The 45531-nt window shown below is 73.6% G+C and carries 43 protein-coding genes and 2 tRNA genes; 32 read left to right on the forward strand and 13 right to left on the reverse strand.

Annotation, left to right across the window (positions count from 1 at the left end; translation table 11 throughout):
• On the forward strand, positions 1 to 1316 hold a 1316-nt coding region (locus FHL79_RS14700; protein WP_138759337.1), incomplete at its 5' end, for an alpha/beta fold hydrolase.
• A 135-nt stretch (positions 1317 to 1451) separates the two neighbouring features.
• Positions 1452 to 1691, forward strand: a complete 240-nt coding sequence (locus tag FHL79_RS14705; RefSeq protein WP_138759338.1) for a hypothetical protein — start codon at positions 1452 to 1454, stop codon at positions 1689 to 1691.
• Between the two features lie 47 nt (positions 1692 to 1738).
• Here the strand turns inward: FHL79_RS14705 and FHL79_RS14710 are convergent, their stop codons facing one another.
• Entirely contained in the window at positions 1739 to 2623 is an 885-nt protein-coding gene (locus FHL79_RS14710) for a helix-turn-helix domain containing protein (RefSeq protein ID WP_246080803.1), read from the reverse strand.
• 185 nt (positions 2624 to 2808) lie between these two features.
• Entirely contained in the window at positions 2809 to 3114 is a 306-nt protein-coding gene (locus FHL79_RS14715) for a hypothetical protein (RefSeq protein WP_138759340.1), read from the reverse strand.
• A gap of 459 nt (positions 3115 to 3573) precedes the next feature.
• Between FHL79_RS14715 and FHL79_RS14720 the strand changes: the two genes are divergently transcribed.
• On the forward strand, positions 3574 to 4392 hold the full coding sequence (locus tag FHL79_RS14720; RefSeq protein ID WP_171058170.1) for a M48 family metalloprotease: 819 nt from the start codon (positions 3574 to 3576) through the stop codon (positions 4390 to 4392).
• Between the two features lie 323 nt (positions 4393 to 4715).
• On the opposite strand, the gene FHL79_RS14725 is transcribed toward FHL79_RS14720, so the two are convergent.
• The 7 genes from FHL79_RS14725 to FHL79_RS14755 form a co-directional block, all read right to left on the reverse strand.
• Positions 4716 to 5246, reverse strand: a complete 531-nt coding sequence (locus FHL79_RS14725) for a DedA family protein (protein WP_138759342.1) — start codon at positions 5244 to 5246, stop codon at positions 4716 to 4718.
• A gap of 219 nt (positions 5247 to 5465) precedes the next feature.
• Positions 5466 to 6239 carry a sulfite exporter TauE/SafE family protein gene (locus FHL79_RS14730; protein ID WP_138759343.1) on the reverse strand — a complete coding sequence of 258 codons (774 nt, stop codon included), beginning with the start codon at positions 6237 to 6239 and terminating at the stop codon, positions 5466 to 5468.
• The gene (locus tag FHL79_RS14735) at positions 6236 to 6838 is read right to left on the reverse strand and encodes a rhodanese-like domain-containing protein (RefSeq protein ID WP_171058171.1); all 603 of its coding nucleotides are present in this window, start codon (positions 6836 to 6838) and stop codon (positions 6236 to 6238) included. Before FHL79_RS14735 ends, FHL79_RS14730 begins: the two co-directional genes overlap by 4 nt.
• Positions 6839 to 6939: 101 nt before the next feature.
• A complete protein-coding gene (locus FHL79_RS14740) occupies positions 6940 to 8319 on the reverse strand; it encodes an MBL fold metallo-hydrolase (RefSeq protein ID WP_138759344.1) in 1380 nt (459 codons plus the stop codon).
• A gap of 57 nt (positions 8320 to 8376) precedes the next feature.
• Complete coding sequence (locus FHL79_RS14745) at positions 8377 to 8682, reverse strand: rhodanese-like domain-containing protein (RefSeq protein WP_246080805.1); 306 nt, start codon at positions 8680 to 8682, stop codon at positions 8377 to 8379.
• Positions 8683 to 8707: 25 nt separating this feature from the next.
• On the reverse strand, positions 8708 to 8974 hold the full coding sequence (locus tag FHL79_RS14750) for a metal-sensitive transcriptional regulator (RefSeq protein ID WP_246080807.1): 267 nt from the start codon (positions 8972 to 8974) through the stop codon (positions 8708 to 8710).
• A 573-nt stretch (positions 8975 to 9547) separates the two neighbouring features.
• Positions 9548 to 9952: a DUF302 domain-containing protein gene (locus FHL79_RS14755; protein ID WP_138759347.1), complete on the reverse strand. Its 405-nt coding sequence runs from the start codon at positions 9950 to 9952 to the stop codon at positions 9548 to 9550.
• Positions 9953 to 10324: 372 nt separating this feature from the next.
• On the opposite strand from FHL79_RS14755, the gene FHL79_RS14765 reads away from it, so the two are divergent.
• Positions 10325 to 10897: a DoxX family protein gene (locus FHL79_RS14765; RefSeq protein WP_138759348.1), complete on the forward strand. Its 573-nt coding sequence runs from the start codon at positions 10325 to 10327 to the stop codon at positions 10895 to 10897.
• Positions 10898 to 11151: 254 nt separating this feature from the next.
• On the opposite strand, the gene FHL79_RS14770 is transcribed toward FHL79_RS14765, so the two are convergent.
• Positions 11152 to 11222, reverse strand: a tRNA-Gly gene (locus tag FHL79_RS14770).
• Between the two features lie 112 nt (positions 11223 to 11334).
• Between FHL79_RS14770 and FHL79_RS14775 the strand changes: the two genes are divergently transcribed.
• The 7 genes from FHL79_RS14775 (at position 11335) to FHL79_RS14805 (ending at position 18703) form a co-directional block, all read left to right on the forward strand.
• A complete protein-coding gene (locus FHL79_RS14775; RefSeq protein WP_138759349.1) occupies positions 11335 to 12744 on the forward strand; it encodes a pyridoxal phosphate-dependent decarboxylase family protein in 1410 nt (469 codons plus the stop codon).
• 14 nt (positions 12745 to 12758) lie between these two features.
• A tRNA-Pro gene (locus tag FHL79_RS14780) sits at positions 12759 to 12832 on the forward strand.
• 91 nt (positions 12833 to 12923) lie between these two features.
• Entirely contained in the window at positions 12924 to 14423 is a 1500-nt protein-coding gene (gene tig / locus FHL79_RS14785) for a trigger factor (protein ID WP_138759350.1), read from the forward strand.
• A gap of 296 nt (positions 14424 to 14719) precedes the next feature.
• Entirely contained in the window at positions 14720 to 15367 is a 648-nt protein-coding gene (locus FHL79_RS14790) for an ATP-dependent Clp protease proteolytic subunit (RefSeq protein ID WP_439331132.1), read from the forward strand.
• A 2-nt stretch (positions 15368 to 15369) separates the two neighbouring features.
• Positions 15370 to 16002 carry an ATP-dependent Clp protease proteolytic subunit gene (locus FHL79_RS14795; protein WP_138759351.1) on the forward strand — a complete coding sequence of 211 codons (633 nt, stop codon included), beginning with the start codon at positions 15370 to 15372 and terminating at the stop codon, positions 16000 to 16002.
• Positions 16003 to 16315: 313 nt separating this feature from the next.
• A complete protein-coding gene (gene clpX / locus FHL79_RS14800) occupies positions 16316 to 17590 on the forward strand; it encodes an ATP-dependent Clp protease ATP-binding subunit ClpX (protein WP_138759352.1) in 1275 nt (424 codons plus the stop codon).
• 192 nt (positions 17591 to 17782) lie between these two features.
• Entirely contained in the window at positions 17783 to 18703 is a 921-nt protein-coding gene (locus tag FHL79_RS14805; RefSeq protein WP_138759353.1) for a DUF559 domain-containing protein, read from the forward strand.
• Between the two features lie 53 nt (positions 18704 to 18756).
• Here FHL79_RS14805 and valS read toward each other — a convergent pair whose 3' ends face one another.
• Positions 18757 to 21333: a valine--tRNA ligase gene (gene valS / locus FHL79_RS14810; protein ID WP_138759354.1), complete on the reverse strand. Its 2577-nt coding sequence runs from the start codon at positions 21331 to 21333 to the stop codon at positions 18757 to 18759.
• Between the two features lie 19 nt (positions 21334 to 21352).
• Here valS and FHL79_RS14815 point away from each other — a divergent pair, with 19 nt between their 5' ends.
• The 3 genes from FHL79_RS14815 to FHL79_RS14825 all read left to right on the forward strand — a co-directional run bounded on the left by FHL79_RS14815 (position 21353) and on the right by FHL79_RS14825 (position 23579).
• Positions 21353 to 22741: a bifunctional folylpolyglutamate synthase/dihydrofolate synthase gene (locus FHL79_RS14815; protein WP_138759355.1), complete on the forward strand. Its 1389-nt coding sequence runs from the start codon at positions 21353 to 21355 to the stop codon at positions 22739 to 22741.
• Between the two features lie 73 nt (positions 22742 to 22814).
• Positions 22815 to 23195 (forward strand): DUF4233 domain-containing protein, encoded by a 381-nt coding sequence (locus FHL79_RS14820; protein WP_138759356.1) that lies wholly within the window; start codon positions 22815 to 22817, stop codon positions 23193 to 23195.
• Positions 23196 to 23366: 171 nt separating this feature from the next.
• A complete protein-coding gene (locus FHL79_RS14825) occupies positions 23367 to 23579 on the forward strand; it encodes a hypothetical protein (RefSeq protein WP_138759357.1) in 213 nt (70 codons plus the stop codon).
• Here the strand turns inward: FHL79_RS14825 and FHL79_RS14830 are convergent.
• The gene (locus tag FHL79_RS14830) at positions 23576 to 24103 is read right to left on the reverse strand and encodes a Clp protease N-terminal domain-containing protein (RefSeq protein WP_138759358.1); all 528 of its coding nucleotides are present in this window, start codon (positions 24101 to 24103) and stop codon (positions 23576 to 23578) included. The genes FHL79_RS14825 and FHL79_RS14830 overlap by 4 nt on opposite strands.
• 1 nt (position 24104) lies before the next feature.
• The gene (locus FHL79_RS14835; protein ID WP_138759359.1) at positions 24105 to 24326 is read right to left on the reverse strand and encodes a helix-turn-helix domain-containing protein; all 222 of its coding nucleotides are present in this window, start codon (positions 24324 to 24326) and stop codon (positions 24105 to 24107) included.
• 72 nt (positions 24327 to 24398) lie between these two features.
• Here FHL79_RS14835 and ndk point away from each other — a divergent pair, with 72 nt between their 5' ends.
• From ndk to FHL79_RS14925, 18 genes are all read left to right on the forward strand, one after another.
• Positions 24399 to 24818, forward strand: coding sequence for a nucleoside-diphosphate kinase (gene ndk, locus FHL79_RS14840; RefSeq protein WP_246080809.1), 420 nt, complete (start codon positions 24399 to 24401; stop codon positions 24816 to 24818).
• 61 nt (positions 24819 to 24879) lie between these two features.
• Entirely contained in the window at positions 24880 to 26805 is a 1926-nt protein-coding gene (locus FHL79_RS14845) for a TIGR03960 family B12-binding radical SAM protein (RefSeq protein WP_138759361.1), read from the forward strand.
• On the forward strand, positions 26806 to 27573 hold the full coding sequence (locus FHL79_RS14850) for a TIGR03936 family radical SAM-associated protein (RefSeq protein WP_138759362.1): 768 nt from the start codon (positions 26806 to 26808) through the stop codon (positions 27571 to 27573).
• 269 nt (positions 27574 to 27842) lie between these two features.
• Positions 27843 to 31055 carry an Rne/Rng family ribonuclease gene (locus tag FHL79_RS14855; protein WP_246080811.1) on the forward strand — a complete coding sequence of 1071 codons (3213 nt, stop codon included), beginning with the start codon at positions 27843 to 27845 and terminating at the stop codon, positions 31053 to 31055.
• A 183-nt stretch (positions 31056 to 31238) separates the two neighbouring features.
• Entirely contained in the window at positions 31239 to 31550 is a 312-nt protein-coding gene (gene rplU, locus FHL79_RS14860) for a 50S ribosomal protein L21 (RefSeq protein WP_026846190.1), read from the forward strand.
• A gap of 7 nt (positions 31551 to 31557) precedes the next feature.
• Positions 31558 to 31833 carry a 50S ribosomal protein L27 gene (gene rpmA, locus FHL79_RS14865; protein WP_138759363.1) on the forward strand — a complete coding sequence of 92 codons (276 nt, stop codon included), beginning with the start codon at positions 31558 to 31560 and terminating at the stop codon, positions 31831 to 31833.
• 95 nt (positions 31834 to 31928) lie between these two features.
• Complete coding sequence (obgE, locus tag FHL79_RS14870; protein ID WP_138759364.1) at positions 31929 to 33419, forward strand: GTPase ObgE; 1491 nt, start codon at positions 31929 to 31931, stop codon at positions 33417 to 33419.
• The gene (gene proB, locus FHL79_RS14875) at positions 33416 to 34537 is read left to right on the forward strand and encodes a glutamate 5-kinase (RefSeq protein WP_138759365.1); all 1122 of its coding nucleotides are present in this window, start codon (positions 33416 to 33418) and stop codon (positions 34535 to 34537) included. The genes obgE and proB overlap by 4 nt, the downstream gene beginning before the upstream one ends.
• An 89-nt stretch (positions 34538 to 34626) precedes the next feature.
• Complete coding sequence (gene def, locus FHL79_RS14880) at positions 34627 to 35106, forward strand: peptide deformylase (RefSeq protein ID WP_138759366.1); 480 nt, start codon at positions 34627 to 34629, stop codon at positions 35104 to 35106.
• Complete coding sequence (locus FHL79_RS14885) at positions 35106 to 35702, forward strand: GNAT family N-acetyltransferase (RefSeq protein WP_138759367.1); 597 nt, start codon at positions 35106 to 35108, stop codon at positions 35700 to 35702. The genes def and FHL79_RS14885 overlap by 1 nt, the downstream gene beginning before the upstream one ends.
• A gap of 82 nt (positions 35703 to 35784) precedes the next feature.
• Positions 35785 to 37035: a glutamate-5-semialdehyde dehydrogenase gene (locus FHL79_RS14890; protein ID WP_138759368.1), complete on the forward strand. Its 1251-nt coding sequence runs from the start codon at positions 35785 to 35787 to the stop codon at positions 37033 to 37035.
• 35 nt (positions 37036 to 37070) lie between these two features.
• Complete coding sequence (locus FHL79_RS14895; RefSeq protein WP_014739768.1) at positions 37071 to 37955, forward strand: AAA family ATPase; 885 nt, start codon at positions 37071 to 37073, stop codon at positions 37953 to 37955.
• Positions 37955 to 39388, forward strand: coding sequence for a vWA domain-containing protein (locus FHL79_RS14900; RefSeq protein ID WP_138759369.1), 1434 nt, complete (start codon positions 37955 to 37957; stop codon positions 39386 to 39388). The genes FHL79_RS14895 and FHL79_RS14900 overlap by 1 nt, the downstream gene beginning before the upstream one ends.
• A gap of 305 nt (positions 39389 to 39693) precedes the next feature.
• Positions 39694 to 40470 (forward strand): nicotinate-nucleotide adenylyltransferase, encoded by a 777-nt coding sequence (gene nadD, locus FHL79_RS14905; RefSeq protein ID WP_246080813.1) that lies wholly within the window; start codon positions 39694 to 39696, stop codon positions 40468 to 40470.
• A complete protein-coding gene (locus FHL79_RS14910; protein ID WP_138759370.1) occupies positions 40467 to 41246 on the forward strand; it encodes a histidine phosphatase family protein in 780 nt (259 codons plus the stop codon). The genes nadD and FHL79_RS14910 overlap by 4 nt, the downstream gene beginning before the upstream one ends.
• A complete protein-coding gene (locus FHL79_RS14915; protein ID WP_138759371.1) occupies positions 41233 to 42189 on the forward strand; it encodes a DegV family protein in 957 nt (318 codons plus the stop codon). Before FHL79_RS14910 ends, FHL79_RS14915 begins: the two co-directional genes overlap by 14 nt.
• Before the next feature lie 137 nt (positions 42190 to 42326).
• A complete protein-coding gene (locus tag FHL79_RS14920) occupies positions 42327 to 43205 on the forward strand; it encodes a ComEA family DNA-binding protein (protein ID WP_138759372.1) in 879 nt (292 codons plus the stop codon).
• A gap of 1 nt (position 43206) precedes the next feature.
• Positions 43207 to 45531 (forward strand): ComEC/Rec2 family competence protein (locus tag FHL79_RS14925; protein WP_138759373.1); only part of this gene is annotated, 2325 nt, incomplete at its 3' end.

A 45531-nucleotide genomic window follows, 5' to 3' on the forward strand; every position in this document is an offset into this window, starting at 1 on the left:
TCCCCGCCCCCGAGAGCGAGGCCCAGAAGCGTCCGTACCGCCCCTATTCCGGGTCGAGGGGACACATCGGTTGGATCGTGGCCGGCTCGTTGGCCACCGGACTCATCGCTGCCGGGCTCCTCGTCGCTGCCCCGATCATCGCGCCGACCGAAGCCGGGGTCACCGGCGCCTTCCTCTGCGGACTGGCGCTGGGCTGGGCGATGCTGGCCGTGCTCTCGGTGCGGTTCACCGATCAGCCACAGCGTTGGGCCGCAGCTCCCGCACTGTTCATGGGACTGAGCGGTCTCCTCCTGGTGATGTTGGGCTCGTCGGTGCACGGGGTCCTCACCTGGGTGTGGCCTCCCGCCCTGCTGGCTCTGGTGATCTGGATGCTCGTCCGCGTCCATCGGCAGCTTCGCAGCCCGAGCCGACGCTGGCTGCTCTACCCAGTGATCGCGGTGCTGGCTCTCGCTTCGATCAGCGGCGGCTACGAGACCGTGCGCGCGGCGACAGCCCAGGCCAACCCCATGCCGGGTCAGTTGATCGACGTCGGCGGACACCGCCTGCACCTGAACTGCACCGGCTCCGGCAGCCCCACCGTCGTGCTCGAACCGGGTGCGGGCGGGACGTCCTCGGACCTCGAGGCGATCACCCCGGCCGTTGCTCGTGACACCCGCGTCTGCGTCTACGACCGTGCCGGCCGGGGGTGGAGCGAGCCCGCGGACACCCCCCAGCACGGCGCGCAGATCGCAACTGACCTGCACACGCTGCTGCACCGCGGACAGGTCCCCGGCCCGTACGTGCTGGCGGGCCACTCATTCGGTGGGCTCTATGCGCTCACCTTCGCCGCCCGCCACCCCGACGAGGTCGCCGGCATGGTGCTGGTGGACTCCACCGCACCGGCCTCGGCGGCGGAGCCGAGAGCAACACCGTCTGGCGACAGGGACTCCTACGACCCCATGAACCGTGTCTCGGCACTGGTCTCGACCTCAGCCCGATTCGGCCTGCACCGCCTGGTCGGCTTCCAGACCGCAAGCGAGTTTCGCAGCACGATCGACGAGTACGCGCAGGGGAATGCCTCCCGGGAGCAGGCGGCAGCTCTGCGCAGCCTCGCCGACAAGCCGTTGGTGGTCCTGACGGCCGGCAGTGGAAGTGCGGCCGGCTGGTCGGCGCAGCAGGAGGCTCTGGCCACCTTGTCGACCGACAGCGTCCACCGCGTCATCGAAGACACCGACCACGCAGCGATGATCGAGGACGGCAAGGGCGCGGCCGCCACCACTCGAGCGATCCTTGACGTCGTCTCCTCGGTCCAGAGCGCACGGCCGCTGGCCAGGTGATCCGTCGGACGTCCCACGGGGGACACGATGAGCCGGGATGTCCCTGGCGTACTGGCCGACTAGGGCCTGTCCTGCGGATCATGTAGGCCACGACGAACGCCGTCTGCGCCGGTCGGGAGTCGTAATCTGCGAACCGTGAGCAAGAAGAGGCTCGCCGAAGCGCACCGCCAGATCGGGGAAGCCGAGCACGCCCTTGAGCAGCAGATGCTCAGGCAGGCTGACACCCTCCCCGATCCCGAGCACATGCGAGAGCGGGCGCGCCGGATCTCCGAGAGTGCGGACCGGCACCTTGCCCAGGCCAAGCGGCTGAGCGGGGACGGTTCGGACGCGACTGACGAGGCAAGCCCCGCACAAGATCCGCAGGACAAGCCCTAGCGAGTCGGGTGCAGTTGGCGGGGCGCGGGTGTCCGGCTGGGGACTCTTCAGCGGCCAACGTGGACGGCGTCTTTGGGTGTGCGACGTCGGGAGACGGTGCGTTTGGTGGTGGCGAGCTGCGCGGCGATGTCTCGGATGGATCGGCCGCGCTCGGTGAGGCGGTGGACTACCTGCTCCTGCTCGGCGGGCGTGAGCTCGTTGTAGCGGATGCCGTCGCCGGCGAGCGCACGTTCGATGGCAATGTCGTCGACGTCGTCTGGTGTGTGAGGCCGGGCGCTTCGCTCGGGCGTGGGGTCGCGGTCGATGTCGTCCCAGGCCAGTGGCGGCTGCCAGCCTTGGGCTGCGGCATGGGTCCGGGCCGCGTCCGTGGCAGCTTGCTGCTCACCGGTCCTTCGTGGTGGTGGGGTGTTCTCCAGGCGCTCGTAGAGCTCGGCGACGTCCTTGGCGGTGCGTGTGGTGACCGATGGACTGGTCATGCTGCGCTCAAGGCTGGTGGGGCGGCGACCGAGCCGGTTCGCCAGAAGGTCGAGAGCCCAGCCGGTGGCGATGAGAGCTTGCAGGCGGCGGCGGGTGCCGGTGGCATCGATCCGGCTGTGCGGCGCCCGGTTGGCGTCGTCGATGCCGATGCTCAAGATCCGGGCGGCCGTGGCGGGACGGACCCGGCGCGTTCCGGGCCCGTCACCCAGGCCGGGGTCGGCGAGCTCGCGAATGTGGCTGAGGGCCATGTCGGCGAGGTGGGCAATGCGCTCGACGCCGATGCCGGCTGCCCGCAGGGCAGCGATGTGCTCATGGACCGGGTGGGCGTCGACGTACGGCTGCCAGCGGCCGTAGGAGCGCTCGCGGTTGGCCAGGCAAGAGGCAGTGGTGTTGGCGGCCGTGCAGTCGGTGCAGCGGCAGCGGTCTTTGACGTAGGCGGTGCGGGTGCCGTGCACGTGGTGGCCAGCTGTATGGCTGCACTCGCGCCTCACTCGCGTGCCGGCTCGGTCCGCGCGGCGAACGGCTCGCTCGATGGCCTGCCGGTGTTTGTCGCAGGAGTGCCGGGGGTGGTGCGCATCCGCACGTGGGGCGCTGGCGTAGCCGGCGGTGTAGCCGCAGCTCGAGCAGGTTCGGGTGACCATCATCGCCGGCGACGTGGCGGAGTCGACGGGGAGCTGGCGGTTCGGGGGCGGCCGGGAACCCCGGCTTGGAGCAGGACGTCTTCGATCCAGTCGGTGCGGATTGTGCCGGCGTCTCCGATGTGCTCGTCGAAGGCCATCGCGGTGATCTGGGAGGCGCTGGCCGACCACTCGGCGTCCGAGAGCGGTCGTTCCAGGTGGGCCTCGATCGTCGGCCGGTCGACGTAGGCCACGCTGGCGCAGAGGTGGTCGGCCAGGTCGGTCAGCAGCTGGTGGGCGTCTCCGCCGTAGGCGGCGACCAAGGCCATGCAGGCTCCGCGGCGGTCAGCCTGCGGGTCGAGGTGACTCGCCGGGGTCGAGCCCGTTGGGCTTAGCCACCGGCGATCGCCGGGATCGACCACGGCGGACCCGTCGACGAGAAATGGCTCTTGGACGTAGCTCGGCATCGGCGCTCCTCCCGGCGGCTGGTGCTCTCACCGGGAGGAGGCGCAGTTCCTGGTCGCGTGGTGACACCGGGTACAGCTATTCCCTGACCGCGATCGGATCAGATGCGGGCTGGTCGGGCTGTCACGGGGGCTCCGCTTGCCAGCGCCAGCTCAGATGTCAGTAGCGGCCGGCATGCTGACGGGTGCGCCTGTCGCATCCAAGGAGGCCCGATGAGGAGCTGCGGAGCCCAAACAACCGGTGGTCCACGGTGTGCTGGCGTTGGCTTCGGGCTGTGGCGCGCGGCCGCCGCGGCGCCGGCCATGCTCGGCAGCCTGCTCTTGATGGCGGTCGCCACCGCTGGACTGGGCCCGTGGACGGCGCCGATCCTTCTGCTCTGGGTTGGCTTTGGGGCAGTCGGGCTCACCCGCGCCGGCGAACGGGTTGCCGTGCGGGTGGCTTTCGGGTTCCGTCCTTCGAGCCCGGCCCAGGCGGCGGCGCTTGCGCCGCTGTGGGCCGCAGCGCTACGGCTGTCGGGAACACCAGCCAGCGAGGTCAGCCTCTACGTCCAACGCTCCGGTCAGCCCAACGCGTACGCCGCCGGCGGGCGCAGCGTTGCGGTCACCAGCCGGGCTCTGGAGGACCACCGGGCTGGACGGCTGGCGGCGGAACAGATGGTGGCCGTGCTGGTTCACGAGCTGGGCCATCACGCCACCCGAGCGACCCAGCCGATGCTGATCGCGATCTGGCTTGCCGCGCCGTGGCGCATGACCGCGCGATTGCTGACCGGCCTGGCAGGCGTCCTGTCCGGGCGCTCGACCCAGCGCGCGGTGCGAACTGTGGTCATGTGCGGGATCACCGTGGCCGTGGTGCGCGCTGTGCAGCAGGGGCACTGGATGGTCGGGGGAGTGCTGGGCGCTCTCGCGCTCTTTGCGGTGATCTGTCCGCTGGCCGACGCCGCGGTCTGCCGGCGTGCCGAGTTCGTGGCCGACCGGTTCGTTGCCGACCACGGTCTCGGCCCGGAGCTGGCCACCGCGCTCCGCACACTGAGCGACGGGTCTAGCACCACCCTCGGATGGTCGCGGCTGGCATCCCACCCGCCTTCCGAACGAAGGATCAGCGCAATTCTGACGGCGGCGCCCGGTGGCCCATCGAGGCCGTAGGACGGCCTGCTCGCCCCTGCTGGACCCGACCCGGCACCCACAGTCCTTCGCTTCCTGCTCGGCATCGTTCTGAGTGTGGGAGCGCGTCGGCACTGTCCTCGCGGGGCCTGGTCGTGCTTCTCGGCGCGATAAGCGCAGGCGACTTCTGCGCTGAGGAGGTGCGGGCGGGGGAGAGCGACCCGGAGCCGACAAACAGAATCCGGCGTCATGGCGGATTCGGCGGCCGGTCGGCCCGAGCTCTGCCAGCGCGCCAGCGACGTCACGTCGCGCATCGGCTCGCACCGTTCGGATGGCGATCCACGCTGCAGCGTCATCGTTGGCGCCTACCCGGCCCTCGCCACGGACTGCGAGCGGAGTGTGGCGATGAGAAGAACGAGAGCTGCGACCTGCAGGACGCCGACGACGGCCACCAGCGCCGGCACCGACCGGGCCGACAGCCCGCCGGTAAGCGCGCCGCCGCCCAACGCGGCCACCCCTGCACCGCCGCGAAGAACCCATAGCCGGCGACCGAGGAACACCGCCGTCCCCCCGCGGCGGGCGAGGAAGTCCTCGGCCTGGGCGAGACGAGCGCGGCGTTTGTCCAGGATCCGCAGGGCCAGGACGCGCTGGCCGAACCGCCGGCCGATCAGGTAACCGACGCTGTCACCGGCGATCGCGGCGAGCACCACGACGAGCACGGCCGCCGTGAGCGAGACATGTCCCAGCTTGGCGGCCACACCGGCGAGGACGGCCACCGTCTCGCCCGGAATCACGAACCCGATGAAGAAGGCGTCCTCGGCGAACACGACCGCCCCGGTGACGACCAGCACGGTCCACCCGGGCACGTCGAGCAGTCGCTGGACGAGGCCGCTCATCCTCGCGCCCCAGCCGCTGCCCGCCGGTGGCCCCGGGCGGTCGCTGTCATGGCGTCCACTTCCTCGGTGGTGACGATGCGGGCACTGATGTCCGGGCGCGCACGGCGGTGGCGCGGCGCAGGCCCGCGGAGGCGAGCCGTTTCACTCCCGGGCGGATGCGCGCTGAGCTCAAAGCCCCCGCCCGTCGCCGACGCACCGCGGTGACGGCGGCGCAATCGGTCATCCGAGCAGGCTGGCGCTGATCTGAACGAGGATTCCGGCGGCGACGATGAACACCAGGTAGGCGAACCAGCGGCGCAGTCGCGCGGTGTCCAGCCGGGTGGCGAGTCGGCCGGCGGCCAGTGCGGTGACGACGGCGGCCGCGGTGAACGCGACGGTGACCGGCACGTCCAGGGGCGCGTCGCCGGCGTGCGCGGCGAATCCGGCGGCGGAGTTGACCGCGACGATCAGCAGGGAGGTGCCGATCGCGACCTCCATCGAGAGGCCCAGCACGACGACCAGCACCGGGATGATCAGGAAGCCGCCGCCGACGCCCAGCAGGCCGGTGAGGAACCCGACGGCGAGCCCGCCGGCGAGGGTGCGCGGCAGGCAGCGGCGCCAGTTGACCCGGCCGCCGTCGGTGGCGCACGCGGCGCCCGTGGCGGGCTTCTCCGACAGCATCCGGACGCCGGCGCCGATCATCAGGGCGGCGAACAGGCAGAGGACGACCTCGGGTGGGAGGAGCCGGTTGACCGCAGCGCCGGCGAACGCGGTGGCGACTCCGGCCGCGCCGAACAGCAGCGCGATCCGCCAGGCGATCTGGCCCTTGCCCAGCCGCGGTAGCAGCGCCACCAGTGCGGTGGTGCCGACGACGAGCAGCGACGTCGCGACCGCCTGCGGCAGGTCCTGTCCGGCGGCGTAGACCAGCGCGGGCACGGCGAGGATCGACCCGCCGCCGCCGAGCAGTCCGACCAGCGCGCCGATGACCAGGCCGAGGACGATCGCGACGGTCACGCTGCGGCGCTGCCGGGCGCCTGGGGGGTCCGCAGGGCCTGCACCGCGTCGGGCAGGGTCACCGCGCGACCACCGCGGTTGTAGGGCAGCCGGGACAGCGCCGCGCCCATCGCGCAGGTGTCGGTGACCGCGGCGGTGGCCAGGCCGGCGCCGACGCCGCCGGCGAGGAAGCGGGCCTTGGGGAAGCGGAGGCTGGCCAGGACGCTGGTCGCGACCAGGCCGCCGGCGACCAGGCGGACCTGGCGCTCCAGCGCCCATCGGGCCCGGCCGTGGCGGACGTCGGCCCCGGTGGCGGTGTGCGCGGTGACGCCGCCGTCGAGCACCGACAGCTGCTCGGCGCCGACCGCGGCCAGCGCGGTATGGGCGGTCCGTGCGCGGGTGCCGGCCTGGCAGACCAGCACGACCGGGCCGTGGAGCTCGGCGGCCAGCGCGGTGGCGTGCTCGGTCACCACCGGCAGCGGGATGTTGATCGAGCCGGGGATGTGTGCGGTCTCGTACTCGGCCGGGGTGCGCACGTCGACCAGGGTCGGCGTGGTGTCGCCGGTGAGCCGGTCGGTCAGTTCGGCCGGGGTGATCAGGGCGGTGGTGCGGGAGTTCACGGGAGCTGTCGTCCTCTGGATCGGTCGGGTGCTGCGGGCAGGGGCAGCCGGCGGCCACCGGGGATGGGGTCCCGGTGGCCGCCGGGTCTGAGTGGGGCCGGTCAGACGGTGGCGGGCTGGGCGTGCAGGCCCGCGGCGGCCGCGCCGGTGTCGGGGTCGCCGTAGCCGCCGTCGACCAGCACCGGGCGGCGGCCGGCGCGGGCGAGCATCGAGGCGGCGATGGAGGCGCGGTAGCCCGAGCCGCAGTACACCCACACGTAGCCGTCGGGTACCTCGTCGAGGCGGGCGGGCAGGTCGTGGATTGGGATGTGGAGCGAGCCGCGGACCCCGCCACCGGCGCGCTCGTCGTCGCGGCGGGCGTCAAGGACCACCAGTTCCGGGTCGGCGGCCATCGCCGCGGCCAGACCGGCGAAGTCGCTGACCGGGTAGGAGTCCAGCTCCCGGCCGGCGGCCAGAGCCTCGGGGCTGCCGATCGCGGCGCCGGCGAGCCGGTCGATGCCGATGCGGACCAGCTCGCGGCGGGCGTCGGAGACCTGCTCCTCGGTCTCCCCGATCAGGGTGATCGGCGCGCCCCACGGGACCAGCCAGCCGACGTAGGTGACGAAGTTGGCGATGGCCAGCTCGAAGTTCAGCGCACCGGGCAGGTGACCGGCGGCGAACGCGGTGCGGGCGCGCAGGTCGATCACCCACTCACCGGCGGCCAGCCGGCCAGCCAGCTCCTCGGGGTCGACCAGCCGCGGCATGGACAGGTCCACCGGTGCCGGGCCGGCGGCGTTGCCCGGGCCCATGTGGGCGTACCAGGCCGGGATGGTGGTGAGCCCGGCGATCAGTTGGTCGACGAAGGCCTGCTCGTCCTGGGTCAGCGCCGGGTTCACCCGCACCTGCTCGCCGACAGTGGAGGCGGTGCCGCTGGTCGGGGTGGCGGCGCAGAACGAGCCGAACCCGTGGCTGGGGAACACCGGGGTACCGGCGGGCAGCTCGTCGGCCAGCCGGCGCACCGAGTGGTACTGGGCGTGGGTTAGAGCGTCGGTGTGCTCGGGGCCGACCAGGTCGGTGCGTCCGGTTGCGCCGTAGAGCATCGAGCCGCCGGTGAACACCGCCTGCACCGCGCCCTCGGCGTCGGCGACCACATAGCTGACGTGGTGGTGGGTGTGCCCGGGGGTGTGCATCACCCGCAGGCGCATCGGGCCGGCCTCGAGCACGTCCCCGTCAGCGACTGGGGTCCGCTCGTAGGCCACGACGTCCCCGGCGGGAACGGCGTACGCGGCGCCGACGGTGCGGCCCAGCTCCAACCCGCCCGACCAGTAGTCGTTGTGGACGTGGCTCTCAGCCACGAGCGCGATGCGGACGTCGCGCTTCTCGGCGAGCGCGAGCACCCGGTCGATGTCGCGCTGGGGGTCGATGACCACGCCGACCCCGTCGGCGCTGACCAGGTAGCTGCGGTCCCCGAGGCCGGTGGTCTCGATGATGTCGATGTGCACAGAGAACTCCTTGATACGGTACCGGGCAGGGGTATCTGCGGGTGAAATAAGAGGTCGTCAGACCGTGGGCCGGCCTTCGGCGACCCAGCGAGTCATGCCACCGTTCAGGCTGGCGACGTCGTAGCCGTGGCCGGCCAGGAAGTGCGCCGCCTGCGAGCTGCGTCCGCCGCTGCGGCAGACGGTGATGACCGGGCGGCTGCGGTCGAGCTCGACGGCACGGGCGGGCAGTTGGCCCAGTGGGATGTGGGTGCTGCCGGCGATCCGGCCCTCGGCGAGCTCGCTGGCCTCGCGGACGTCGAGCAGGACGGCCTCAGTGCGGTCGGCGGCCTCGGCGGGGGTGAGCTGAGGGATCCGCGGGTTCACGGCGTACTCCCAGCGTCGGTGAGGGTCATGCCAGGGAGAGGAAGAGGCGCTCGAGCTCGCGCAGGTCGACCTCGCGGGTCTCTCCGTCCTCATTGATCGAGCAGTAGCGCATCCCGGTGGAGACGACGGCGAACCCGGCCTTGCTCAGCGCCTTCGACGCTGCGGCCAGCTGGGTGACCACGGCAGAGCAGTCCCGGCCGTCCTCGATCATGCGGACGATGCCGCCGATCTGGCCCTCGATGCGCTTGAGGCGCTTGACGACGTCTGCGAGCTCGCCCTGGGGGATGTCCACACGTTGAGTATGCATACCCCCGGGGGTATTAGCAACCGGGTGGGCGGTGACTGCTCACACGCCCGCCAGGCTCATGGCGCGGCCGACCGATCTGCGGACGGGTGCTGCAGGCCGGTCGCCCGCCGAGTTCGGCGACCCGGCTCCACAGCGCCGCCTCGTCTCCGCCTTCGATCTGCATTCCGGGACGCCCGGGTCTACTTGCTCCACCCCCCGACCACCGACGCGATCAAGGTCGGCATCGCCGTCGTCGACGGCCAGGATGCGCGCCCACGCCGCGCACGAGCTGCCGGCTGCTGGCCGAGTGGACCGGTCCGGAGCACGACATTGCAGTTACCACCGAGCGGGCAGTGCCCACCGGGTGGCGGGCCACCGAGGTCGCGCCGGGGCACATCGCGCCGCGCGATGGAGGCCCGAGACCGCACCGGCCGCGCAGGTGCTGACCGCCCCGACACAGCTGGTCGAGCTGCTCGGCGCACCAGTTGCCGCCGCTGACGCCAGCGGGGCACTGGCTCCGCCGGCTGCGTAGCCGGCACCGCGCCCGGTCCGGCAGCGATCGGGCTGGCTGCAGCGGTCTCACGTGCCGGGGCTGGTGACCGCGCGCAGTGCGTTCTGCAGTCGGGTCTTGGCGTCGGCCGCGATCGGCTCGAGTTCGGGCCGCCCGGGCACAGTGACCATCAGCTCCGGGTTGAGCGCGGACACCAGCACCTGCCCGTCCTCGCTGGCGCGGACCACGACGTTGCACGGCAGCAGCAACCCCAGATCTGGTTCGATCGCCAGGCCCTGCTGGGCCAGCGGGGCGTTGCAGGCGCCGAGGATGATCTGCGGCGGCACGTCGACGTCCAGCTTGGCCTTCAGGGTCGCGGCGACGTCGATTTCGGTGAGGATGCCGAAGCCCTCCGCGGCCAGCGCCGCGCGGGTGCGCTCCAGGGCCTCGTCAAGCGGGATGTCGACGTGCACGCTCATGCCGAAGTCGGCCATGTCGGGCTCCCTTTTGTGTCGGTGACACAGGAGGGGTGCCCGTCCCGGTCGGGTCTACCCGCCGGGACCTGCGCGCCGGTATGCGGCCGGGGCCTCCGGCTTCGACGGCTTCGACGGCTTCGACGGAAAGCAGGCCAGGCGCGGCAGTGACCGGCTGTGGTGATCTTCGGGGCCTCGCAGCTGTTCGTGAAGCAGTTGGAGTGGGCCGGGCCCGCACTGGGTCTGCCCTCGGTGATGGTGATGGCCCTGCTGCCTGACCCACCGGCAGGGACAGGTCAGAGATCCCAGCGTCCGGGTCGCTGACGGGCATGCACCGCACGGTGGCGGGGCATGGAACGGTCGGCATCAACCCCGGCGATGGAGGAGGACGGCATGAGCGTGGGGCGATTGGCGGCGCGGGCCCTGATCGGCGGCTTGTTCATCGGGCACGGGACGCAGAAGCTCTTCGGCTGGTTCGGCGGCCCCGGCCGCGCCGGCACCGCGGGGATGATGGAGGCCCTCGAGATGCGTCCGGCGAAGGTGCACGCCGTCGTCGCCGGAACGACGGAAACAGCCGGCGGGGTGCTGCTCGCCGCCGGCCTGGCGACCCCGTTGGCGTCAGCCGCACTGACCGGTGTGATGACGACGGCGATCCGGAAGGTGCACCTGCCCAACGGCCCGTGGGCGGCCAACGGCGGCTGGGAGTACAACGCCGTCCTGATCGGCGCGTTGACCGCGTTGACCGAGACCGGCCCTGGGGACCTGTCCCTCGATCGTGCACTGGGTATCGAGCGCACCGGTCCGGCCTGGGCGCTGGGCGCGCTGGCGACCGGCGTCGGCACCGCGTTCGCGACGATGGCGCTGGGGCGTCGAGGGAAGCCGGGAACTGTTGTCACGACCCAGTCCGACGCGGTCGAGGCGGCGCAGGGCGACACCGCCGGTGACCCCACGACGACCGGGATTTGAAGCGTCCGAAGGAGCCAGGAGCCGATAACCGGACCAGTGCCTGGACAGGCCGAACGTCGCAAGGTCAGTCTGCGCAGTCATGCTCGTGGCCACACCGGCGGCCTGACCAGCGCAGATGTGGTGTCCCGCGTGTCCTTAGCGTGTCCGTACGACCGGAGAATCGCGGTTATACGGGGGTAACAGCGGCTAATCCGACGGCTCGTGGGATACCCGTGCGTGGGCTGGCCGACGCGCTGACCTGCACTTATTCGTTGAGCGGGTGACCGGGATCGAACCGGCATGGCCAGCTTGGAAGGCTGGGGCTCTACCATTGAGCTACACCCGCGGGGAGATGCAGACGCAGCCTAACCGGTCGCCTCCCGCCGTCGCCGACGCCGGTCGACATCGCGGACGCCGTCCCCTCCTCCTCGGTGACGGCCCGTGCCAGGCTGCGCCGCATGGGTGCCGAGGCCGACGCGTACGACGAGGCGCTGCGCGCCGCGGCGTCGCACGCCCGGGCTTGGCTGCACCAGCTGCCCGACCGGCGTGTCCCGCCGAAGGCGACCGCGGACGACGTCCGGGCCCGCGCCCTCGACCTGCTCACCGAGCCGCCCGTCGACGCCGCGCAGGTGGTCGACGAGCTCGCCGCGCTGGCCGGACCGGGGCTGATGGCGATCAACTCCGGTCGGTTCTTCGGCTGGGTGATGGGCGGCGTCCTCCCCGCGGCACTGGGCGCGGACTGGCTGGTCAGCAGCTGGGACCAGAACACCGGCATGCGCGCGGCCACCCCGGGGGTCGCGGGCATCGAGGAGGCGGCGGGGGAGTGGCTGCTGCACCTGCTCGGCCTGCCAGCCGGCAGCGCGGTCGGCTTCTCCACCGGCGCGACGACGGCGAACACGTCCTGCCTGGCCGCCGGCCGGAACGCGGTGCTGGCCGGGGCCGGATGGGACGTGGAGGAGAACGGGCTGGCCGAGGGCCCGCGGATCCGGGTCCTCGTCGGCGAGGACAGCCACGCCTCGGTGCACCTGGCGCTGCGCTACCTGGGGCTGGGGCGCCCCGAGCGGGTGGCCGTCGACGACCAGGGGCGGCTGCGCACCGACGCCCTGGCGCTGGCCCTCGAGGACGCGCCGCCGGGTGCCCCCACGCTGGTCTGCCTGCAGGCTGGCAACCTGCACTCGGGTGCGTTCGACCCGCTCGGGGAGGCCGCCGACCTCGCCCACCGGCACGGCGCCTGGGTGCACGTGGACGGCGCGTTCGGGTTGTGGGCCGCCGCCGCACCCAGGCTGCGGCACCTGGTCGCCGGGCTGGACCGGGCCGACTCGTGGGCCACCGACGCGCACAAGACGCTCAACGTGCCCTACGACTGCGGCGTCGCCGTGGTGCACGACCCGGCGCCGATGCGCGCGGCGCTGGGGGTGCGGACCAGCTACCTGCTGAGCACCGACGTCGCGGACCCGCTGGACGTGACGGTGGAGATGTCGCGGCGGGCCCGAGGCGTGCCGGTCTGGGCGGCGCTGCGGTCGCTGGGGGAGGACGGCGTGGCCGCGCTCGTCGAGCGGCTGGTGGACAACGCCCGGGCTCTGGCCGATGGCCTGGCCTCCCTCGACGGCGCGAGGGTCCTGAACGACGTCGTCTACACCCAGGTCTGCGTCAGCTTCGGCAGCGACGAGCGCACCGCCGCGGTGATCGCCGACGGGACGGCGTGGATGTCGGGCTCTCGCTGGGCCGGCCGGGCCGTGCTGCGGGTCTCGGTGAGCAACTGGTCGACCGATCGGGCCGACGTCGAGGCGTCCCTCGATGCGGTGCGCCGGGCCGTGGCCGCGGTGGACGGCCGACGCCGCGGTACGGCCGCGCAGACCGCCCCCTAGACTCGCACCCGCCACGGGGTGTGGCGCAGCTTGGTAGCGCACCCGCTTTGGGAGCGGGGGGCCGTGGGTTCAAATCCCGCCACCCCGACACAGAACCGACGTCTCTAGACTCGTGGCGTGCTGCGACGCCCCGGGCGTCGCGCCCGTCGTCCGTCCCCCTTCCAGAGGAGCGCTGCACAGTGAAGAGCACCATCGAGAACCTGGGCCCGACCCGGGTCCGGCTCGCGATCGAGGTGCCGTGGAGCGACCTGGACCACGCCTTCGGTGAGGTCTACAAGGAGCTGGGCAAGCAGGTCCGCGTTCCCGGTTTCCGCCCCGGCAAGGTCCCGAACCGCGTCCTCGACCAGCGGATCGGCCGTCCGGTCGTCCTCGAGCAGGTCGTCCAGCACGCCGTCCCCGAGGTCTACTCCGAGGCGATCCGGGAGAACCAGGTCCGGGTGATCAGCCAGCCCGAGGTCGAGGTGACCCGGATCGACGACGGCGAGGCCCTCGCGTTCACCGCCGAGGTCGACGTCGCCCCGACGCTCGAGCTGCCCCCGCTGGACTCCCTCGCGGTCACCGTCGACGACGTCGAGGTCACCGACGAGGAGATCGACGCCCAGGTGTCGGTCATGCGCGAGCGCTTCGCCACCCTGTCCGGCGTCGAGCGCGCCGCCGCCGAGGGCGACTACGTCTCCATCGATCTGGAGGCCACGCTGCGCGGCGAGGTCCTCGAGGACGGCAGCACCACGGGCATGTCCTACGAGGTCGGCTCGGGCGGCCTGATGGCCGGCCTGGACGAGGCCGTCACCGGGCTGTCCGCCGACGAGAGCGCCACCTTCCAGACCCCGCTGCTCTCCGGTGACGACGCCGGCGAGCTGGCCGACGTCACCGTCACGGTGCGCTCGGTCAAGTCCAAGGAGCTGCCCGAGCTGGACGACGAGTTCGCCTCCATCGCGAGCGAGTTCGACACGCTGGCCGAGCTGCGCGAGGACGTCCGCACCCGGCTGTCCCGCACCAAGGTCCTGCAGCAGGGCGCCGAGGCCCGCGACAAGCTGGTCGAGCACCTCATCGAGGTCATCGAGGTGCCGGTGCCGGAGAACATGGTCGAGCAGGAGCTCTCCTGGCGCGGCCAGGCCATGGAGCGCGAGCTCCAGCAGGCCGGCATGGACTGGGACGCCTACTTCACGGCCGCGGGCGTCGAGGGTGGCCGCGAGGCCTACGACGCCGAGCTGCGGGAGAACGTCGAGAAGGCGGTCAAGACCCAGTTCATCCTCGACTCGATCGCCGACGCCCGTGAGGTGACCGTCGACAACGAGGACCTGTCCGCGCAGATCATGGCGCAGGCCCAGCGCAACCGGGTCAGCCCGGAGCAGTACGCGCAGCAGCTGCAGCAGGGCAACAACATCGCCGACTTCGTCGCCGACGTCCGCCGCACCAAGGCGCTGGCCCAGCTGCTCGAGGAGACGACGATCACCGACGCGTCGGGCAACGTCGTCGACCTCGAGGCGCTTCGCCCGCGGACCGTCGCCGCATCGGCCGAGGACGGCGAGGAGCCGGCCGACGACGTCACCGAGGCGGTCGCCGGTGGGGACGTCGCCGACGACGACGCCGACAACGAGGCCGAGGCCACCGACGCCGTCGTCACCGACGCAGAGGCCGCCGTCGACGACGCCGAGGGCAGCACCGACAAGGCCTGACCCACGCGAGGCACACCGCGCCGCCCGCACCCCTGCCCGGGGTGCGGGCGGCGCTGTCGTCCGGCGGCCATGACAGCCGCGGTCGTCGCTGCGCCCACGGCGAACACCGGCCCCGACGGGGAGGAAGCCGTCGGGGGTCCGCGTTAGGGTCGACGTGACACCGAGGCGATCGCCGAAGACGCACTGACGACCACCACCCAGCGGCCGTCCGCGGCATCGGCGGACACCCCCCGACCACCGGCCAACCCGTTCCACGAGACCGACTGCACCGCAGTCCTACGGAGGTCACCGCACCCGTGAGCACCCCACTGATCACCCCCGGCGCGCCGCTGATGCGCGCCGGCGGCTCGATGATGAACCTCAACGACTCGGTCTACGAGCGCCTCCTGCGCGAGCGGATCATCTTCCTCGGCAGCCAGGTCGACGACGTGATCGCCAACCAGCTGGCCGCGCAGATGCTGCTGCTGTCCGCCGAGGACCCCAAGCGCGACATCCACCTGTACATCAACTCGCCCGGTGGCTCGGTCACCGCGGGCATGGCCATCTACGACACGATGCAGTTCATCGACTGCGACGTCGCCACCTACGCGATGGGCCTGGCCGCCTCGATGGGCCAGTTCCTGCTCACCGCCGGCACCAAGGGCAAGCGGTACTCGCTGCCGCACACGCGGATCCTGATGCACCAGCCCTCGGCCGGCGTCGGCGGCACCGCCTCCGACATCGCGATCCAGGCCGAGCTGTTCCGCAGCACCAAGCAGGAGCTGAACAAGCTCCAGGCGAAGCACACCGGGCAGACCGCCGAGCGGATCAACGAGGACTCCGACCGCGACCGGTGGTTCACCGCGCAGGAGGCCCTCGAGTACGGCTTCGTCGACCACGTGGTGACCCGTGCCGACACCATGACCCAGACCGACAACCCGGTCACCGACGGACCGGAGAAGTGACCATGAACGACTTCCAGATGCCCTCCAGCCGCTACATCCTGCCCTCCTTCGTGGAGCGCACGAGCTACGGCATGAAGGAGTCCAACCCGTACAACAAGCTCTTCGAGGAGCGCATCATCTTCCTCGGGGTGCAGGTCGACGACGCGTCGGCCAACGACGTGATGGCGCAGCTCATCACGCTGGAGTCCAACGACCCCGACCGCGACATCACCATGTACATCAACTCGCCCGGTGGCTCGTTCACCGCGCTCACGGCGATCTACGACACGATGATGTTCGTCCGTCCCGACATCCAGACCGTCTGCATGGGCCAGGCCGCCTCCGCGGCCGCCGTCCTGCTCGCGGCGGGCACCCCCGGCAAGCGGCTGGCGCTGCCCTACTCCCGGGTGCTGATCCACCAGCCCTCCGGCGAGGCGGGTGGCCAGGTCACCGACCTGGAGATCCACGCCCGCGAGATCGAGCGGGTGCGCACGCTGATGGAGGCCATCCTGGCCCGGCACACCGGCCAGACCCAGGAGCAGGTCCGCAAGGACATCGACCGGGACAAGATCCTCACGGCCCAGGAGGCCAAGGACTACGGGATCGTCGACCAGGTCATCGCCAGCCGGAAGCTCAACGCACTGCCGGCTGCCTGATGCAGTGACGGTGCGGACCGGGGGCGCTTTTCAGGTCCCCGGCCCGTACCGTTCTCCCAACCCGTCCGGCGGTCGGCGCGAGCCTCCACCGGGTCACGGGGGAGGTGCGAGGCAGGTGTTACGGGCCGGGTGAACCGGGTGCGTCAGTTCCCGGGAACGTCGGTCCAGCCGGGTAGGTTCGGTGAACGCCCGATCCCCGGTCAGTACCGCAGGGACGCAGGACGCCAGGTCTCAGGGCGTCGACGAGGGCAACGACAAGGCACGAACCAGGGGCAACGGCACAGCCGTCCCACTCGAGGTGGAGGTCAGCCAGGTGGCACGTATCGGTGAGAGCGGCGACCTGCTCAAGTGCTCGTTCTGCGGCAAGAGCCAGAAGCAGGTCAAGAAGCTCATCGCTGGCCCCGGGGTGTACATCTGCGATGAGTGCATCGACCTCTGCAACGAGATCATCGAGGAGGAGCTCTCGGAGTCGTCGGACCTCAAGTTCGACGAGCTGCCGAAGCCCAAGGAGATCCACGACTTCCTCGAGCAGTACGTCATCGGCCAGGACCAGGCCAAGCGCACCCTCGCCGTCGCGGTCTACAACCACTACAAGCGGATCCAGGCCGGCGGTGACCGCGGCAGCCGCGACGAGGGCGTCGAGCTGGCCAAGTCCAACATCCTGCTGATGGGCCCGACCGGGTGCGGCAAGACGCACCTGGCGCAGACCCTCGCGCGGATGCTGAACGTCCCCTTCGCGATCGCCGACGCCACGGCGTTGACCGAGGCCGGGTACGTCGGTGAGGACGTCGAGAACATCCTCCTCAAGCTGATCCAGGCAGCGGACTACGACGTCAAGCGCGCCGAGACCGGGATCATCTACATCGACGAGGTCGACAAGATCGCCCGCAAGAGCGAGAACCCGTCGATCACCCGCGACGTCTCCGGTGAGGGCGTGCAGCAGGCGCTGCTGAAGATCCTCGAGGGGACGACGGCGTCGGTGCCGCCGCAGGGTGGCCGCAAGCACCCGCACCAGGAGTTCATCCAGATCGACACCACGAACGTGCTGTTCATCGTGGGTGGCGCGTTCGCCGGCCTGGACCAGGTGATCGAGGCGCGCACCGGGAAGCAGGGCATCGGCTTCGGCGCCGAGGTCCGCGGCAAGGCCGAGATCGAGGAGGCCAACGCCTTCGCCCAGGTCATGCCCGAGGACCTGCTGAAGTTCGGCATGATCCCCGAGTTCATCGGCCGCCTGCCGGTCATCACCAGCGTGCAGAAGCTGGACCGCGAGGCGCTGATCAACATCCTGACCGAGCCCAAGAACGCCCTGGTGCGCCAGTACCGCCGGCTGTTCGATCTCGACGGGGTGGAGCTCGAGTTCACCGACGACGCGCTCGAGTCGATCGCCGACCAGGCCATCCTGCGGGGCACCGGTGCCCGTGGGCTGCGGGCGATCATGGAGGAGGTCCTCCAGTCGGTCATGTACGACATCCCCAGCCGCGAGGACGTCGCGACCGTCGTCATCACCCAGGACGTCGTCCTGCAGCACGTGAACCCGACGATCGTCCCCCGCAAGCCCGCCCGCGCCCCCCGCGAGAAGTCCGCCTGACCTGCCGGAACCAGCGCTGTCGGCCCGCTCCCCACTCCGGGGAGCGGGCCGTTGCGTCTCACGGGGCGACGGTGTGCGCCGACTGCCAGTTCCTGGCCGGCGGGGTGTCAGTTCGCGCCCACTGTCTCCGATCGTCCACAGGCGCCGGTTGCGCGAGGACGCCGTCGGTGCAGAGACGGGCAAGCTCTCTGCGTGCGTCCGGACCCGGCAGTCGTCGTCGGCCCTGACGGCTGGACCACCTGGGAGCTCGTGACCCGGCAGATCAGTCCGACCACCCTGCGCGCGTGGGTGGCTGCCGGCCGGCTCGTCCCCGTGGGCCATGCGCGCTACGCGACTCCGGCAGCGGCCGGGCAGTGGCGGACCCGGGTCGCCGCCGCGCTGCACGCGACCGACGCAGTGGCCAGTCACACGACTGCCCTGGCGTTGTGGGGTCTGCTCGCACCGCGGGCCGGGCCCGTGCACGTGAGCGTCGGCGTCGGGGCGAGTGGGCGGGCTTCAGCCGGCGTGGTCCGTCATCGTGGCCGGGACGTCGACTGGCATCGGCGTCGCGTCGACGGACTGCCGGTGACCTCGGTCGAACGTTCCGTCGTCGACGCCTGGGGGAGCCCGGGCGGGTGCGACCGTGCCGACCTGCGCGGGTCGGCGATCGCCGCCGTCCGACGTCGGATGTGCTCCCCGGAGGCGCTGGAAGCCGAACTCGCGCTGCGGCCACGACTGCCCGGCCGCGCAGAACTCGCCCAGCTGGTGCAACTGCTGGCCGACGGGTGCCAGAGCGAACTGGAGATCTGGGGCTGCCTCCACGTGCTGCGCGCTCCGGGCATGCCGGTCTTCGGGCAGCAGCGCGTCGTCGTGGTGGCGGGGGAGCGGTTCGCCCTGGACGCCGCCTACGACGAGGTCCTGCTGGCGGTGGAGATGGACGGTGCCGCCTGGCACGGCTCCCCAGAGCAGCGCGAGCGGGACATCCGCCGGGACGCCCTCGTGGCCACCATCGGCTGGCAGACCCTGCGCTTCAGCTACCGGCGCCTCACCGGGGCGGCCGATGCCTGCCGCCGCGAGGTCCAGGCGGTCCACGGCGCACGGCTCCGCCTCTTCGGCCTCGACAGCGGGCGCTGACTGTCAGCTCGGCAGCTCCGAACTGGCACCCAGCGCCCGCTGTTCGCTGACGGTCAGGTCTCCGCCAGGACGACGTCGACGGTGAGCGGGCCCTCGCCGGCGACCACGGTGAGCTCGGCGATCCGCCCGGCGGCGGTGAGGTCCCGGCGGGCGGCCTCGACCTGCGCCACCTGCACCTCGGGGGCGGTCACCGTCGCCGAGGCGACGTCGGCCCGCATCGACTGCTTGGCCTCCGACTTCGCCTTGCGCACCGCTGCCAGTGCTTCCGCGGCCACGGCGGGCACCGCCCGGTCACCGCCGGTGGGCAGCTCGGTCGCGGTCGGCCACGCCGCCCGGTGCACCGAGCCGCTCTGCCACCACGACCAGACCTCCTCGGTGACGAACGGCAGCACCGGCGCGAGCAGCCGCAGCTGCACCGACAGCGCGAGCGCCAGGGTGGCCTGGGCCGACCGGGCACCCTCGTCGGAGGCGTAGGCGCGGGTCTTCACCAGCTCGACGTAGTCGTCGCAGAACGACCAGAAGAACGTCTCGGCGACCTCGAGCGCCCGGGTGTAGTTGTAGGCGTCCATCGCCGCGGTCGCCTCGTCGACCACCGTGGCCAACCGCGCCAGCAGCCCGAGGTCGATCGGCTCGGTCACGTCCGAGGCCTGCAGCGCGGTCGACGCGCCGAGCCCGAGCACGAACTTGCCGACGTTGAGGACCTTCATGGCCAGCCGGCGACCGACCTTCATCTGCGCCTCGTCGAAGGGCGAGTCGGCGCCCGGGCGCGCCCCTGCCGCCCGCCAGCGCACCGCGTCGGTGCCGTAACGCTCCAGCACGTCGATCGGGGTGGTCGCATTGCCCTTGGACTTCGACATCTTCTTGCGGTCGGGGTCGACCACGAAGCCGGAGATCGTGGCGTGCGTCCAGGGCACGGTGCCGTGCTCGAAGTGCGCCCGGACGACGGTGGAGAACAGCCAGGTGCGGATGATGTCGTGCGCCTGCGGCCGCTGGTCCATCGGGAAGACGTGCGCGAACAGCTCCGGGTCGGTGTCCCAGCCCGAGGCCACCTGCGGCGACAGCGAGGAGGTCGCCCAGGTGTCCATCACGTCGGGGTCGGCCATGAACCCGCCGGGCACGCCGCGCTGGCCCTCGGTGAACCCGTCCGGGACGTCGGAGGACGGGTCCACCGGCAGCGCCGACTCCGGCGCCAGCAGCGGCTGCTCGAACACGGGCTCCCCGTCGGCGTCCAGGCGGTACCAGACCGGGAACGGGACGCCGAAGAAGCGCTGGCGGCTGACCAGCCAGTCGCCGTTGAGGCCCTCCACCCAGTTCTCGTAGCGGTGCCGCATGTGCTCGGGCACCCACTGGATCTCGCGGCCCCGCTGGAGCAGAGCGTCGCGCAACGAGGCGTCCCGCCCGCCGTTGCGGATGTACCACTGCCGGGTGGTGACGATCTCCAGCGGGCGCTCGCCCTTCTCGAAGAACTTCACCGGGTGGGTGATCGGCTTGGGATCCCCGACCAGGTCGCCGGACTCGCGCAGCAGCTCGACGATGCGGGCCTGCGCGCTGAACGAGGTCTTCCCGGCCAGCTCGGCGTAGACGTCGGCGGGCACCCCGGCCGGCGGGTCGGCGACGAAACGGCCGTCCCAGCCGATGACGGCGCGGGTCGGCAGCTGCAGCTCGCGCCACCAGGTGACGTCGTTGAGGTCACCGAAGGTGCAGATCATCGCGATGCCCGAGCCCTTGTCCGGCTCGGCCAGCCGGTGCGCCACCACCGGGACCTCGACGCCGAACAGCGGCGTCCGGACCGTCTTCCCGAACAGCGGCTGGTACCGCTCGTCGTCCGGGTGCGCGACCAGCGCCACGCATGCCGGCAGCAGCTCCGGGCGGGTGGTCTCGATGAACACCGGGCCCTCGGCGCCGGAGAAGGCGATCCGGTGGTAGGCGCCGGGCCGCTCCCGGTCCTCCAGCTCGGCCTGGGCGACCGCCGTCCGGAAGGTGACGTCCCAGAGGGTCGGCGCCTCCTGGGCGTAGGCCTCGCCGCGGGCCAGGTTGTGCAGGAACATCCGCTGCGCGGTGGCCCGGGAGGTCTCCGAGATCGTCCGGTAGACGCTCGACCAGTCGACCGACAGGCCGACCCGGCGCCACAGCTTCTCGAACTCGGCCTCGTCGACGGCGGTCAGCCGCTCGCAGAGCTCGACGAAGTTGCGCCGGGAGATGGGCAGCTGGTCCTTGCCCGGCTTCTTCGGGGGCGTGAAGGTCGGGTCGTAGGGGAGCGAGGGGTCGCAGCGGACGCCGTAGAAGTTCTGCACCCGGCGCTCGGTCGGCAGGCCGTTGTCGTCCCAGCCCATCGGGTAGAAGACGTGCTTGCCGCGCATCCGCTGGTAGCGGGCGACGATGTCGGTGTGGGTGTAGCTGAACACGTGCCCCACGTGCAGCGACCCGCTCGCCGTGGGCGGCGGGGTGTCGATCGCGTAGGTCTCCGAGCGCGGGGCGGCGAGTGCGCCGGCCCGGTCGAAGGCGTAGGTGTCGTCCTCGGCCCAGCGGGCGACCCAGGTGGCCTCCAGACCGTCCAGGGTGGGCTTCTCGGGTACGACGGCCCCGACTCCCGGGGCCGTGCTCTCCAGGGCTGAGGTGTCGGCTGCCATGACTGGCATCCTAGGAGCGGTGAGCACCTCCCTTTCCCGTGACCTCGACAGGGTCGAGCAGGCGCTCCTCGCGCGGTGGCCGGAGAACCGGCTCGAACCGTCCCTGACCCGCATCTCCGCGCTGGTCGACCTGCTGGGCTCGCCGCAGCGCGCGTTCCCCGTCGTCCAGGTCACCGGCACCAACGGCAAGACGACGACGGCGCGGATGATCGACGAGCTGCTGCGCGGCTTCGGCCTGCGGGTGGGCCGCTTCACCAGCCCGCACCTGGAGGAGCTGCGCGAGCGGATCGTGCTGGACGGCGAGCCGCTGCCGGCCGAGCGGTTCGTCGAGGTCTACGACGACATCGCGCCCTACGTGCAGCTGGTCGACGCCGGCAGCGACGTGCCCATGTCGTTCTTCGAGGTCATGGTGGCGATGGCCTACGCCGCCTTCGCCGAGGCACCGGTGGACGTCGCGGTCATCGAGGTCGGCATGGGCGGCACCTGGGACGCGACCACCGTCGCCGACGCCCGGGTCGCCGTGGTCACCCCGGTCTCGATGGACCACGCGGAGTACCTGGGCCCCGACGTCGCCAGCATCGCCACCGAGAAGGCCGGCATCATCAAGCCCGCGCCGCCGACCGAGGAGGGGCTGCCCGGCATCGACGTCGTCGCCGTGCTCGCCCACCAGCCCCCTGGCGCCCTCGAGGCGCTGGTGCGCCGGGCCATCGAGGTCGACGCCACCGTGGCCCGTGAGGGCACCGAGTTCGGCGTGCTCGAGCGCCGCGTCGCCGTGGGCGGTCAGCAGGTCCGGCTGCAGGGCCTGGGCGGGGAGTACGACGAGGTCTACCTGCCGCTGTTCGGCGCCCACCAGGCGCAGAACGCCGCGGTGGCACTGGCCGCCGTGGAGGCGTTCCTGGGTGCCGGGTCGGCCACCGGCGTGGTCGCGCAGGACGTCGTCCGGGAGTCGTTCGCGGCGGTCCGCTCGCCGGGCCGGCTCGAGCGGGTGCGCAGCTCGCCCACGGTGCTGGTCGACGCCGCGCACAACCCGGCCGGCATGGCCGCGACGGTGGCGGCGGTGCGCGAGTCCTTCGACTTCACCCGGCTCGTCGGCGTGGTGGGCTGCGTGCACGGCAAGGACGTCGGCGGGATGCTCGCCGAGCTCGAGGGGCTGTGCGCCGAGCTGGTCGTCACCCAGAACAGCTCGCCGCGGGCCATCCCCGCCGACGAGCTGGGTGCCCTGGCGGTCGACGTCTTCGGCGCGGACCGGGTCAGCGTGCACCCGCGGCTGCCCGACGCGATCGAGTCGGCCATCGAGCTGGCCGAGGCCGGCGCGGACGACGCGCTGGGCGGCTCCGGCGTGCTGGTCACCGGCAGCGTGGTCACCGCCGGGGAGGCCCGGAGCCTGCTGTCCGGCGGGCGCTCGTGACCGAGCTTGCGAGGTCACGGATGGGCACAGCACCGCGCGGCACGGGCACGACGAGCGCCAGCGAGGAGTGGCGGTGACCGCGCCCGACCCGGTCCGGGCCGGCCGGGCGCTGAGCGGGGCGGGGGCGGCGATCCTGCTGCTGGAGGGGATCGCCGTCCTGTTCGTGCCGCGCGGCATCGCGCAGAGCGGCGACGGGCTCACCGGCTTCCGGCTGGTCGTGCTCATCGTGCTGGCGGTGCTGCTGGTCCTGGCCAGCGGCCTGCAGCGCCGCCCGCAGGGCCTGGTGATCGGCACGGTGCTGCAGGTGCCGCTGCTGCTGACCGGCTTCTTCGGCTCGGCGATGTGGCTGGTCGGCGGGCTCTTCGTGGTGATCTGGGCCTACCTGCTGCAGATCCGCAAGGACCTGCTGGGCAGCCCGTTCGGCCCGCCGCCGTCGGCACCTCCCGCCGACTGACCGCCGGGTTCACCCCTCCGAGGGGCGCGCAGAGCCCGTGGTCGGGGCACGCTGACGGCCACGTTGCGTGACTCGGGTATGACCCCCGTCACCGGAGGCAGGGGGAGCACCATGGCCGACCACAGTCGTTGCTGCGCGAGGCGTCCCGAGCCCGCCGGGAAGGCGAGGACCGTGGTCGCGGGACGGGACGAGCCGGTGGGGTCGATCAGCTACACGATCGCCGAGTACGCGCACCGGGTCCGCCACCAGCTCCACGACGACCTGGTCGAGCGGCACGCCCGCGAGCTGCACTCGCGCAACAGCTACGACTGCTGGAACGGGCTGGGCGACCGCGACCAGGAGCTGTGGCGGCACATGGCGCGGCTGGACCTGACCAACCGCTAGGCGACGTCGGGCTCGCCGCCGGCCCGGTCCTGCACCGAGCCGGGGTCGGTCCCCAGCTGGGCGAGGACGCGGCTGACGGTCGGGTCACCCACGGCGAGGACGCCGAGGAGCACGTGCCCGCTGTCCAGCCGGCGCTCCTTCCGCCGGAGAGCAGCCTTGAGCGCCTGCTCCAGGGCCCGCTTGCTGCCGTCGGCGAACGGGATGTGCCCGCCGGTGGGCCGGCGTCCCCGGTCGAGGGCACCGGCGCCGAAGGTCGCCTCCGCGGTGGCGCGCACCTGGGCCAGGTCGACGCCGAGGACGGCGAGGGCGTCGGGGTCCAGCGGGTTGCCCGCCGCGGCCACCACGGGTGCCAGCCGCTCGTGGTCGACGCCGGCCGCGCGCAGCGCCGTCCCGCCGCGGCTGGGGTCGCGGGTCAGGGCCAGCAGCAGGTGGACCGGCTCGATCCGCTCGGCCCGCAGCTCCCGGGCCTCTTCCTGGGCGAGGACGACGGCCCGCCGGGCCTCGTCGGTGAAGCGCTCGAACACGTCAGCGGTCCCTTCTCGAGGTGGCGTGCTTCTTGTGGACGGCCTGCTTGCTCACGCCGAGGGCGTCGGCGATCTGCTGCCAGGACCAGCCGCGCGCCCGCGCGTTGCCGACCTGGAGGAGCTCCAGCCGGTCGGCCAGGTCGCGGAGTGCGCGGATGGCGCGCAGCCCGGTGTCCGGGTCGTCGGCCGCGGCTGCGGTGGTGACGTCGGTGGGAGAGGCCATGACGTCAACGTAGGTTGACGTGCTCTGCTTGTCAACCCATGTTGACGAATGGTGTCCCGTACGCTCCCGGCCGTGTCTGCACCCACCGCTGAACGCTCCCTCGTCCTGGTCAAGCCCGACGCTGTCGCCCGTGGCCTGGTCGGCCAGGTCGTCGCCCGGCTGGAGGCCAAGGGCCTGCGCCTGGTCGCCGCCGAGCTGCGCACCCTGACCGTCGAGGTCGCCGAGGAGCACTACGGCGAGCACCGCGAGCGCCCGTTCTTCGGCTCGCTGGTCGAGTTCATCACCGGCGGCCCGCTGCTCGCCCTGGTCGTCGAGGGCCCGCGGGCCATCGAGGCGTTCCGGGCGCTGGCCGGCGCCACCGACCCGGTCAAGGCCGCCCCCGGCACCATCCGCGGCGACTACGCCCTCGAGGTGCAGGCCAACATCGTGCACGGCTCGGACTCCCCGGAGTCGGCCGCCCGCGAGATCGCGCTCTTCTTCCCCCAGCTCTGACGTTCCGGGGGCCATGTTGGCCAACATGGCCCCCTGAGGGGGCGGCTACCCTGGACGGGTCATGACTGTGGACTCGCTCTACCCCCAGCTCGAGCCGTTGCTCGCCCAGGTGCAGAAGCCCATCCAGTACGTGGGCGGTGAGCTCAACGCCCAGGTCAAGCCGTGGGACGAGGTCGCCGTCCACTGGGCGCTGATGTACCCCGACGCCTACGAGGTCGGCCTGCCCAACCAGGGCCTCATGATCCTGTACGAGGTGCTCAACGAGCGCCTGGACGCCCTGGCCGAGCGCACCTACGCCGTCTGGCCGGACCTCGCCGGGCTGATGCGCGAGCACGGTGTCGGCCAGTTCACCGTCGACGCGCACCGCCCGGTGCGCGACTTCGACCTGCTGGGCGTCAGCTTCGCCACCGAGCTCGGCTACACCAATCTGCTCGAGGCGCTCGACCTCGCCGGCGTCCCGCTGCACGCGGTCGACCGCGACGAGACCCACCCGGTCGTCGTGGCCGGTGGGCACGCCGCCTTCAACCCCGAGCCGGTCGCCGACTTCGTCGACTGCGCCGTCCTCGGCGACGGTGAGCAGGTCGTCGGCGACATCACCGACGTCGTCGCCGCGTGGAAGGCCGAGGGCCGCCCCGGCGGGCGGGTCGAGCTGCTCGCGCGGCTGGCCCGGGTCGACGGCGTCTACGTCCCGCGCTTCTACGCCGTCAGCTACGCCGCCGACGGGACCATCGCCGAGGTGCTGCGCACCCGGGACGACGTCCCGGCGCGGGTCGGCAAGCGCACGGTGATGGACCTGGACGAGTGGCCCTACCCGAAGCAGCCGCTGGTCCCGCTCGCGGAGAGCGTGCACGAGCGGATGAGCGTGGAGATCTTCCGCGGCTGCACCCGGGGCTGCCGGTTCTGCCAGGCCGGGATGATCACCCGGCCGGTGCGCGAGCGGACCATCACCGGGATCGGCTCGATGGTCGACGCCGGCCTGAAGGCCACCGGCTACGAGGAGGTCGGGCTGCTGTCGCTGTCCAGCGCCGACCACTCCGAGATCGGCCAGCTGGCCACCGAGCTCGCCGACCGGTACGAGGGCACCAACACCGGCCTGAGCCTGCCCAGCACCCGGGTCGACGCGTTCAACGTCACGCTGGCCAACGAGCTGTCCCGCAACGGCCGGCGCTCGGGCCTGACCTTCGCCCCCGAGGGCGGCAGCGAGCGCATCCGGCGGGTGATCAACAAGACCGTGTCCAAGGAGGACCTGGTCCGCACGGTCACCACGGCCTACGCCAACGGCTGGCGGCAGGTGAAGCTGTACTTCATGTGCGGTCTGCCGACCGAGACCGATGCCGACGTGCTGGAGATCGCCGAGCTGGCGGTCGAGGTCATCCGCGCCGGCCGAGAGGCCAGCGGCTCCAAGGACATCCGCTGCACCGTCTCCATCGGTGGGTTCGTCCCCAAGCCGCACACCCCGTTCCAGTGGGCCGGGCAGGCGAGTGCGGAGACCATCGACCACCGGCTGCGGATCCTGCGCGAGGCGATCAACGCCGACCGGCGGATCGGGCGCTCCATCGGCCTGCGCTACCACGACGGCAAGCCCGGGGTCATCGAGGGGCTGCTGTCCCGCGGCGACCGGCGGGTCGGTCGGGTCATCGAGCGGGTGTGGCGCGACGGCGGGCACTTCGACGGCTGGAGCGAGCACTTCTCCTTCGACAGGTGGACGACGGCCGCCGCGGAGGAGCTCGCCCCCCTGGGGCTGGACCTGGACTGGTACACGACCCGGGAGCGCACCGAGCACGAGGTGCTGCCCTGGGACCACCTGGACTCCGGGCTGGACAAGGAGTGGCTCTGGGAGGACTGGCAGGACGCGGTCTCCGAGGACGAGGTCGGCGACTGCCGGTGGACCGGCTGCTACGACTGCGGTGTCTGCCCGACCATGGGCACCGAGATCCAGATCGGCCCCACCGGGCGCAGCCTGCTGCCGTTGTCCGTGGTGCGCTGAGTGGCCCGCCAGCCCGACGGCCCGCCGCCGCCGCCCACCGTCCAGAAGCTGCGGCTGCGCTACACCAAGCGCGGCCCGCTCCGGTTCGCCTCGCACCGCGACCTGGCCCGGGCGCTGGAGCGCGCGCTGCGCCGTGCCCAGGTGCCGATGGCGTTCTCCGCCGGCTTCAGCCCGCACCCGAAGATCTCCTACATGGGGGCGGCGCCGACCGGTGCGGCCTCGGAGGCGGAGTACTTCGAGATCGGGCTGTCCGCGCGCCGGGACCCCGAGCAGGTGCGCGCCGCGCTGGACGCCTCGCTGCCGCCGGGGATCGACGTCCTCGAGTGCGTGGAGGCGCTCGAGGGCAGCGGGTCGCTGGCCGACCGGCTGGACGCCACCCGCTGGCGGATCGACCTGCCCGGGGTGGACGCCGACGAGCTCGCCGCGGCCGTCCAGGAGCTGCTGGCACGGGAGGTGGTGATGGTCGCCAAGCGCACGAAGAACGGCACCCGGGACGTCGATGCGCGTGCCGCCGTCGTCCGTGCAGCGGTGGCCGTGGAGGCAGGTTGTGCCATACTGCACGTGGTCGTACGGCAGCTCACGCCGACCGTTCGACCGGATGACGTGATGGCCGCTCTGGCTGCCGTCGCCGACCTGCGCCCGCCGTTGCCCATCCGGGCCGTGCGTGAGGCGCAGGGCCGGCTCGACGACAGCGGTGAGGTCGCCGATCCGCTAGGGCCCGACCGTGCGGTGCGCTCCTGCTGCCAGGAGGAGCGCGCGCCGGTCTGAACCGGCGGAGCCGGACGCCGTGCGTCGTCCGCGACACGTCTGCCAGCCGTGACGCGCCCGCACCACCCTGATCTTGCTCGGCCAGCACCACCCGCGTTCGCACGCTGCACCACCGGGCCCCGGCCGCACCGGCCGGGGCGCGGACCCAGACTTCGCGAGAAGGGCGCCGCCGCACCTCGCGGTCCGCCCGACCCGCCCAACCCGCGTCCCTGCGCGGCCGCCTGTCGGAGACGACCGGCGCCCGGGGACGCACAGGAGGCGAGCCCTCAGTGGCCGACCGCATCGACCCAGACACCACCGCAGACACCACTGCGACCGCCGGTTCCCCCGACGAGGCCCCGGCTCCGGCCGACCGCCCCGACGGGTCGCCGGCCGTCGAGCCCGCCGCGGGTGACCCCGCTGCCGAGCCGCTGACCGACGCCGCGGACGAGGACGAGGAGGCCGACAGCGAGGCCGAGGCCTCCGCCGCGGCCGCACTCCTCCCGGTGTCAGCGCCGGAGCCCGAGCCGGCCCTCGAGCCGGAGTCCGAGCCCGACCTGCCCCGCTTCGGTGCCCAGTTCAGCTCCCCGGAGCCCACCACCGTCACCGCCCGGCCGCGCCGCCGCGCCACCCGTCCGGCCCTGTCGGCCGACCCGGACTCGGTGCCCCCGCCGCCGGCGGCTCCGCCCGTCCCCGCCTTCGTCACCTTCGTGGCGCCCGAGCCCGACGCCGCCCCGACGCGCCGCCGCAGCCGGCGGCCCGCGGAGTCCCCGGCCGAGCCGGAGGAGTCCGCCCAGCCCGCCGCCGAGGTCGACGACCGGGAGGCGGAGCCCGCCCGGCCGCGCGGCCGAGGCCGCAACCGGCGCCGTGCCGCCGAGGAGGCCGTGGCCGAGCCGGTCGAGGTCGAGGACACCGACGACGTCCCCGACGTCGAGGTCGAGGCCGACGCGGAGGTCGAGGACCGCGACCTCGACGACGCCGACGACCGTGACGAGGAGGACGGCGGCGGCTCGGGCAGCCGCCGTCGCCGTCGGGGACGCCGGGGACGCGGCCGTGGCCGCACCGAGGACTCCGGTGACGCCGAGAACGACGCCGACGAGGACACCGAGGCGCCGGTCGTCGACACCGCGGATCCCGACGAGGAGTCCGACGACCCCTCCGACGCCGAGGGCGACGACAGCGACGACGAGACCGACGACGACAGCGCGGAGGCCGGTCAGGGCTCCAGCACGCGGCGTCGCCGGCGTCGGCGTCGGCGGGGGAGCAGCGGCGAGGGCACCGTCGAGGACACCAGCGACGACGACGACCGCCCGGAGCGCGCCGGCCGCAACGGCCGCACCTCCAGCGACGACGACGTCCGCGGCGTGGCCGGGTCCACCCGGCTGGAGGCCAAGCGCCAGCGGCGCCGCGAGGGCCGCGACGGTGGCCGCAAGCGCGCGCCGATCCTGTCCGAGTCGGAGTTCCTGGCCCGCCGCGAGGCCGTCGACCGGGCCATGGTGATCCGCCAGCAGGGCGAGCGCACCCAGATCGCCGTCCTCGAGGACGACGTGCTGGTCGAGCACTACGTGACCCAGACGCAGGCGACCTCGTTCGCCGGGAACGTCTACCTCGGCCGCGTGCAGAACGTGCTGCCCAGCATGGAGGCCGCCTTCGTCGACATCGGCAAGGGCCGCAACGCCGTCCTGTACGCCGGTGAGGTCAACTGGGACGCTGCCGGCCTGTCCGGCAAGTCGCGGTCGATCGAGACCGCGCTGAAGTCCGGGGACAAGGTCCTGGTCCAGGTGACCAAGGACCCGATCGGGCACAAGGGCGCCCGGCTCACCCAGCAGATCAACCTGCCCGGTCGCTTCCTGGTCTACGTGCCCGGCGGCTCGATGACCGGCATCAGCCGCAAGCTCCCGGACAAGGAGCGCACCCGGCTCAAGGACATCCTCAAGAAGATCGTCCCCGACGACGCCGGCGTGATCATCCGGACCGCCGCGGAGGGGGCCTCGGAGGAGGAGCTCACCCGCGACGTGGCCCGGCTGCAGGCGCAGTGGGAGGTCATCCAGACCAAGGCCGCCTCCACCAGCAACGCCCCGACGCTGCTCTACGGCGAGCCCGACCTGGCCATCCGGGTGATCCGCGACGTCTTCAACGAGGACTTCAAGCGGCTGGTCGTCTCCGGCGACGACGCCTGGGACACCGTCGAGGCCTACGTCGCGCACGTCTCCCCGGAGCTGTCGCAGCGGCTGCAGCGCTACGCCGGCACCGGCGACGTCTTCCGCGACCTGCGGATCGACGAGCAGCTGATGAAGGCCCTGGACCGCAAGGTCTGGCTGCCCTCCGGCGGCTCGCTGGTCATCGACCGCACCGAGGCGATGACCGTCGTCGACGTCAACACCGGCAAGTTCGTCGGCTCCGGGGGCAACCTCGAGCAGACGGTCACCCGCAACAACATCGAGGCCGCCGAGGAGATCGTCCGCCAGCTCCGGCTGCGCGACATCGGCGGGATCATCGTGATCGACTTCATCGACATGGTCCTGGAGAGCAACCGCGACCTCGTGCTGCGGCGGCTCACCGAGTGCCTGGGCCGGGACCGGACCAAGCACCAGGTCGCCGAGGTCACCTCGCTGGGTCTGGTGCAGATGACCCGCAAGCGGGTCGGTCAGGGCCTGCTCGAGGTCTTCTCCGAGCCGTGCGAGCACTGCCGCGGTCGTGGGGTGCTGGTGCACCTGGACCCGGTGGAGGACAAGAAGCGGTCCGGCGGGAACGGCGGGGGCAGCGCCGGTGGCAGCAGCTCCGGTGGCAGCAGCTCCGGGAGCAACGGCGGCGGGCGCAACCGCGACCGCGGCGACTCCGGTGGCAACGGCCGGGGCGACCAGCCCCGCAGGGACGCCGCCGAGCCCGCTGCTGCCGACACGGCCGAGGCGCCGGTGAGCGACGAGTCCGGGGCCGACTCCGGCGCCGGGACCGTCGAGGTCGCGGAGCAGCCCACCGGCGAGGGCCGCAGCGGGCGACGCAGCCGGGGACGCCGCGGCCGCGGTCAGTCCGGCGAGGCCCGGGCGGCCGAGGACGCCGCCGTGCTGGCCGGCGCCCAGGACGACGAGCCCGACACCGAGCCCGACATGGAGCCAGACACGGAGCCCGACGTGGTGGGCGACGTGCTGCTCGCCGGGGAGACCGTCGCCGAGGTGGCCGGGTCCGCCGAGGAGCCGGCCGCGGCTCCGGACGAGCCCGCCGTCGCCGAGCTCGTGGCCGTCGAGGCCCCGGTCGAGGAGCCCACGCCGGACACGGTGCTCGCGGCCGAGATCGCCGGCACGCCGGGCGACCCCACCGCGGAGCTCCCCGTCGCTGAACAGCTGCCCGTGGCCGAGGAGCCGCCCGTGGCCGAGGTCCAGCTGGAGCCGGCCGTCGTGGTCGCGCCCCAGTCGGTCGCCGAGCCGGTCGCCGAGGACGCGCCCCCGGTGGCCCGCCCGCGGCGTCGTCGGGCGGCGTCACGCCCCGCAGGACCGCCCGCGTAGCCGCAGGCCCGGTGCGGTTCGACCTGAGCTCTCCGGCTCGGGTACGCTGGCCGGGTTGCTCCGCAACGACAGGCCACCTCGTGGTGCGCCCGTCGGCAGGCAACTCGTCCAGCACTCGGCCGCGCGCCGGGGTGTGCGCAGGACACAGTGCTGGACAAACAGAGACCGATCGAGGAGTCAGTGGTGTACGCAGTCGTCAAGGCCGGTGGAACGCAGCACAAGGTGGGTGTCGGTGACACGTTCACCGTCAACCGTCTGAGCGGGGTGGCCGGTGACACCGTCACCCTCCCTGCCATCCTGCTGGTCGACGGCGACACCGTCACCACCGATGTGCAGGCGCTCGCGGGCGTGACCGTGACCGGCGAGATCGTCGAGCACGGCAAGGGCCCGAAGATCCACATCCACAAGTTCAAGAACAAGACGGGCTACCACAAGCGGCAGGGGCACCGTCAGCCCCTGACCAGCGTCGTGGTCCGCGACATCACGAAGGGCTGACGACGACATGGCACACAAGAAGGGCGCTTCGTCGTCCCGCAACGGCCGCGACTCCAACGCCCAGCGCCTCGGCGTGAAGCGTTTCGGTGGCCAGGTCGTCAAGGCCGGCGAGATCATCGTCCGCCAGCGTGGCACCCACTTCCACCCCGGCCTGGGCGTCGGCCGCGGCAACGACGACACGCTGTTCGCCCTCGTCCCGGGTGCGGTGACCTTCGGGTTCCGTCGCGGGCGTCGCGAGGTCACGATCACCGCCGTCCCGGCCCGCGAGACCGTCTCGGTCTAGTCCCACAGCTCTTCCGCGGGGTGGTGGCGCCTATCTGGCGCCGCCACCCCGTTCCCATTCACATAGTCCGGCCGTAGTGCAGAGAGGCGGCGATCATGGCCGCTTTCGTCGACCGTGTGACGGTCCACGTGGCCGCAGGCAACGGGGCCCACGGGGTCAGTTCGGTCCACCGCGAGAAGTTCAAGCCGCTCGGCGGCCCCGACGGGGGCAACGGTGGTGACGGCGGCGACGTCGTCCTCGAGGTCGACCCGAACGTGCACACGCTGCTGGACTTCCACCACGCGCCGCACCAGAAGGCCGCCAACGGCAAGCAAGCCGCCGGTGACTACAAGAACGGCGGACGTGGTGAGGACCGCGTGCTGCGCGTCCCGCCGGGCACCGTCGTCACGATCGACGGCGAGCAGGTCGCCGACTTGATGGGCGCCGGCACCCGCGTCGTCATCGCGCACGGCGGCAAGGGCGGGCTCGGCAACGCCGCGCTGGCCAACGCCCGGCGCAAGGCCCCCGGCTTCGCCCTGCTCGGCGAGCCCGGCGAGACGGTCGACGCCGTCCTGGAGCTCAAGAGCATCGCCGACGTCGGCCTGGTCGGCTACCCGTCGGCCGGCAAGTCCTCGCTGGTCGCGGCGATGTCCGCGGCCCGGCCGAAGATCGCCGACTACCCGTTCACCACCCTGGTGCCGCAGCTGGGCGTGGTCCGCGCCGGCGACGTCACCTACACGATGGCCGACGTCCCCGGGCTGATCCCGGGAGCGTCCACCGGCAAGGGCCTGGGGTTGCAGTTCCTCCGCCACGTCGAGCGCTGCGCCGTCCTGGTGCACGTGGTCGACATGGCCACCATGGAGCCCGGGCGCGACCCGGAGAGCGACATCGAGGCCCTGGAGCACGAGCTGCGCGAGTACGGCGGCGACGAGCTCGACCTGGTCGGCCGGCTGCGGATCGCTGTGCTGAACAAGATCGACGTCCCCGACGCCCGCGAGCTCGTCGACCTGGTGCGCACCTCGCTGGAGGAGCGCGGCCTGCAGGTGTTCCCGATCAGCGTCGCCACCCACGAGGGCCTGGACTCCCTCGGCTTCGCGCTGGCCCGGGCGGTCGAGGAGTACCGGGCCTCGCTGCCCGAGGTCGAGCCGGTGCGGATCACCCTGACGCCGCGCGCCGTCGACGACGGCGGCTTCACCGTCGAGCCCGACCCGCGCACCGACGGCTGGCTGGTCCGCGGCAAGCGGCCGGAGCGCTGGATCCGGCAGACCGACTTCAACAACGACGAGGCCGTCGGCTACCTCGCCGACCGGCTCAACCGGTTGGGCGTGGAGGAGGGGCTGGCCAAGGCCGGCGCCGTCCCCGGCGACGCGATCACCGTCGGCGACGTCACCTTCGACTGGGAGCCGACGCTGCCGGCCGGCACGCTCACCGTCGAGGAGACCGCGGGCCTGGGTGGCCGTGGCACCGACGTGCGGCTGGAGAACAACACCCGGCCCCGCGCCGAGGACCGGCTGGCGGCCAAGAAGGCCCGCCGGCTGCCCCACGAGCTGGCCGACGACGACGGCTGGATCGACACCCGGCTGCTCGAGGACGACGCCGACCGGTGAGCACGCGGGCAGACGTCGCCGCCGCCTCCCGGGTGGTGGTCAAGGTGGGGTCCTCGTCGTTGACGACGCTGCCCGGCGGTCTGGACGTCGACCGGCTGACCGCGCTGGTCGACGTCCTCGGGGCGCTGCGGGCCGCCGGCCGGCAGGTCGTGCTGGTCTCCTCCGGCGCGATCGCCGCGGGCCTGGCGCCGCTGTCGCTGACCGGTCGTCCCCGGGACCTGGCCACCGCCCAGGCGGCGGCCAGCGTCGGCCAGCTGCGGCTGGTGCAGACCTACGCCGACGCCTTCGCCGCGCACGGGGTCACCGTCGGCCAGGTGCTGCTGACCGCCGACGACCTGACCCGGCGCAGCCACTACCGCAACGCCTCGCGAACCATCGAGCGGCTGCTGGCGCTGGGCGTGCTGCCGATCGTCAACGAGAACGACACCGTCGCCACCGAGGAGATCCGGTTCGGCGACAACGACCGGCTCGCCGCGCTGGTGGCCCACGTGGCGGTGGCCGACGCCCTGGTGCTGCTGTCCGACGTCGACGGCGTCTACGACGGTGACCCGCGCAGCGGCCCGGCGCAGCTGATCGACACCGTCAGCGGCCTGGAGGACCTCGCCGCGGTCGCGCTCGGGTCGGCCAGCCGCAACGGCGTGGGCACCGGCGGCATGGCCACCAAGGTCGAGGCGGCGCTGATCGCGTCCGGGGCCGGGGTGCCCGTGGTCGTCACCTCCACGCCGCAGGCGGCGGCAGCGCTGGCCGGGGAGCGGGTGGGCACGCTGTTCGCGTCCCGGGGGCGGCGGCCCTCGGCCCGGCAGTTCTGGCTGCGCTACGCCAGCCGCCCGCGGGGCCGGGTGCTGCTCGACGAGGGGGCGGTCCGCGCGGTGCGGGAGCGGCACGCCTCGCTGCTGGCCGCCGGCGTCACCGGCTCGGCCGGTGACTTCCTCGCCGACGACCCGGTGGAGTTGGTCGGCCCGGACGGCGTCGTCGTCGCCCGCGGCCTGGTCGCGTACGACGCCCGGGAGCTGCCGGCCCTGCTGGGGCGCAAGACCGTGGACCTGGACCCGGAGCACCGGCGCGAGGTGGTGCACCGGGACGAGATGGTGCTGGTCAGCCGCCGAGTCGGGAGCTGAGAGACTGGCGGGGTGAGCGAGCTTGCGAGCGAACAAGAGGGCAGGGCACCCGGGGGCACGCGGCTGACGAGCGCCAGCGAGGAGGACGCGTGACCGTCCGTCCCATCCGCGAACTCGGTGATCCCGTCCTGCGCACCCCGGCCGACCCGGTCCGGGCGTTCGACAAGGACCTGGCCGCGCTCGTGCGCGACCTCGAGGAGACCGTCGACCACCCCGGCCGGGCCGGTCTCGCCGCGACCCAGATCGGGGTGAGCCTGCGGGTCTTCTCCTACAACGTCGACGGCGTGATCGGGCACCTGGTGAACCCGGTGATCGCCGCGCGCTCCGAGGAGACCCAGGACGACGACGAGGGCTGCCTGTCCATCCCGGGGCTCTATGCGCCGACCGTGCGGGCGATGCACTGCACCGCCGAGGGCTTCGACGTCCACGGCGAGCCGCTGCGGATCGAGGGCAGCGGGCTGCTGGCGCGCTGCCTGCAGCACGAGGTCGACCACCTCGACGGCAGGCTCTTCGTCGACCGGCTGACCGGCGAGACCCGCAAGCGGGTGCTCCGCGCGCTGCGCAGCTGATGGCGTTCCTCGAGCCGGTGACGCTGGCCGGCGACGTCGTCACCCTCGAGCCGCTGCGCCGGGAGCACGCCAGCGCCCTGGCCACCGCCGCCTCCGACGGCCGGCTCTGGGAGCTCTGGTACACCTCGGTGCCCACCCGTGAGGGGATGGCCGCCGACGTCGAGGCCAAGCTGGCCCTGCGGGACGCCGGCGCCATGCTGCCCTTCACCGTGCGCCGCATCGACACCGGCGCCGTGGTCGGGATGACCACGTTCTGCAACATCGACGCCGAGACGCCACGGGTGGAGATCGGGTACACCTGGACGGCGGCGTCCGCCCAGCGGTCCGGGGTGAACACCGAGAGCAAGCTGCTGCTGCTCGGGCACGCGTTCGAGGTGCTCGGGTGCCTGGCCGTCGAGTTCCGCACCCACTGGCACAACACCCAGTCGCGGACGGCGATCGCCGGGCTCGGCGCCAAGCAGGACGGCGTGCTGCGCAACCACCGGCGCCAGGCCGACGGCTCGCTGCGGGACACCGTGGTCTTCTCCATCACCGACGCCGAGTGGCCGGCGGTCCGCAACCGGCTGCGGCACCGGCTCGCCCGTCACCCGGCATAGCAGCCGCTGCACCCCGGTCCCGAGCCCGAGACGGGGTGCGGAGGCCCCTGTGCCTCCGCGGGGCCACGCGTAATCTCGATGCGTGTCCGCCGACGACTTCCCGCTGATCGGAGCCGCTGCCGCGCGCGCCCGTGAGGCCGCCCGCGTGCTGCGCACGCTGCCCACCGAGACCAAGGACGCCGCGCTCGTGGCGATGGCGGAGGCGCTGCTCGAGCGGGCCGACGAGGTGCTGGCCGCCAACGCCGCCGACGTCGAGGCCGCCGCGGCCGGCGGGACGCCGGAGTCGGTGCTCGACCGGCTGCGGCTGACCCCGGCCCGGGTGTCCGGGGTCGTCGACGCACTGCGCCAGCTGGTCGCCCTGCCGGACCCGGTGGGCGACGTCGTCCGCGGGTCGACGCTCGCCAACGGCCTGCAGCTGCGCCAGGTCCGGGTGCCGCTGGGCGTCGTCGGCATCGTCTACGAGGCCCGGCCCAACGTGACCGTCGACGCCGCGGGGCTGTGCCTCAAGAGCGGCAACGCGGCGCTGCTGCGCGGGTCGGCCTCCGCGCACCGCACGAACACCGCCCTCGTCGCCGTCCTGACCGAGGCCGCGGAGAAGGCCGGGCTGCCGGCCGGGTCGGTGGCGCTGCTGCCGGCCGACCGCGCGTCGGTGGGGGAGCTGCTGAACGCCCGCGGCCTGGTCGACGTGGTCATCCCGCGCGGCGGCGCCTCGCTGATCCAGCGGGTGGTCACCGAGTCCCGGGTTCCGGTGATCGAGACCGGTGTCGGCAACTGCCACGTCTACGTCGACGCCTCCGCCGACGCAGGCGTGGCCGAGGCGATCGTCCTGAACTCCAAGACCCACCGGGTGAGCGTCTGCAACTCCGCCGAGTCGCTGCTGGTGCACCGGGACGTCGCGTTCCTCCCGCGGTTGCTCACCGCGCTGGCCGACGCCGGCGTGACGCTGCACGGCGACGACGCCGCCCGGGCCGCCCACGACGGCGTGCTCCCGGCCACCGACGAGGACTGGGCGACCGAGTACCTGTCGCTGGACATGGCGGTGCGCGTGGTCGACGACCTGCCGCAGGCGCTGGACCACATCAGCCGGTGGGGGAGCGGGCACTCCGAGGCGATCGTCGCCGACTCCGCACGCGCGATCGCCGACTTCACCGCCGGGGTCGACGCCGCCGCCGTCCTGGTCAACGCCTCGACCCGGTTCACCGACGGCGGCGAGTTCGGCTTCGGTGCCGAGATCGGCATCTCCACCCAGAAGCTGCACGCCCGGGGGCCGCTGGGCCTGCCGGAGCTCACCTCCACCACCTACGTCGTCACCGGCAGCGGCCACACCCGCTGAGCCGCACACGCCCCGCCGCCCCAGCAAGGAGCCGCATGTCCCGCACGCCCACGCACGCCGCCCAGTTCGCCGACGTCGCGGACGTGACGACCCGGCTGTCGGCCGCCGGCTACCTCCCGGACCACCAGATCGCGACGACGGTCTTCCTCGCTGACCGGCTGGGCAAGCCGCTGCTGGTCGAGGGCCCGGCCGGGGTCGGCAAGACCGAGCTGGCCAAGGCGATGGCCACGGCCACCGGGGCGGAGCTGATCCGGCTGCAGTGCTACGAGGGGCTGGACGAGGCCCGTGCGCTGTACGAGTGGAACTACAAGAAGCAGCTGCTGCGGATCTCCGCGGCCGGCTCCGGCGGTGCGGACTGGGACACCGTCCACGACGACGTCTTCGGTGAGGAGTTCCTGCTCGCCCGGCCGCTGCTGACCGCGATCCGGCGCACCGAGCCGACCGTGCTGCTCATCGACGAGACCGACAAGGCCGACGTCGAGGTCGAGGGACTGCTGCTGGAGGTGCTCAGCGACTTCCAGGTCACCATCCCGGAGCTGGGGACGATCACCGCCGTCCGGCGGCCGATGGTGGTGCTGACCTCCAACGCCACCCGGGAGCTGTCCGAGGCGCTCAAGCGGCGCTGCCTGTACCTGGCGCTGGACTACCCGAGCGCCGAGCGAGAGCGGGAGATCGTGCTGTCCCGGGTGCCGGAGCTGGCGCCGGCGCTGGCCGACCAGCTGGTGCGCACCGTGCGGGCGCTGCGGGCGCTGGAGCTGAAGAAAGCGCCGTCGATCTCCGAGACGCTGGACTGGGCCCAGACCCTGCTGGCGCTCGGGCTGGACACCCTGGACGAGTCGGCGATGCGCTCGACGCTCGGCGTGGTGCTCAAGCACGCCAGCGACCAGGTGCGCGCCGCCGCCGAGCTCCGGCTGAACTGATGTCCGCGCCGGTCCCGTCCGCCGCGGTCGAGCCCGGGGGGCTCGCCGGGCACCTGGACGGCTTCGTCCGCGCGGTCCGCGAGGCCGGGGTCCCGGTGGGGATCAGCCAGGCGGTGGACGCCGCCGAGGTGCTCACCGTCGTCGACCTGCTCGACCGCGAGCAGCTGCGGCACGGCCTGGCCGCGGTGCTGCTCCGGCGGGCCGCGCAGCGGCCGGCCTTCGACGTGCTGTTCGACCTGTGGTGGCCGCTGACCGACCGGCCGGTGGCCGACGCCGCGTCCGACGACCCGGCCGAGGACGGGGACGCCGCGGACGGCCCGCTGCCGGTCGGCGACCCGGGCGCGCTGACCGAGGCGATGCGCGCCGAGCTGCTCCGGCTGCTCACCGAGGGGGACGAGGAGTCGCTGCGCCGGTTCGCCCGGCTCGCCGTGGACACGCTCGGCGCCGGGGCGCCCTCGCCGTCGGGGCAGTCGTTCTTCAGCTACCGGGTGCTGCGGGCGCTGTCGCCGGACACCCTGGTCGCCCAGCTGCTGGCCGGGCTGCTCGGCGACGGCGACCGCGGCGGGCTGGCCGAGCAGGTGGCACGGCAGACGGCCAAGGAGCGGATCGCGGCGTTCCGGACGGCGGTGGAGGCCGAGGTGCGCCGCCGCACCGCCGCGGAGAAGGGACGGGACAAGGTCGCCCGCAACGCCGTCCGGCCGCTGGCCGACCAGGTCGACTTCCTCCGCGCGCAGCAGTCCGACCTCGCCGAGCTGCGCCGGACCGTCGCGCCGCTGGCCCGCCGGCTCGCCGCCAAGCTGTCGGCCCGGCGCCGGCTCGGGCGGGAGGGCCGGCTGGACTTCCGGCGGACGGTGCGGGCCTCGCTGGCCACCGGTGGCATGCCGCTGGTCACCCACCACCGACCACGGGCGGTGCACAAGCCGGAGCTGGTCGTGCTCTGCGACGTCAGCGGGTCCGTCGCAGGGTTCAGCCACTTCACGCTGATGCTGACCCAGGCGCTGCGGGAGCACTTCAGCGGCGTGCGGGCCTTCGCCTTCGTCGACTCGACCGACGAGGTGACCCGGTTCTTCACCCCGGGCGCCGACGTCGTCGACGCGATCGCCCGGATCGGCCGGGAGGCCGACGTCGTGAGCTTCGACGGGCACAGCGACTACGGCAACGCCCTGGAGGTCTTCGCCGAGAAGTGGCCGGGTGCGGTCGGGCCGAAGACGTCGCTGCTGGTGCTCGGCGACGGGCGGACCAACTACCGCCAGCCCGGCCTGCCCACCCTGGCCGACCTGGTCCGGCGGTCGAGGTCGGCGCACTGGCTGAACCCCGAGCCGCGACGGCTGTGGGGGAGCGGGGACTCGGCCGCGGACCGCTACCGCGAGGTCATCCCGATGGTCGAGGTGCGGACCGCTGCCCAGCTCGCGGACTTCGTCACCACGCTCTGACCCCGCACGGCCCGGCGCAGCAGGGGCGACACGCCCATGGGAACGATGTCATCGAAGATCTTCCCCGGGGACCCGTAACCGAGACGGCATCGTCCCGTTGTGCAGCGCGGGACGGCAGCGCGCCGACTCACGGCGGTGACCCCCGGGTCGCTCCCGCGGGGCGCTGCCAGCGACCGGCCGCACGGGGGGGCCGGTCGCCGGGTGGGTGCCGCGGCGGTCACCCGACGCCCGGCCCGAGGGGTCAGGCCGCTGGAGCTGATCGGTCCGCCGACCGGCTCCAGCGGCATCCGGGCTAGGCTCGACCGGTGGCGGGACGTCGGCTCGGGGTGATGGGTGGCACGTTCGACCCCGTCCACCACGGTCACCTCGTGGCCGCGAGCGAGGTCGCCGGGTTGTTCGAGCTCGACGAGGTCGTGTTCGTCCCGACCGGTGCCCCGTGGCAGAAGTCCGACCGCGGGGTGAGCCCGGCCGAGGACCGCTACCTGATGACCGTGATCGCCACCGCCTCGAACCCGCGGTTCTCGGTGAGCCGGGTCGACGTCGACCGGGGTGGCCAGACGTACACCATCGACACGCTCACCGACCTGCAGCGCGAGCACCCGGACGCGGAGCTGTTCTTCATCACCGGGGCCGATGCACTCGCCCAGATCGTGAGCTGGCGGGAGACCGACAAGCTGTTCCAGCTCGCCCACTTCGTGGGCGTGACCCGGCCCGGCTACCAGCTGGCCGACGCCGACCTCCCAACCGGCGCGGTCAGCCTCGTCGAGGTGCCGGCGCTGGCGATCAGCTCCACCGACTGCCGGGACCGGGTCCGTCGCGGGATGCCCGTCTGGTACCTGGTCCCCGACGGCGTGGTGCAGTACATCGAGAAGCGCGGGCTCTACCACGGCGGGCCCTCCCGTCCCGGTGAGGTGCTCCCGGGGACCGGCCTCCGGCTCCTCGGCGCCTCTCGCGCGAAGGACCCCGCGGCCGCGCCCGGCCCGACCCGGCCCTCGCTGCCCGACGACCCGGCCGACGATCCCGCAGACGACACCGCGGCCGGCGCCGTGGTGGACGCGGGGCCGGACGAGACCGACCGGTGACCGCGGGCCCTCTGGCCCCGCCGGTCCGCCGGCTCCTCGTCTGGCGGCACGGGCGCACCGAGTGGAACGCCCACGGGCGCTTCCAGGGACAGCTCGACCCGCCGCTGGACGACGAGGGCCGGGCGCAGGCGGCCCGGACCGCCCCGCACCTGGCCACCGTCCTGCACGACCAGGACGTCGTCCTGGTCTCCAGCGACCTGCAGCGGGCGGTCGACACCGCCGGTGCCCTGGCACCGCTGCTGGGTGTGCCGGTGCGCGTCGACGAGCGGCTGCGGGAACACGGCCTCGGCAGCTGGGAGGGCCTGACCCGTGACGAGGTCGCCGAGCGCCATCCCGAGCAGTACGCGGACTGGCTGGGCGGGCGCCCGGTGCCCGGACGCGGCGGCGAGGCGCAGGCCGACGTCGCGGCGCGGGCGCTGGCCGCCGTCGCCGGTCTGCCGCCGGCGGCCACGGCGGTGCTGGTGACCCACGGTGGCACGGCCGGCCGGCTGGTGGAGGCGCTGCTCGGACTCGGGCTGGAGCACAAGCGCATCTTCGGGCCGCTGGGGAACTGCCACTGGAGCGAGCTGGCCTTCCAGGCCTCCGGCTGGCGGCTGATGCGGCACAACCTGTACGTGCCTGCGCCCGGGCAGTTGGAGGGTGCCCGCCGTCCGGCCAGCGACCGGGGGTCGTTCCCGGGGCCGTCGGCCACCGACGTGCCGGACGCACCCCGGTCCGGGGCCACCCCGGAGGAGGCGCCGCCGGCTCCGGTCGAGGACGCCGATGCCGCCGGCTGACCCTGGTCCGCCCGACCGGACCGGCGGGCCGGCGCGCCCGGCCGTCGCGGTGGTCACCGACTCCACCGCCTACCTCCCGCAGGACGTGGTCGACCGGTACGGCATCGAGGTCGTGCCGCTGTACGTCGTCCTCGCCGGCCGGTCCGGTCGGGAGGGCAGCGAGGTCAGCTCCGCGGAGGTGGCGCGGTCGCTGGGCGTCCGGGGCGGGCACGTCTCGACCTCCCGGCCGACACCGGGTGACTTCGTCGCCGTCTACCGCCGCCTGCTCGACCGCGGCGCCACCCGCATCGTCTCGGTGCACCTGTCCCGGGAGCTCTCCGGTACCTGGGACGCGGCGCGGGTGGCGGCGGGCCAGGTGGGGGAGCACCTGGTCACCGTGTTGGACTCCCGCTCGGCGGCGATGGGCACCGGCTTCGCGGTGCTGGCCGCCGCCCGTGCAGCGGCCGCCGAGGGCACAGCCGTGGAGGTGGCCGCCGCCGCCCGGGACACCGCGGCCGCGACGCGCACCTTCTTCGTCGTCGACACCCTCGAGCACCTGCGCCGGGGCGGCCGGATCGGCGCGGCCGCGGCACTCCTGGGCAGCGCGCTGGCCGTGAAGCCCGTGCTGCACGTCGCGGAGGGCCAGGTCGTGCCGCTGGAGCGGGTGCGGACGTCCGGGCGGGCGCTGAACCGGCTCGTGCAGCGGGCCGTCGACGTGGCCGGGGACCGGCCGGTCTCCGCGGCCGTGCACCACCTCGCCGCCACGGAGCGCGCGCACCGGCTCGCCGAGCAGCTCACCGCCCGGCTGCCCGGGTTGCAGGAGCTCCACGTCAGCGAGCTGGGCGCCGCGGTGGGCGCGCACGTGGGGCCGGGCGCGGTCGGGGTCGTCATCGACCCGACGCCCCGGGCGCAGCCGGCCGCGCAGCCGCCCGACGACGGGGGACGCGGGCGCGGCGAGGGCTGACGTGCTGCGGGCGGCCATGGCCTGACCCTGGCCCGGACCGGCCGCCTCGGCTGCCGCCCGTCCACAACCGGCGCCGTCGTCCACAACCCCGCCGCGGGCCTGGCCGCCGGGTCGGGTCTGCTCCTAACGTCCGCCGGGTGCTGAAGCCGGTCCGCAGTCGTGACGACGGTGACGTGATCCGCGCCCGGCTGCGGGCGCTGCTGGCCGAGGGCCAACGGGCTCGTGGCTGGGTGCCCGACGACGAGCTGAGCGACCAGCCGTCGCCCGCCACCGGGTGGGCCGACGACGACCTGGACCGTGCCGAGGAGCCGGCGGAGGTGCCGGACGTCGCGCTGCCGGCCTCGTTGGGCCGGCACCGCGCTCCGGGACGGACCACCCGGCTGGACCCCGGCCGGCCGGGAGCGTGGGCGCTGTGGGCCGTCGCGGTCCTCGCCGCACTCGCCGTGGTCGGCTGGACGTGGTGGGACCGGCCGGCGGTGGACCAGGTCCCGGCCGCCTCCGCGACGGCGGCGCAGTCGACGACGACGGCTCCGCCTCCCGTGCCGGCGCCGGGGTCGGGTCCTCCGGGGACGCCGGCCGGCACCGTCGTCGTGTCCGTGGTCGGGCAGGTCGGCGCGCCAGGTCTGGTGACGCTGCCGGCCGGTGCCCGGGTGGCCGACGCCCTGGCCGCGGCCGGCGGGTTGCTGCCGGAGGCCGATCCGGCGGCGGTCAACGCGGCGGCCGTGCTCGGTGACGGTCAGCAGATCGCGGTCGGGGTCCCGGGGGCGGCGGCACCGGCCGTCGGGGCGCCGGGCGCCGGCGTGCCGGGCGCGGCCGGTGCCGCCGGGCCGGTGGACCTCAACACCGCGACGGCCGCCGACCTGGACGCACTCCCCGGCATCGGGCCCGTCCTCGCCCAGCGGATCGTCGACCACCGCACCACGAACGGCCCGTTCACCAGCGTCGACCAGCTCGACGACGTGAGCGGCATCGGGCCGGCGGTCTTCGCCGACCTCGTCGACCGGGTGCAGGTCTGAGGTGCCCGACCGCCGGGCCGGGACGCCGGTCCAGCGGGTCCGGGCCCGGCAGCGGTGGTCCTGGGTCGACCTGCGGCTGGTGCCCCCGGCGGGAACGGTGTGGGTCGGCACGCTCGCCGCCCGCGGGCTGCCGGTGGGGCCGTTGCTCGCCGTCGCCGGTGGCGCCGCGGCAGCGGCCGTCCTCCTGCTCCGGACGTCCCGGCAACGGTCGGGAGCTGCCGCCGTCGTCGGCTGCCTGGCGGCGCTCACCGTGCTCGGCGCGGTGGCCGCCGTCCGGGCGGAGGGGCGGACCGCCTCACCACTGCCCGGGCTCGCGGCCCAGGAGGCGGTCGTGCCGGTGGTCGTCGAACTCGACGAGGACCCGCGGCCGCTGGCCGGCGCCGGTGCGCCGAGGGTGCTGGTGCCGGCCACCGCCACCGAGGTCGACGGCCGCCGCACCCGGGGTGACCCGGTGCTCGTCTTCGGGCCGGCGGAGCAGTGGACCGGGCTGCTGCCCGGCCAGTCGGTGCGGCTGCGGGTCGCCGTCCGCGCGGCCGAGCCGGGGGACGACGTGCTGGCCGTCCTGTCGGCGCGCTCGGCACCGACCCGCCTCGCCGGTCCCGGCCCGGTGCAGACGGCCGCTGGTGCGCTGCGGACCGGGCTGGCCCGGTCGGCCGCCCGCACGCTGCCCGACCGACCGGCCGGGCTGCTCCCCGGGCTGGTGGTCGGGGACACCAGCGCCATGGACCCGGCGTTGACCGTCGAGTTCCGGCGGGCCGGGTTGTCCCACCTCACCGCGGTGTCCGGGGCCAACGTCGCGATCGTCGTCGCCCTGGTGCTGTGGCCGCTCCGGGCCCGCGGGGCGGACCGGCGGGTCCAGGCCGCGGTCGCGGTGCTCGCCATCGTCGGGTTCGTCGTGCTGGCCCGCCCCGGTGCCAGCGTGCTGCGTGCGGCGGTGATGGGCGGGGTGGCGGTCCTGGCACTGGCCTCGGGACGCTCCCGGGCGGCGGTGCCCGCGCTGGCCGCCTCGGTGGTGCTGCTGCTCCTGGCAGCACCGGAGCTGGCCGCCGACGCCGGCTTCGCGCTGTCCGTGGCCGCCACCGCCGGCATCGTGCTGGTGGCGCCGTCCTGGTCGCGGGCGCTGCGCGGGCGCCGGTTCCCCCGGCCGGTCGCCGACGCCCTGGCGGTCAGCGCCGCCGCCGGGCTCGTCACCGCGCCGCTGGTGGCGGCGCTGTCCGGTGTGGTCAGCGTCGTCTCGCTGCCGGCCAACCTGCTGGCCGCGCCGGCGGTGGCACCGGCGACCGTGCTCGGCCTGCTGGCGGCGCTGGTGTCGCCGGTCGTCCCGGCGGGTGCGGACGCGCTCAGCTGGCTCGCCGGCTGGCCGGTGCGCTGGCTGGTGCTCGTCGCCGAGCGGGCCGCCGCGGTGCCCGACGGTGCCACCGGCTGGCCGGCCGGAGCCCGCGGCGCCGTCCTGCTCGCGGCGCTGATCGGAGGCGCCGCGTGGGCGCTGCTGCGCTGGCCACGGCTGCGGCTGCTGGCGCTGGCCGCCCTGGTCGGCGTGCTGGTGCTGGGCTGGCCGCTGCGCCAGGTGAACCGGGGCTGGCCGCTCGCGGACACCGTGGTCGTCGCCTGCGACGTGGGGCAGGGGGACGCGCTGGTCCTGCCGACCGGGCCGGGGGAGGCGGTGCTGGTCGACGCCGGACCCGACGGCGCCCTGGTGGCCGGCTGCCTCGACCGGCTCGGTGTCCACCGGCTGCCGCTGGTGGTGCTGTCGCACCTGGACGCCGACCACGTCGCGGGGCTGGCCGGCGCGCTGGCCGGGCGGCAGGTGGGGGAGGTGACCACCGGCGCGCTGGCGCCGACCGACGACCGGGTGCCGGACTTCGAGCAGCTGGTCGCCGCGGCCGGTGCCCGGCACGTCGTCCTCACCCCCGGGGAGCGGCGGGCCGTCGGTGCCGTCGACGTCGAGGTGCTCGCACCGGACCCGGCCCGCGCGGTCGCCGGTGCCGAGCCGAACGACCTGAGCATGGTGGCGCGAGTGACCGTGCGGGGCCTCCGGGTGCTGCTCACCGGCGACCTGGGGGCCGAGGCCGAGGCCCGCCTCGTCGCCGAGGGCACCGACCTGTCGGCCGACGTGCTCAAGGTGCCGCACCACGGCAGCGCCGACGCCGATCCCGGTTTCCTCGCCGCCAGCGGGGCGGTCGTCGCGCTGGTCTCGGTCGGTGCCGACAACAGCTACGGCCACCCCGCCGACCGGCTGCTGGACCTGCTGACCGCTGACGGCATGCGCACGTACCGCACCGACCGAGACGGCGACGTCGCGGTGGTCGGCCGGGCGGGGGAGTGG

The organism is Modestobacter altitudinis (assembly GCF_005930475.1).
GTDB classification, from domain to species: domain Bacteria; phylum Actinomycetota; class Actinomycetes; order Mycobacteriales; family Geodermatophilaceae; genus Modestobacter; species Modestobacter altitudinis.

What these genes read in the sequence shown, in the direction of transcription:
- FHL79_RS14715 (WP_138759340.1), bottom strand. Translation starts at nt 3,114, where the DNA reads ATGGCCTTGGTCGCCGCCTACGGCGGAGACGCCCACCAGCTGCTGACC.
- FHL79_RS14720 (WP_171058170.1), top strand. Translation starts at nt 3,574, where the DNA reads ATGGCGGTCGCCACCGCTGGACTGGGCCCGTGGACGGCGCCGATCCTT.
- FHL79_RS14725 (WP_138759342.1), bottom strand. Translation starts at nt 5,246, where the DNA reads ATGAGCGGCCTCGTCCAGCGACTGCTCGACGTGCCCGGGTGGACCGTG.
- FHL79_RS14755 (WP_138759347.1), bottom strand. Translation starts at nt 9,952, where the DNA reads ATGGCCGACTTCGGCATGAGCGTGCACGTCGACATCCCGCTTGACGAG.
- FHL79_RS14765 (WP_138759348.1), top strand. Translation starts at nt 10,325, where the DNA reads ATGAGCGTGGGGCGATTGGCGGCGCGGGCCCTGATCGGCGGCTTGTTC.
- FHL79_RS14775 (WP_138759349.1), top strand. Translation starts at nt 11,335, where the DNA reads ATGGGTGCCGAGGCCGACGCGTACGACGAGGCGCTGCGCGCCGCGGCG.
- FHL79_RS14795 (WP_138759351.1), top strand. Translation starts at nt 15,370, where the DNA reads ATGAACGACTTCCAGATGCCCTCCAGCCGCTACATCCTGCCCTCCTTC.
- valS (WP_138759354.1), bottom strand. Translation starts at nt 21,333, where the DNA reads ATGGCAGCCGACACCTCAGCCCTGGAGAGCACGGCCCCGGGAGTCGGG.
- FHL79_RS14835 (WP_138759359.1), bottom strand. Translation starts at nt 24,326, where the DNA reads ATGGCCTCTCCCACCGACGTCACCACCGCAGCCGCGGCCGACGACCCG.
- FHL79_RS14845 (WP_138759361.1), top strand. Translation starts at nt 24,880, where the DNA reads ATGACTGTGGACTCGCTCTACCCCCAGCTCGAGCCGTTGCTCGCCCAG.
- rpmA (WP_138759363.1), top strand. Translation starts at nt 31,558, where the DNA reads ATGGCACACAAGAAGGGCGCTTCGTCGTCCCGCAACGGCCGCGACTCC.
- obgE (WP_138759364.1), top strand. Translation starts at nt 31,929, where the DNA reads ATGGCCGCTTTCGTCGACCGTGTGACGGTCCACGTGGCCGCAGGCAAC.
- FHL79_RS14885 (WP_138759367.1), top strand. Translation starts at nt 35,106, where the DNA reads ATGGCGTTCCTCGAGCCGGTGACGCTGGCCGGCGACGTCGTCACCCTC.
- FHL79_RS14895 (WP_014739768.1), top strand. Translation starts at nt 37,071, where the DNA reads ATGTCCCGCACGCCCACGCACGCCGCCCAGTTCGCCGACGTCGCGGAC.
- FHL79_RS14900 (WP_138759369.1), top strand. Translation starts at nt 37,955, where the DNA reads ATGTCCGCGCCGGTCCCGTCCGCCGCGGTCGAGCCCGGGGGGCTCGCC.
- FHL79_RS14915 (WP_138759371.1), top strand. Translation starts at nt 41,233, where the DNA reads ATGCCGCCGGCTGACCCTGGTCCGCCCGACCGGACCGGCGGGCCGGCG.